Source organism: Streptomyces sp. NPDC020898 (assembly GCF_044333925.1).
Lineage (GTDB): Bacteria > Actinomycetota > Actinomycetes > Streptomycetales > Streptomycetaceae > Streptomyces.
In genome coordinates, this window is record NZ_JBIRRV010000003.1 from 598,552 (window position 1) to 654,750 (window position 56,199).

General features: G+C 70.8%; 53 protein-coding genes and 2 pseudogenes (2 of these 55 cut by a window edge). 23 read left to right on the forward strand and 32 right to left on the reverse strand.

Going from position 1 to position 56,199, the window contains the following annotated elements; genetic code table 11:
• The 11 genes from ACH4TV_RS13935 to ACH4TV_RS13985 all read right to left on the reverse strand — a co-directional run.
• Positions 1 to 264, reverse strand: partial view of an acyl-CoA dehydrogenase family protein gene (locus tag ACH4TV_RS13935; RefSeq protein ID WP_398397589.1) — the 5' end (the start) only. Its footprint begins 885 nt before the window's first position; only the first 264 of its 1,149 coding nucleotides appear in the window; its start codon is at positions 262 to 264; the stop codon falls past the left edge of the window.
• Positions 265 to 285: 21 nt separating this feature from the next.
• Positions 286 to 1,431 (reverse strand): thiolase family protein, encoded by a 1,146-nt coding sequence (locus tag ACH4TV_RS13940; RefSeq protein WP_398397591.1) that lies wholly within the window; start codon positions 1,429 to 1,431, stop codon positions 286 to 288.
• Positions 1,431 to 2,282 carry an enoyl-CoA hydratase/isomerase family protein gene (locus ACH4TV_RS13945; RefSeq protein ID WP_398397593.1) on the reverse strand — a complete coding sequence of 284 codons (852 nt, stop codon included), beginning with the start codon at positions 2,280 to 2,282 and terminating at the stop codon, positions 1,431 to 1,433. Before ACH4TV_RS13945 ends, ACH4TV_RS13940 begins: the two co-directional genes overlap by 1 nt.
• Complete coding sequence (locus ACH4TV_RS13950) at positions 2,279 to 3,508, reverse strand: CaiB/BaiF CoA transferase family protein (RefSeq protein ID WP_398397595.1); 1,230 nt, start codon at positions 3,506 to 3,508, stop codon at positions 2,279 to 2,281. The genes ACH4TV_RS13945 and ACH4TV_RS13950 overlap by 4 nt, the downstream gene beginning before the upstream one ends.
• 1 nt (position 3,509) lies before the next feature.
• Entirely contained in the window at positions 3,510 to 5,099 is a 1,590-nt protein-coding gene (locus ACH4TV_RS13955; protein ID WP_398397597.1) for a FadD3 family acyl-CoA ligase, read from the reverse strand.
• 17 nt (positions 5,100 to 5,116) lie between these two features.
• Positions 5,117 to 6,274 (reverse strand): acyl-CoA dehydrogenase family protein, encoded by a 1,158-nt coding sequence (locus ACH4TV_RS13960; RefSeq protein ID WP_398397599.1) that lies wholly within the window; start codon positions 6,272 to 6,274, stop codon positions 5,117 to 5,119.
• Positions 6,271 to 7,239 (reverse strand): acyl-CoA dehydrogenase family protein, encoded by a 969-nt coding sequence (locus ACH4TV_RS13965; RefSeq protein ID WP_398397601.1) that lies wholly within the window; start codon positions 7,237 to 7,239, stop codon positions 6,271 to 6,273. Before ACH4TV_RS13965 ends, ACH4TV_RS13960 begins: the two co-directional genes overlap by 4 nt.
• 3 nt (positions 7,240 to 7,242) lie before the next feature.
• The gene (locus ACH4TV_RS13970; RefSeq protein ID WP_398397603.1) at positions 7,243 to 8,040 is read right to left on the reverse strand and encodes an enoyl-CoA hydratase/isomerase family protein; all 798 of its coding nucleotides are present in this window, start codon (positions 8,038 to 8,040) and stop codon (positions 7,243 to 7,245) included.
• Between the two features lie 156 nt (positions 8,041 to 8,196).
• The gene (locus ACH4TV_RS13975) at positions 8,197 to 8,967 is read right to left on the reverse strand and encodes a FadR/GntR family transcriptional regulator (protein ID WP_398397605.1); all 771 of its coding nucleotides are present in this window, start codon (positions 8,965 to 8,967) and stop codon (positions 8,197 to 8,199) included.
• 66 nt (positions 8,968 to 9,033) lie between these two features.
• Positions 9,034 to 9,801 carry an SDR family NAD(P)-dependent oxidoreductase gene (locus ACH4TV_RS13980; protein ID WP_398397607.1) on the reverse strand — a complete coding sequence of 256 codons (768 nt, stop codon included), beginning with the start codon at positions 9,799 to 9,801 and terminating at the stop codon, positions 9,034 to 9,036.
• A gap of 66 nt (positions 9,802 to 9,867) precedes the next feature.
• Positions 9,868 to 11,034, reverse strand: a complete 1,167-nt coding sequence (locus ACH4TV_RS13985) for an acyl-CoA dehydrogenase family protein (protein WP_398397609.1) — start codon at positions 11,032 to 11,034, stop codon at positions 9,868 to 9,870.
• Positions 11,035 to 11,261: 227 nt separating this feature from the next.
• On the opposite strand from ACH4TV_RS13985, the gene ACH4TV_RS13990 reads away from it, so the two are divergent.
• The 4 genes and pseudogenes from ACH4TV_RS13990 to ACH4TV_RS14005 all read left to right on the forward strand — a co-directional run.
• A complete protein-coding gene (locus ACH4TV_RS13990; RefSeq protein WP_398397611.1) occupies positions 11,262 to 12,776 on the forward strand; it encodes a glycoside hydrolase family 43 protein in 1,515 nt (504 codons plus the stop codon).
• 164 nt (positions 12,777 to 12,940) lie between these two features.
• On the forward strand, positions 12,941 to 14,311 hold the full coding sequence (locus ACH4TV_RS13995) for an RICIN domain-containing protein (RefSeq protein ID WP_398397613.1): 1,371 nt from the start codon (positions 12,941 to 12,943) through the stop codon (positions 14,309 to 14,311).
• Between the two features lie 63 nt (positions 14,312 to 14,374).
• The gene (locus tag ACH4TV_RS14000; protein WP_398397615.1) at positions 14,375 to 15,274 is read left to right on the forward strand and encodes an aldo/keto reductase; all 900 of its coding nucleotides are present in this window, start codon (positions 14,375 to 14,377) and stop codon (positions 15,272 to 15,274) included.
• A 208-nt stretch (positions 15,275 to 15,482) separates the two neighbouring features.
• Positions 15,483 to 16,430: pseudogene (locus tag ACH4TV_RS14005) on the forward strand (hydrolase); the annotation flags it as partial.
• Between the two features lie 67 nt (positions 16,431 to 16,497).
• Here ACH4TV_RS14005 and ACH4TV_RS14010 read toward each other — a convergent pair.
• Together ACH4TV_RS14010 and ACH4TV_RS14015 are read right to left on the reverse strand one after the other, a co-directional pair.
• The gene (locus ACH4TV_RS14010) at positions 16,498 to 17,205 is read right to left on the reverse strand and encodes a dienelactone hydrolase family protein (protein ID WP_398397617.1); all 708 of its coding nucleotides are present in this window, start codon (positions 17,203 to 17,205) and stop codon (positions 16,498 to 16,500) included.
• Positions 17,141 to 18,022 (reverse strand): phosphatase PAP2 family protein, encoded by an 882-nt coding sequence (locus ACH4TV_RS14015; protein WP_398397619.1) that lies wholly within the window; start codon positions 18,020 to 18,022, stop codon positions 17,141 to 17,143. The genes ACH4TV_RS14010 and ACH4TV_RS14015 overlap by 65 nt, the downstream gene beginning before the upstream one ends.
• A gap of 128 nt (positions 18,023 to 18,150) precedes the next feature.
• On the opposite strand from ACH4TV_RS14015, the pseudogene ACH4TV_RS14020 reads away from it, so the two are divergent.
• Positions 18,151 to 18,540 (forward strand): annotated as a pseudogene (locus ACH4TV_RS14020) (VOC family protein); the annotation flags it as partial.
• Positions 18,541 to 18,741: 201 nt separating this feature from the next.
• The gene (locus tag ACH4TV_RS14025) at positions 18,742 to 19,812 is read left to right on the forward strand and encodes an adenosine deaminase (RefSeq protein ID WP_398397621.1); all 1,071 of its coding nucleotides are present in this window, start codon (positions 18,742 to 18,744) and stop codon (positions 19,810 to 19,812) included.
• On the opposite strand, the gene ACH4TV_RS14030 is transcribed toward ACH4TV_RS14025, so the two are convergent.
• On the reverse strand, positions 19,794 to 20,309 hold the full coding sequence (locus ACH4TV_RS14030; protein WP_398397623.1) for a DinB family protein: 516 nt from the start codon (positions 20,307 to 20,309) through the stop codon (positions 19,794 to 19,796). The two genes, ACH4TV_RS14025 and ACH4TV_RS14030, sit on opposite strands and share 19 nt — an antisense overlap.
• 41 nt (positions 20,310 to 20,350) lie before the next feature.
• A complete protein-coding gene (locus tag ACH4TV_RS14035) occupies positions 20,351 to 21,232 on the reverse strand; it encodes a LysR family transcriptional regulator (protein ID WP_398397625.1) in 882 nt (293 codons plus the stop codon).
• A gap of 129 nt (positions 21,233 to 21,361) precedes the next feature.
• Here ACH4TV_RS14035 and mgrA point away from each other — a divergent pair, with 129 nt between their 5' ends.
• The 5 genes from mgrA to ACH4TV_RS14060 all read left to right on the forward strand — a co-directional run bounded on the left by mgrA (position 21,362) and on the right by ACH4TV_RS14060 (position 27,293).
• Positions 21,362 to 22,354: an L-glyceraldehyde 3-phosphate reductase gene (gene mgrA / locus ACH4TV_RS14040; protein WP_398397627.1), complete on the forward strand. Its 993-nt coding sequence runs from the start codon at positions 21,362 to 21,364 to the stop codon at positions 22,352 to 22,354.
• 510 nt (positions 22,355 to 22,864) lie between these two features.
• Entirely contained in the window at positions 22,865 to 23,275 is a 411-nt protein-coding gene (locus tag ACH4TV_RS14045; protein WP_398397629.1) for a hypothetical protein, read from the forward strand.
• 42 nt (positions 23,276 to 23,317) lie between these two features.
• A complete protein-coding gene (locus ACH4TV_RS14050) occupies positions 23,318 to 25,660 on the forward strand; it encodes an FHA domain-containing protein (protein WP_398397631.1) in 2,343 nt (780 codons plus the stop codon).
• A gap of 14 nt (positions 25,661 to 25,674) precedes the next feature.
• A complete protein-coding gene (locus tag ACH4TV_RS14055) occupies positions 25,675 to 26,277 on the forward strand; it encodes a hypothetical protein (protein WP_398397633.1) in 603 nt (200 codons plus the stop codon).
• On the forward strand, positions 26,277 to 27,293 hold the full coding sequence (locus ACH4TV_RS14060; RefSeq protein WP_398397635.1) for a serine/threonine-protein kinase: 1,017 nt from the start codon (positions 26,277 to 26,279) through the stop codon (positions 27,291 to 27,293). Before ACH4TV_RS14055 ends, ACH4TV_RS14060 begins: the two co-directional genes overlap by 1 nt.
• Before the next feature lie 22 nt (positions 27,294 to 27,315).
• Here the strand turns inward: ACH4TV_RS14060 and ACH4TV_RS14065 are convergent, their stop codons facing one another.
• The gene (locus ACH4TV_RS14065) at positions 27,316 to 27,735 is read right to left on the reverse strand and encodes a nuclear transport factor 2 family protein (RefSeq protein ID WP_398397637.1); all 420 of its coding nucleotides are present in this window, start codon (positions 27,733 to 27,735) and stop codon (positions 27,316 to 27,318) included.
• Between the two features lie 33 nt (positions 27,736 to 27,768).
• Positions 27,769 to 29,058, reverse strand: coding sequence for a streptophobe family protein (locus ACH4TV_RS14070; protein WP_398397639.1), 1,290 nt, complete (start codon positions 29,056 to 29,058; stop codon positions 27,769 to 27,771).
• A gap of 162 nt (positions 29,059 to 29,220) precedes the next feature.
• Between ACH4TV_RS14070 and ACH4TV_RS14075 the strand changes: the two genes are divergently transcribed.
• Both ACH4TV_RS14075 and ACH4TV_RS14080 read left to right on the forward strand, forming a co-directional pair.
• The gene (locus tag ACH4TV_RS14075; protein WP_398397641.1) at positions 29,221 to 30,576 is read left to right on the forward strand and encodes a DUF6777 domain-containing protein; all 1,356 of its coding nucleotides are present in this window, start codon (positions 29,221 to 29,223) and stop codon (positions 30,574 to 30,576) included.
• Positions 30,577 to 30,668: 92 nt separating this feature from the next.
• On the forward strand, positions 30,669 to 31,121 hold the full coding sequence (locus ACH4TV_RS14080) for an ATP-binding protein (RefSeq protein WP_398397643.1): 453 nt from the start codon (positions 30,669 to 30,671) through the stop codon (positions 31,119 to 31,121).
• 47 nt (positions 31,122 to 31,168) lie between these two features.
• Here ACH4TV_RS14080 and ACH4TV_RS14085 read toward each other — a convergent pair whose 3' ends face one another.
• Positions 31,169 to 32,056 carry an RNA polymerase sigma factor SigF gene (locus tag ACH4TV_RS14085; protein WP_398397645.1) on the reverse strand — a complete coding sequence of 296 codons (888 nt, stop codon included), beginning with the start codon at positions 32,054 to 32,056 and terminating at the stop codon, positions 31,169 to 31,171.
• A 288-nt stretch (positions 32,057 to 32,344) separates the two neighbouring features.
• On the opposite strand from ACH4TV_RS14085, the gene ACH4TV_RS14090 reads away from it, so the two are divergent.
• Positions 32,345 to 32,914 (forward strand): DinB family protein, encoded by a 570-nt coding sequence (locus ACH4TV_RS14090; protein ID WP_398397647.1) that lies wholly within the window; start codon positions 32,345 to 32,347, stop codon positions 32,912 to 32,914.
• A gap of 41 nt (positions 32,915 to 32,955) precedes the next feature.
• Here ACH4TV_RS14090 and ACH4TV_RS14095 read toward each other — a convergent pair whose 3' ends face one another.
• Complete coding sequence (locus tag ACH4TV_RS14095; protein WP_398397648.1) at positions 32,956 to 33,732, reverse strand: class I SAM-dependent methyltransferase; 777 nt, start codon at positions 33,730 to 33,732, stop codon at positions 32,956 to 32,958.
• A 96-nt stretch (positions 33,733 to 33,828) separates the two neighbouring features.
• Here ACH4TV_RS14095 and ACH4TV_RS14100 point away from each other — a divergent pair, with 96 nt between their 5' ends.
• Entirely contained in the window at positions 33,829 to 34,239 is a 411-nt protein-coding gene (locus tag ACH4TV_RS14100) for a helix-turn-helix domain-containing protein (protein WP_398397650.1), read from the forward strand.
• Between the two features lie 37 nt (positions 34,240 to 34,276).
• Here ACH4TV_RS14100 and ACH4TV_RS14105 read toward each other — a convergent pair whose 3' ends face one another.
• The 3 genes from ACH4TV_RS14105 to ACH4TV_RS14115 all read right to left on the reverse strand — a co-directional run bounded on the left by ACH4TV_RS14105 (position 34,277) and on the right by ACH4TV_RS14115 (position 36,906).
• Positions 34,277 to 34,879 carry a ClpP family protease gene (locus ACH4TV_RS14105; protein WP_398397652.1) on the reverse strand — a complete coding sequence of 201 codons (603 nt, stop codon included), beginning with the start codon at positions 34,877 to 34,879 and terminating at the stop codon, positions 34,277 to 34,279.
• 1 nt (position 34,880) lies between these two features.
• Entirely contained in the window at positions 34,881 to 35,537 is a 657-nt protein-coding gene (locus tag ACH4TV_RS14110; RefSeq protein WP_398397654.1) for an ATP-dependent Clp protease proteolytic subunit, read from the reverse strand.
• A 160-nt stretch (positions 35,538 to 35,697) separates the two neighbouring features.
• On the reverse strand, positions 35,698 to 36,906 hold the full coding sequence (locus ACH4TV_RS14115; protein ID WP_398397656.1) for an epoxide hydrolase family protein: 1,209 nt from the start codon (positions 36,904 to 36,906) through the stop codon (positions 35,698 to 35,700).
• Between the two features lie 199 nt (positions 36,907 to 37,105).
• Here ACH4TV_RS14115 and ACH4TV_RS14120 point away from each other — a divergent pair, with 199 nt between their 5' ends.
• Positions 37,106 to 37,588, forward strand: a complete 483-nt coding sequence (locus ACH4TV_RS14120) for a VOC family protein (protein ID WP_398397658.1) — start codon at positions 37,106 to 37,108, stop codon at positions 37,586 to 37,588.
• Between the two features lie 468 nt (positions 37,589 to 38,056).
• Here the strand turns inward: ACH4TV_RS14120 and ACH4TV_RS14125 are convergent, their stop codons facing one another.
• From ACH4TV_RS14125 to ACH4TV_RS14140, 4 genes are all read right to left on the reverse strand, one after another.
• Positions 38,057 to 39,823 (reverse strand): ABC transporter ATP-binding protein, encoded by a 1,767-nt coding sequence (locus ACH4TV_RS14125; protein WP_398397660.1) that lies wholly within the window; start codon positions 39,821 to 39,823, stop codon positions 38,057 to 38,059.
• Positions 39,824 to 39,979: 156 nt separating this feature from the next.
• Positions 39,980 to 40,864, reverse strand: a complete 885-nt coding sequence (locus ACH4TV_RS14130) for an aminoglycoside phosphotransferase family protein (RefSeq protein WP_398397662.1) — start codon at positions 40,862 to 40,864, stop codon at positions 39,980 to 39,982.
• Positions 40,865 to 41,017: 153 nt separating this feature from the next.
• Entirely contained in the window at positions 41,018 to 41,653 is a 636-nt protein-coding gene (locus tag ACH4TV_RS14135) for a DUF3105 domain-containing protein (RefSeq protein WP_398397664.1), read from the reverse strand.
• A gap of 111 nt (positions 41,654 to 41,764) precedes the next feature.
• Positions 41,765 to 42,154 carry a hypothetical protein gene (locus tag ACH4TV_RS14140; RefSeq protein ID WP_398397666.1) on the reverse strand — a complete coding sequence of 130 codons (390 nt, stop codon included), beginning with the start codon at positions 42,152 to 42,154 and terminating at the stop codon, positions 41,765 to 41,767.
• Positions 42,155 to 42,380: 226 nt separating this feature from the next.
• Here ACH4TV_RS14140 and ACH4TV_RS14145 point away from each other — a divergent pair, with 226 nt between their 5' ends.
• The 5 genes from ACH4TV_RS14145 (at position 42,381) to ACH4TV_RS14165 (ending at position 47,442) form a co-directional block, all read left to right on the forward strand.
• Positions 42,381 to 43,181, forward strand: coding sequence for a VOC family protein (locus ACH4TV_RS14145; protein WP_398397668.1), 801 nt, complete (start codon positions 42,381 to 42,383; stop codon positions 43,179 to 43,181).
• A gap of 42 nt (positions 43,182 to 43,223) precedes the next feature.
• Positions 43,224 to 43,907 (forward strand): ribonuclease H, encoded by a 684-nt coding sequence (locus tag ACH4TV_RS14150; RefSeq protein ID WP_398397670.1) that lies wholly within the window; start codon positions 43,224 to 43,226, stop codon positions 43,905 to 43,907.
• 100 nt (positions 43,908 to 44,007) lie between these two features.
• Positions 44,008 to 45,264, forward strand: coding sequence for an FAD-dependent monooxygenase (locus tag ACH4TV_RS14155; protein ID WP_398397672.1), 1,257 nt, complete (start codon positions 44,008 to 44,010; stop codon positions 45,262 to 45,264).
• A gap of 106 nt (positions 45,265 to 45,370) precedes the next feature.
• Complete coding sequence (locus ACH4TV_RS14160) at positions 45,371 to 46,843, forward strand: MFS transporter (RefSeq protein WP_398397674.1); 1,473 nt, start codon at positions 45,371 to 45,373, stop codon at positions 46,841 to 46,843.
• A complete protein-coding gene (locus ACH4TV_RS14165) occupies positions 46,840 to 47,442 on the forward strand; it encodes a TetR family transcriptional regulator (protein ID WP_398397676.1) in 603 nt (200 codons plus the stop codon). Before ACH4TV_RS14160 ends, ACH4TV_RS14165 begins: the two co-directional genes overlap by 4 nt.
• Positions 47,443 to 47,449: 7 nt before the next feature.
• Here the strand turns inward: ACH4TV_RS14165 and ACH4TV_RS14170 are convergent, their stop codons facing one another.
• Positions 47,450 to 49,195, reverse strand: a complete 1,746-nt coding sequence (locus ACH4TV_RS14170) for a cholesterol oxidase substrate-binding domain-containing protein (RefSeq protein WP_398397677.1) — start codon at positions 49,193 to 49,195, stop codon at positions 47,450 to 47,452.
• 144 nt (positions 49,196 to 49,339) lie between these two features.
• Between ACH4TV_RS14170 and ACH4TV_RS14175 the strand changes: the two genes are divergently transcribed.
• Complete coding sequence (locus tag ACH4TV_RS14175; protein ID WP_398397679.1) at positions 49,340 to 50,323, forward strand: aldo/keto reductase; 984 nt, start codon at positions 49,340 to 49,342, stop codon at positions 50,321 to 50,323.
• A 24-nt stretch (positions 50,324 to 50,347) separates the two neighbouring features.
• Here ACH4TV_RS14175 and ACH4TV_RS14180 read toward each other — a convergent pair whose 3' ends face one another.
• Positions 50,348 to 50,695: a hypothetical protein gene (locus ACH4TV_RS14180; RefSeq protein WP_398397681.1), complete on the reverse strand. Its 348-nt coding sequence runs from the start codon at positions 50,693 to 50,695 to the stop codon at positions 50,348 to 50,350.
• Between the two features lie 144 nt (positions 50,696 to 50,839).
• On the opposite strand from ACH4TV_RS14180, the gene ACH4TV_RS14185 reads away from it, so the two are divergent.
• The gene (locus ACH4TV_RS14185; RefSeq protein WP_398397683.1) at positions 50,840 to 51,337 is read left to right on the forward strand and encodes a DUF6328 family protein; all 498 of its coding nucleotides are present in this window, start codon (positions 50,840 to 50,842) and stop codon (positions 51,335 to 51,337) included.
• Between the two features lie 34 nt (positions 51,338 to 51,371).
• On the opposite strand, the gene ACH4TV_RS14190 is transcribed toward ACH4TV_RS14185, so the two are convergent.
• The 4 genes from ACH4TV_RS14190 to ACH4TV_RS14205 all read right to left on the reverse strand — a co-directional run.
• Positions 51,372 to 52,355: a hypothetical protein gene (locus tag ACH4TV_RS14190; protein WP_398397791.1), complete on the reverse strand. Its 984-nt coding sequence runs from the start codon at positions 52,353 to 52,355 to the stop codon at positions 51,372 to 51,374.
• Positions 52,356 to 52,716: 361 nt separating this feature from the next.
• Complete coding sequence (locus ACH4TV_RS14195) at positions 52,717 to 54,399, reverse strand: serine/threonine-protein kinase (protein WP_398397793.1); 1,683 nt, start codon at positions 54,397 to 54,399, stop codon at positions 52,717 to 52,719.
• Positions 54,400 to 54,616: 217 nt separating this feature from the next.
• Positions 54,617 to 55,669 carry a polyprenyl synthetase family protein gene (locus ACH4TV_RS14200; protein ID WP_398397685.1) on the reverse strand — a complete coding sequence of 351 codons (1,053 nt, stop codon included), beginning with the start codon at positions 55,667 to 55,669 and terminating at the stop codon, positions 54,617 to 54,619.
• Positions 55,666 to 56,199 carry the 3' portion of a tetratricopeptide repeat protein gene (locus ACH4TV_RS14205; RefSeq protein WP_398397687.1) on the reverse strand. 513 nt of this gene lie beyond the right edge of the window, so only the last 534 of its 1,047 coding nucleotides appear in the window; the start codon falls outside the window, past its right edge; it ends in the stop codon at positions 55,666 to 55,668. The genes ACH4TV_RS14200 and ACH4TV_RS14205 overlap by 4 nt, the downstream gene beginning before the upstream one ends.

The window sequence follows — 56,199 nt, forward strand, 5'->3', positions numbered from 1 at the left end:
TACCGTACCGAGGGTGACCAGCGCGCGGGCCGCCTCCTCCTGGAGGACCACGTTGTAGCGGTAGTCGTCGAGGCCCGCCCCGCCGTACTCCTCGGGGATCGACATGCCCAACAGGCCCAGCGAGCCGAGCTGTTCGAAGAGTTCGCGGGGCAGCCGCCCGGCCTCCTCCCAGTCGGCGTAGTACGGGACCACCTCGTTCGCCACGAAGTCCCGCACCAGATCGCGAAACGCCTCGTGGTCGGGCGTGAAGATGTCTCGGCGCACAACAGCTCCCGTCTGTTCCTGTCAGGAGGCGAGTTCGACGAGGGTGGCGTTGGCTGTGCCGCCGCCCTCGCACATCGTCTGCAGGCCGTAGCGCAGGCCGCGCTCCCGCATGTGGTGGATCATGCGGGTCATCAGGACCGCGCCGGACGCCCCGAGCGGATGCCCGAGGGCGATGGCCCCGCCCAGCGGATTGAGCAGCGCCGGATCGGCGTCCGTCTCGGCTAGCCAGGCCAGCGGTACGGGCGCGAAGGCCTCGTTCACCTCGAAGACGCCGACCTCGGTCAGCCCGACGCCCGCCCTCTGCAGCACCCGCTCGGTCGCGGGGATCGGCCCGGTCAACATGAGCACCGGGTCGGCGCCCACGACCACACCCGCGCGGTACCGCACGAGCGGCGCGAGGCCCATCTCATGTGCCCTCTCGGGCGTTGTGACGAGCAGCGCGGCGGCGCCGTCGGAGATCTGGGAGGCGTTGCCGGCATGGATCACTCCGTCGTCCTGGAAGGCGGGCTTGAGTCGCGCGAGGCTCTCGATACTGGTCCCGCGCCGCACCCCCTCATCGGCCCCCACAGTCAGGTCGCCGACGGACACCGGCGCGATCTGCTCCTCGAACACCCCGGAGTCCAGGGCAGCCGCGGCCCGTTCGTGCGACAGCGCGGCGAACTCGTCGAGCCGCGTCCGCGTGAACCCCCACTTCTGGGCGATCCTCTCGGCGGACACCCCCTGGTTGAACGAGAAGTCGTCGTACCGCGCGAGGACTTGGGGCCCGTACGGCATCCCGGAGGCCCGCGCCGAGCCCAGCGGAACCCGGCTCATCACCTCGACCCCGCCCGCCACGACGACATCCTGCTGCCCCGACATCACGGCCTGCGCGGCGAAGTCCAGCGCCTGCTGACTGGACCCGCAGGCCCGGTTGACCGTCGTACCCGGAATGCTCTCGGGCCAGCCCGCCGCGAGCACCGCATAGCGGCCGATGTTGCTCGACTGGTCGCCGACCTGCGACACACAGCCCCAGACGACGTCGTCGACGACGACGGGATCGATGCCCGTCCGGTCGACGAGCGCGTTCAGCACGACAGCCGAGAGGTCGGCCGGGTGTACGCCCGCAAGGCTCCCGTCACGTTTGCCGACGGGGGTGCGCACCGCCGCCACGATCACCGCTTCACGCACTACGGCCTCCTGACCGAAGAGGCGCCTGGCGCCCCCGAGTTGGTAGGTTCCTGGCCGGCCCCCGGCACCGCCCACCGTCCGCTGAAGGACGGCTCGCGCTTCTCCGTGAACGCCGAGAACGCCTCCGGCACATCGACCGTGGCGAAGTTGACCCCCTGGGCGCGTGCCTCGCTCGCGAGCGCGTCCCGGAGCGTCCGGTCGGCGCCCTCGTTGAGCAGCGCCTTGGTCTGCGCGAGCGCGATCGGCGCCCCGGCCACCAGCCGCGCCCCGAGCCCGTCGACGAAGGCGTCCACTTCGTCGGCGGCCACGACCCATGTCACCAGCCCGAGCGCCCGTGCCTCCTCGGCGCCGATCGTCTCCGCGAGTAGTGCGAGCCGTTTGGCCTGCTGCAACCCGACCAGCTTCGGCAGCAGCCACGAGCCGCCGAGATCCAGGGACAGCCCGCGCCGCGCGAAGATCTGCGAGAACCGCGCGTCCGGCGTGGCCACGACCAGATCGCACCCGAGCGCGAGGTTCCACCCCGCGCCGACGGCGACACCGGTCACCTTGGCGATGGTCGGCACCGGCAACTCGTGCAGCAGCAGGGCGATCTCGCTCAACGTCCGCATCCGGTACAGGGGGTGGACGCTGCTCGGCCCACCCGAGATGTCGGCCCCCGAGCAGAACGAGCCCCCGGCCCCCGTGACGACGAGCGCCCGCACGGCACGAGCCCTCCCGGCGGCCAGCAGCGCGTCCCGCAACGCGTCCCACAACTCCGCGTCGATCGCGTTCTTCCGGTGCGGCCGGTTCAGGGTCAGGGTCCGTACGCCGTCCCGGTCGCCGCAGAGCAGCACGGGCTCCTTGTTGTTCACGGCGCCTCGCCCCCGCTCCCGCCCGCTTCCGTGTCCGTCTCCTCGCCCTGGTCGTCGATCCCCAACTCGGCCAGTACGGCGGCCGTGTGCTGCCCGAGCGCCGGGATGGCGCCCATCGGCGGCTCGTAGCCCGAGATGACCGGCGGCGGAAGCAGCGCGGTGATCGGCCCGTACGGCGTCTCGACCTCCCGCCACCGGTCACGGGCCTTCAGATGCGGATGCGCGACGACCTCGCTCGGCTTGTTGAACCGGGAGTTGCCGATCCCGGCGGCGTCCGCGCTGCTCTGCACGTACGCCAGATCGCGGCGGGCGCACCAGGCGGTGATCTCGGCCTCCAGGATGTCGCGGTGGGCGACCCGGCCCGGGGTGGTGGCGAACCGTTCGTCGTCCGCGAGGTCGGGCCGGTTCAGCAACTCCCTTGCCAGCCGCTGCCATTCACGGTCGTTCGTCGTCCCCAGGACCACGGTGTGACCGTCGGCCGTGGCGTACGCCCCGTACGGCGCCACCGCCGGCGACCCCATGCCCATGGGCTGCTGATCGACGCCCGCGTGCTTGGTGTAGGTGAGCGGATAGCCCATCAGCTCCGTCATCGTGTCGAACAGGCTCACCGCCACCGAGGCCGGACCGCTGCGGCCGCCGCGTCCCCGCTCGTACAGCAACGCCATGATGGACAGGGCCGCGTACAGCCCGGCGCACACGTCGGCCATCGGCGGCCCGGGCTTGGCCGGCGCTCCGGCCAGCCCGGTCACCGCACACGATCCCGCCTCGGCCTGGACGAGCAGGTCGTACGCCCGCTTGTGCGAGAGGGGCCCGCCCGGCCCGTACCCGTCGATCTCGACCGCGATCAACTCCGGATGCCGTACGGCCAGATCGGCGGGGGCGATGCCCAGTTTGGCCGTGGTGCCGGGGGTGAGGTTGGAGACGAGGACGTCGGCGTGGCCGAGCAGCCGGTGCAACACGGCCATTCCTGCTGGTGACTTGAGATCCAGGGCCACGGACTCCTTGCCCCGGTTGATCCACACGAAGTGCGCCGAGAGGCCGTTCACCACATCGTCGTAGTGCCGGGCGAAGTCGCCGCCTTTCGGGTTCTCCACCTTGATCACCCGGGCGCCGAAGTCGCCGAGCGTGCGCGTGCACATGGGAGCGGACACCGCCTGCTCCAGCGTCACCACCGTGATGCCGGCCAGCGGCCCGGCCGCCCTGGCCGTGCCGGCTTCGTCATCCATGTCAGGCCTTCGCTTCGAAGCGGGCACGCAACTCGTCCTTGAGCACCTTTTGGCTCGCGTTGCGCGGGAGTTGGTCGCTGAAGCGGACATGGCGCGGCACCTTGAAGTTGGCCATGTGCTCGCGCGACCACGCTACGACGTCCTTCTCGCCGACCTCGTACCCCGACTTCGGGACGACGAAGGCGCAGCCGACCTCGCCGAGCCGCTCGTCGGGAACCCCGATCACGGCGACCTGTCCGATGGGCTCGAACGCCAGCAGCAGTTTCTCGATCTCCGCCGGATAGGCGTTGAATCCGCCGACGATGTACATCTCCTTCTTCCGGTCGACGATCGAGAGATTCCCGGACGCGTCGAGCCGCCCTATGTCCCCGGTGTGCAGCCAGCCCTCACCGTCGATCGTCGCGGCGGTCGCCTCGGGGTCCTCCCAGTACCCTCGGGTGACGTTGTATCCCCGTACGAGAATTTCCCCGTCCTGTTCCGCCGCGAGTTCCCGGCCCTCCTCGTCGACGATTCTCACCTCGACGTCCGGAATGACACGTCCGGTGGTTCGGGCCACGGTCTCCTCGGAATCCCCCACACGCGTGGTCGTCACCAGTGCGGACGACTCGGTCAGCCCGTACGCGCTCATCACGATGTCGAAGGACAACTCCGCCTTCATGGCACGGATCAGCGACTCCGGAATGGTGGTGCCACCCGTCATGGAGACGCGAAGTGAGGAAAGGTCGTGTGCCGAGCGGTCTGGGTGGTTGATGAGGTCGTGGAAGATCGTGGGTGGGCCCAGCAGAATGCTCACCCGTTCTCTGCCGATGATCTCCAGTGCCTGTCCGGGGTGGAACACGGCCATGGGAATGACCGTCACCCCGTGGATCAAGGAGGCAAGCCAGCCCGCCTTGTAGCCGAAGCAGTGGAAGAACGGCGGGATGACGAGAAAGCTGTCGCCGCGCCGGAAGGTGTACTCCTCGGCCATCCAGCCATAGGCCCGCAGCGACTGACCGTGGGTGAGGACGACGCCCTTGGGATGGCCGGTCGTGCCGGATGTGAACATCACGTCGGAGATGTCGTCCGAGGTCAGCCGCTCGATCGACTCCTCGGCCGCGGACGACGGAACTGCCTCACCGGCCCGCAGAAATTCCGTCCACGACAGATCGGCGGCACCCTTCGGGCCGAGAACCGACATCGACACCGTTCTGCCCAGCGCCGGAAGACCGGGGTCGTACTCCAACAGGTCGGCAATGTAGTCGCTGTCCAGGAAGGGCGAAGCGAAGACCGCCTTCGCTCCCGACTTGCGCAGGATGTAGGAGATTTCGCCCGCCTTGAATCGCGTGTTGAGAGGGACGACGACACCTCCCGCTCCCTGAATGCCTAGTGCGGCAAAGATCCATTCCGCGGAATTGGGCGCGCAGAGCCCGACCCGGTCGCCCGGCTTGATTCCCAGGGCGATCGTGGCTTTCACCGCCTCCACCATCCGCTGTTCCAGCTCGCGGAAACTCCATCGCTGGTCCCCGTCCACCAGCGCGATGTCGTCTCCGAAGCGCTCGGCGGCCAGCCTGATGACATGGGGAATGGTCAGGAATTCTTCGTCGTATCGCATGGAGAAGGCTCCAGGGCTCAGGACTGGCCGGACGAAGCGGACGAGGGCAGATGCAGGACCCTTTTCGCGATGATGTTCCGCTGGATCTGGGAGGTACCGCCGTACACCGACGCGGCCCTGGAATAGAGGTACTCGCCGAATATCTCGCCGCCGTCCTCGGCCAGCTCTTCCGGGAACACCTTGAGCGCCGTCTCGTACAGGCGCTGTTCGGCCCGCGTCATCAGGAGTTTGTCGATGGACGACTCCGGGCCGGCCACCTGCCCGCTCAGCCGTTCGGCGGTACGGCGCCGGGCATGCGCCACGAGGACCTCGTAGTCCACGTAGCACTGCCCGATCTCGGAGCGCAGCCCGTCCGGGAGCGCGTCCGCCCGCTCGCGGACGGCGGACCGGAGGCGTTCGACGAGCAGGCCGTACTTCGACAGATGACCGGTGTCCAGGGCGTTGCGCTCGTACGACACCGTCGTCATGGCCAGCGGCCAGCCGTCGCCCTCTGCGCCGACCCGCTCGGACTCCTCCAGGCGGACGTCGTCGAGGAACAGCTCGCAGAACTCGTCGTCCCCGTTGGCCGCCCGCAGGGGCCGTACGGTCACCCCCGCGCGGTCCAGGGGCAGCGCGAACGCCGTGATCGAGCGATGCGGGGAGCCCGTGCGGTCCGTACGGGCCAGAAGAAGACAGAGGCCGGAGTACTGGGCGTAACTGGTCCAGAGTTTCAGCCCCCGGACGACGTAGTGGTCGTCGCCCCGGCGTTCCGCGAACGTACTCATGCCGGCGAGGTCCGAACCCGCACCCGGCTCACTGAACCCCTGGCACCAGACATCGTCGCCCGCCAGCATGCGTGGCAGCAGCCGCAGCCGCTGTTCCTCGGAGCCGAACTCCAGCAGGGCGTGAGCGAGATAGCCGATCCGGGGGACCCCCGGGGCCCGGCAGGCGCCCAACTCATCGCTGATCGCCACCTGGTGAAGAGCCGTCAGACCACGACCGCCATAGCGCTCCGGCACATCGAGGCCGACCCAGCCACCGGCATGCAGCAGCCGATGCCAGCGGTGCAGGAAGACGGGGACCGGTTCGTCCAAGCGCCGCTCGGGAAGCGGGTGTTCGGCCAGCCAGGCCCGGAACTCCGTACGGAGCCGGTTGAGGTCGGCCGGGTCGCCGAAGTCCAGCGGGGAGTCGTTCATCGCACCGCCTCCGGTTCGGCCAGCACCGTCAGCAGATCGGCTGTCGTGGCCAGCACCGTCGCGCCCACGCGGACCTTGCGCAGATACAGGTGCGCGATGTGCTCCCACGTCTGTGCGATCCCGCCGAACACCTGCATACCGGCGTACACCGCCTCCACCGCCGATCTGTTCACCTCGGCCTTCGCGACCCGTGCGGCGGCCAACGCCCGTTCAGGCGGCTCGTGGTCGAGACACCAGGCGGCGTACCGGGTCGCGCTCGCGCAGGCCTCCACGAGCACGGTCGCGTCGGCGAGCAGATGCTGCACCGCCTGGAACGACCCGATCGGCCGGCCGTACTGGCTGCGCTCCCGCGCGTACTCCACGCTCTGCCCGACGAACGACCGTGCCGCGCCCACGAGTTCGGAGGCCACGACAATCAGTGCGTACGCTTGCCAGTGCCGGTGTCCGGCCGGGTCGAGCCGTCCGACGACACGCTCCGCGGACCCCGCCGTACGGATCGCCCGCAGCAGATCGACGCCCGGTGCCGCCGGGCCCAGTTCGGCCGCGGTCACCGTTCCGTCGGGGAGCACGCACAGCGCCTCGTCCGCGCCCTCGCTGTCCCAGGCCACGAGCGGGGAGGAGCTCGCGGTGGGAAAGCGCAGGTCGCGGGCGAGGGCGATCGTCGGGGTCGTACCGGCGGCCGGAGCTGCTCCGAGCAGGCGCAGCAGCTCCGGGGCGAGCAGGACCGTACCGAGGAGAGAGGTGGGCAGGGGCAGGGTGCCGTGTTCCTCGGCGAGCAGGGCGCACTCCTGCACGGTGGCCGCGGAAGGCGTGGACCGGCGCAGTTCGCCGAGGCCCAACTCGCTCAGGGCCTCCTGCGCTGCGGCGCCTGCCGAGGGCTTGACGTCGTCGGCGGAGTTCACGCGGAACCGGGTGGCGAAGGAGCGGAACAGGTCGCGTACGAGGACGAACTCCTCGGTCTCCACCGGCTATCCCTCCTCGCCCTTGGCCCGGCGGTCCGCCCGTGACGCCAGTTCGTCGATGATGCGGATGTGGTCCGGGCTGGTCATCGTGGCCCGCTCGGCCATCAGCGCCGCCTCCATACCGCCCCGGGTCGCCTGTTCCACCACCGCCGCGAGCGCCGCCTTCGTGGCGCGCAGCGCCTCCGGGGGCTGCGCGGCCAGCCGACGGGCCAGTGCGAGCGCCTCCTGGTGAAGGTCGGCGGCCGGTACGACCCGGTTGGCCAGGCCGAGTTGGACCGCCGTCCCGGCGGGAATCCGGTCGCCGGTGAAGAGGTACTCCTTCACCCGGAGCAGACTCGTGAGCAGCGGCCAGAGGGTCACACCGCCGTCGCCGGCCACCAGACCCACCGAGATGTGCGGGTCCGCGAGGTACGCGTCGTCGGCCATCAGGACCAGATCGCAGCCCAGCGCCAGGCTGCAACCCAGGCCCACCGCCGGGCCGTTGACCGCCGCGACGACGGGCAGCGGGAAGCGGATCATCTCCGTCTGGATCGTCCGGTCGAGGCGTATCGACCGCTCCCGCAGTTCGGGGTCGGTGTGATGGCGCCGCAGATGGTCGAAGTCGCCGCCCGCGCTGAACGCCCGCCCCGCGCCGGTGAGGACGACAGCCCGGGCCTTCGGGTCGTCCGCCAACTCCCGCCACACCTCGGCGAGTCGCCGGTGGAGCTCCTCGGAGACACCGTTGAGCCTGTCGGGCCTGTTCAGGGTGACGACCCGGACATCGCCGTCGGCGGTCACGGTCAGGACGGAGCCGGCCTCGCCCATGCGCACCCCTCTCCACTGCTCGTCGATCTCGGATGCTAGTAAAGGTCAGACCAGAAGTGAAGAGCGTTGTTCACGATAAATGGAAATTACATTCTCGCGCGGGTGGGTGAGACTGGACCAGGGTCGGGGGAGCCCGGCCCGGATGATGAACTGACGTCAGTCGTCGGCCGGTTCCGGCAGCGCGACCAGCTGCCGCTGGTCCGCCTCGGCCGCCGCGCGGGCGAACCCGCACACATGCCGGGTCATCCGGCGCATCGCCGCAGGCCCGTCCTGTGCCCGGATCGCCTCGGTGATCCGCGCGTGGGCGCGGGCGGTGACCTCGCGGATCTCCGCGTCCATGAACCGGTCGATGTCCGTGGCGGCGTAGATCGACTGGGACAGCGCGGTCATGAAGCCGATCAGCAGCTCGTTGTCGCCGGCCTTCGCCACGGCGGTGTGCCAGCGGACGTTGGCCCGCAGGAAACGCGGGACGTCGTCCTCCGCTCCGACCAACTCGGCGTGCGCCGCGTCGAGTTCGGCGAGGTCGGCCGACGTACGCCGCTTCGCGGCCAGCGCGGCGCACGTCGGCTCGATCGCCTCGCGCGTCTCGTGCAGCGCCTCCAGCCGGATCTGCTGACCCCGGATGACCAGCCGTACCGTGTTCGCCACCGACTCGTGGCCCGGCCGGTGCACGAAGGCCCCGCCACCGCGCCCCGGCCTGATCCGCAGCAGCCGCTCGACTTCGAGGATGCGCAGCGCCTCGCGCACCGTCGCGCGGCTCAGCCCCGTCTGGTCGACCAGCTGACGTTCCGGCGGCAGCGCCATGCCCTCGGTGAACTCGCCGGAGAGGATCCGCTCACGGACCTCGGCGGCCAGCACGTCCGACGCCTTGGGCACCTTCACCACATCGAAGCGCGGGTCACTGGCGGAACGTCCGGCGCTCTGCACGGCTCAGGCCTCTCGTCGGTGGTGGCACTTCGGCCGGACCATTCAATACGGGACCCGTACCGCCTGTCACATGACCAGGCCGCCGTCCACCGGCAGCACCTGCCCGGTGATGAAGGACGCCGCGTCCGAGGCGAGGAAGACGAAGCTCCCGGCGATCTCCTCGGGCTCCGCCCAGCGGCCCAGCGGGATGCGCGCGAGCATCGGGGCCGCGAACTTCTCGTGGGTGCGGATCGTCTCCGTCATCGGCGTCGCGGCGAGCGGCGCCAGCGCGTTCACCAGGATCTGGCGGCGCGCCAGTTCACGCGCCAGCGACTTCGTGAAACCGATGATGCTCGCCTTCGCGGCGGAGTAGTTCACCTGGCCGAGCGTCCCGACGAGGCCGGCCGACGACGTGACGTTGATGATCCGTCCCGTGCCGTCCTCCGGAAGGAAGGGCAGCGCCGCCTGGGAGCAGTGGAAGGTCCCCATCAGATGGATGTCGACGATCCGCCGGAAGTCGTCCTCAGCCAGTTTGTCGAACATGGCGGGCGCGGTGACCCCGGCGTTGTTGACGACGATGTGCAGCGTCCCGCCCGTCAGCTCCGCCGCCCGCGCCGCCGCGGCATCGGCGGCGGCCCGGTCCCGTACGTCGAGTGCGGCACTGTCCGCCGTACGGCCGGCGGCGCCGATCTTCCCGGCGACAGCGGCCGCCGCGTCCCCGTCGAGGTCCGTCACGAGCACGGCGGCACCGGCCCGGGCGAGCGCCTGGGCGACGGCGGCGCCGATACCGCCCGCCGCCCCGGTGACCAGCGCGGACCGGCCCGTGAGATCGAACAGACCGCTGTTGTCGGTCATCACTGACTCCACGTCATCAACCGTCTGGAAAGCGATAATTGACGGACCGTTAATAGTTATGTCCCGTCAGTAACTTCTCGGCAGGCCCAGCACATGGGAGCCGAGATAGTTGAGGATCATCTCCTGGCTGATCGGCGCGATCCGCATCAGGCGCGCCTCACGGAAGTAGCGGGCCACGTGGTACTCCTCGGAGTAACCCATCCCGCCGTGCGTCTGCAGCGCCCGGTCCGCCGCCGTGAACCCGGCGTCCGCGCACAGGTACTTGGCGGTGTTGGCCTCGCGTCCGCACGGCAGCCCGCGGTCGTACAGCCAGGTCGCCTTGCGCAGGACCAGCTCGGCCGCGTCCAGCCGGGCCAGCGAGTCCGCGAGCGGGAACTGCACCCCCTGGTTCATGCCGATCGGCCGGTCGAAGACGACACGCTCCTTGCCGTACTGCACGGCCTTGTCGAGCGCCACCCGGCCGATGCCCAACGCCTCGGCGGCGATCAGCATCCGCTCCGGATTCAGCCCGTCGAGGAGATACCGGAACCCCTGCCCCTCCTCGCCGACCCGGTCCTCGACCGGCACCCGCAGATCGTCGATGAAGAGTTCGTTGGAGGTGACGGCGTTGCGGCCCATCTTCGGAATGGGGCGGATGTCGACGTGGGCGCGATCGAGATCGGTGAGGAAGAGCGTCATCCCGTCGGTCTTCTTCGCGACCTCGCCGACCTTCGCCGTGCGCGTCAGCAGCAGGATCTTCTCCGACTCCATCGCCTTGGAGATCCACACCTTGCGGCCGTTCACCACGTAGTGGTCACCGTCCCGGCGGGCGTACGTCGTGATGCTCGTCGTGTCCAGACCGGCGCCCGGCTCGGTCACGCCGAAACAGACGTGCAGGTCGCCGGTGGCGATACGGGGGAGCGTCCGGCGCTTGAGCTCCTCGGAGCCGTGCACCACGACGGGATGCATCCCGAAGATCGACAGGTGGATCGCGCTGGCCGCGTTCATGCCGCCGCCCGACCGCGCGACCTCCTCAAGAAGCAGCGTGGCCTCCGTGATGCCGAGACCGTGACCGCCGTACTCCTCGGGGATCGTGAGCCCCAGCCAGCCGCCGCCCGCGACGGCGTCGTAGAACTCGGCCGGGAACTCGTGGTCCCGGTCCTTCTCCATCCAGTACCGGTCGTCGAAGTCGCGCAGGAGTCCGGCGACGGCCTTGCGGATCGTTTCCTGATCGTCGGTCAGCTCGAAGTCCACAGCTCGAACGCCTCCCGCAGCCTCGGTGGCGTCGAAACATATCAAAGGTCAGACCGAAGAGATAGGCGACGGGTGTTGATGCGAACGGTCGCTACAGCCCGCCGGATCGTCGGCGGGAATCCCCGCTGTGCCGACGGCTACCGCTGGTGTGTACTCGTATCCGCCGCTGAACCAACCGTCCAAGCTGCGCCGGTGACTCCCGCGCGTCACACCAGTGAAAGGACTCGATGAGGGTGTCGAACAAGCCCGAGAACGCCAGCACCATCGACAACCCGGTGATCCCCGGCTTCCATCCCGACCCCTCCGTGTGCCGGGTGGGCGAGGACTACTACCTGGCCTGCTCCAGCTTCGAGTACTTCCCCGGGGTACCCCTCTTCCACAGCCGGGACCTGGTGCACTGGGCGCAGATCGGCAACGCGCTCGACCGGCCGACGCAGCTGCGCCTGCCACTCGACACGCCGTCCTCGGGCGGCATCTACGCACCCACGCTCCGCCACCATGACGGCCGCTTCTGGCTGATCGTCACCAATGTGAGCGGGGACGGCAATCTGCTGTTCACCGCTACCGATCCGGCCGGTCCCTGGTCCGATCCCGTCCGTCTGCCGGGAGTGGAGGGCATCGACCCGGACCTCGCCTGGGACGAGGACGGCAACTGCTGGTGCACCACCGCCGGAGTCCGACAGATCCGTATCGATCCCCACACCGGGGAGACCTTCGGCCCGTCCCGCCGGCTCTGGTCCGGCGCCCCGCGGGCCCTGGCGCCTGAAGCACCGCACCTCTACCGGATCGGCGACTACTGGTATTTGCTCATCGCCGAGGGCGGCACCGAGCGGTGCCACGGTGTCTCCATCGCCCGCGGCCGTACGCCCACGGGGCCGTTCGAGCCGTGTCCGGCCAATCCGATCCTCACCCATCGGGGCACCGACCACCCTGTCCAGAACACCGGCCATGCCGACCTGGTGCAGGCAGCGGACGGCTCGTGGTGGATGGTGCTGCTCGGCGTGCGGCCGGGCGGTGGTACTCCGGGGTGGCACGTACTCGGCAGGGAGACGTTTCTGGTGCCCGTCGACTGGGCCGACGGCTGGCCGGTCGTCGGTGAACTGTCGACCTCCATGCCGGCGCCGCCCTGGCCGCTGCAGCCGCACGCCTCCGTCCCCGGCCTGGACGACTTCGATCTGAGCGAGCTGGCCCCGCACTGGATCTCCCTGCGGCACCGCCCGCCGGAGGCGTGTACGACCAAGGAAAAGCCCGGCTGGCTCACTCTTCGGGCGCGTGGAGGTTCCCTCGACGACACCGACGTGACGTTCGTCGGCCGGCGGCAGCAGCACGTGTCCTGCCGCGTACGAGCCCTCGTCGACGTCACGGACGGCCGCGGCGGCCTGGCCGTCCGCCTCGACGAACAGCATCACTACGACATCGAGGCCTCGTCCGGGGAGGTTCAAGTACGGGCTCGTATCGGCCCGTTGAGCAGCGTCGTCGCGTCCCGTCCGGCACTCCCCGGGCCGGTGGTCCTCCGCATCGAGGTGGTCACCGTACACGCCGTGGATGCGCGCACCGGCCCGGACACCGTGACGATCGGCATCGAGGAACCGGACGGTACCTTCGTCGAGCTTGCCTCACTGGACGGGAAGTACCTCGCCACGGAGGTCGCCGGCGGCTTCACCGGCCGGGTGATCGGCATGTTCGCCGGTGCCGGCTCCGTCCACTTCGACTGGTTCGAGTACGAGCCGGTCGATCGCTGACGCGGCCGGCACCGAGCCCGCGTTGTGCCGCTCCGGGCCCGGCATCCTCGGTCGCGGGTGTGCCGACCGAGTGCTGGGCTTCGGGCGGAGGTTCGTGATGTCATGCCCCTGTCGATCGAGTAATCGAGCTGTCGGGTCATCGAGTTCATGAAGGGCGCCTCTCCATGCCAACCCCCCGCACCGCGCTGCTCACAGCAACAGCCGCACTGGTAACGGCAGTTGCGGCACCCGCGCCGCCCGCCCTGGCCGCCGCGGTCCCGGCCGCCGGCGCCTACTACGTCCAGAGCGCCACCACCGGACTCAACGCCGCCGACGACGCCGGAGCCGTCGAGCAGCACAGACCCAAGGGCAACGAGGACCGCCAGCAGTGGACGCTGCGTGCGAGCGGGACCTCGTACCTCCTGGAGAGCACGGACACCGCGGGCAGCTGTCTCGGCCGCTCCGGCGACCAGGCCAGGACCGTCGCCTGTACGAGCGCCGACGCGGCCTGGGAGATCACCCCGTCCGGCACCGACCAGTACACCCTCAAGGCCCCCGGAACCACCCGCTACCTGACGGTCGCCGCCAAGCCGTCCGGCGCCAACTACCCCGACCAGCTGGCCGTCGGCGGCGCGGGAAGCCTGGCCGCCTGGTACCTCACCCCGGTCGCCCCCAGCGTCGCCCCGATGCCGTCCGCCGACCAACGGACCCTGGACCAGGTCACGTTCGTCACCTCCCACAACGCGTACGCGAACGGTGTCGACGGAGGCTTCGCCCCGCCCTTCGTCAACTTCGTGCCGAACCAGTCGCGCGGCATCAACCAGCAACTTAACGACGGCGTACGGGGGTTCATGCTCGACATCCACCAGACCTCCGACGGTGCGATCCTCTGCCACAACAGCTGCACCCTCGTCAGCAGCCCGGTAGCCCTCTGGGTCGACCTCCAGCGGATGGTCGACTTCCTCAAGCAGAACCCCACCCAGGTCGTCACCGTGTTCCTGGAGGACTACGTCGACCCGAGCGTGCTGCGCAGCGAACTCGCCCGCGTCAGCGGCCTGTCGGACGTCCTCTACCGGCCCGACCAGACCGGCGTACGGCAGAACGGCTGGCCGAAGATCGCCGATCTGGTCGCCGCCGACGACCGGCTGCTGATCTTCACCGACCACAGCCGCTCCGCCGACCAGAGCGCCGGGCTCACCCGGGACACCTTCGGCGTGATGTACCAGCGCGAGTGGACCGTGGAGAACTACTGGTCCATGGGCGGCGGCCTCGGTTCCTCCGACTGGTCCTGCTACAGCCGCTGGTACGGCGCCGACTCCAACACCCCGCTGACCCGCACCGAGGGCGCCTTCAAGCCCCTCTTCGTCATGAACCACTTCCGGGACGTGGCGATCGCCTCCACAGCGACGAACGACAACACCAAACTCGCCGACAGGGCCCAGCGGTTCTGCCAGCCGGCCGCCCGCAAGAAGCCCAACTTTCTTGCGGTGGACCGCTACGACCTCGGGAATCCCGCCTCGGCGGTGGCCACGCTGAACACGTACACCTATCCGTAAAGGGTGCTCAAAGGCCGGTAAAGGCGCCGGGCCGGTGCGCGCGGCGGGTGCGAGACTCCGTCGATGACCTCGGAAACGATCACCGCGGATGCCGCGGGCACCTGGAAACTCGGCGACCTCACCGTCAACCGGCTCGGCTTCGGCGCCATGCGGCTCACCGGCAGCGCGGCCTTCCACCTCGGCACGTCCAGCGACCGCGAGCGCTCACTGGACGTGCTGCGGACGGCGGTTGAACTCGGCGTCAACCACATCGACACCGCCGCCTTCTACTTCTCCGCGCTGCGCTCCGCCAACGAACTGATCAACAGCGCGCTGGCGCCGTACGGGGACGACCTCGTCATCGTCACCAAGGTCGGGCCGTACCGCGACTACTCGGGGGAGTGGGGCACCTCGGCCCGGCCCGACCAACTGCGCGGACACGTCGAGGAGAACCTGCGCCAACTCGGCCGCGACCACCTCGACGTGGTCAATCTGCGCAGGTTGGACCAGACTTCCGTCGCCGAGCACTTCGGCGCGCTCGCCGAACTGCGCGAGGCCGGCCTCGTCCGCCACCTCGGCATCTCCGGCATCGAGCCGAGGCACCTCGCCGAGGCGCAGGCGATCGCCCCGGTGGTGTGCGTGCAGAACCGGTACGCGCTGGACCGTCCCGACTCCGAGGGCGACGAACTCGTGCGGCTGTGCGGGGAGTCAGGTATCGCCTTTGTGCCCTTCTTCGCCGTGGCGGGCAGCGGGGGAGCGTACGGCGCCGCCGACACCCACGACGACGCGGTGGTCGCCGTCGCCCGCGCGCACGGCGTGAGCCCCGCCCAGGTCCGGATCGCGTGGAGCCTGCACCAGGGGGCACATGTGCTCGCCATCCCGGGCACGGGCAACCCGGAGCATGTCGTGGACAACGTGGCGGCGGGCGGACTGCGGCTTACGGACGACGAGTTGACGCGGATCGGCGCGCTGCACCGTCCGTAATCACCGGTAAGGCCCCCTTTTTGGCCGGTGGTTACTCGTCCGTAAGAGCTTTACGTGAAACCCCGGCCGGGTCTGCCAGTGGCGTGGATCTTGTCGGTACGGTCCTGCCTTGTGTGCACCGGGAGCTCTTCAACGCCCGGTCTACGCGCGCAGATTCGCCACCCGCACCGCCTTCCCCCACATCCCCCCACCCATGGAGGAACGCCAGATGTACGCCATCACCGGGACCCGTCACCGACTCGCCTCGGCCCTGGCCGTGCTCGGCCTGATCGCCACCGGCGCCGCCGTCCAGGCCACCGCCACGGCGATCCCCGCCCTCGCGGCCACCCCACACCGCGTCCTCTTCGACAACGCCCACGCCGAGACGGCCGGCAACGCCGACTGGATCGTCTCCAGCAGCCAGCCCGACCCGCTCTCCGAGGACTCCGCCCCGTCCGGCGAGGGCGACTGGACCGGCGCGCTCTCCTCCTGGGGTGTGGCACTCCAGCAGACCGGCGACTACAGCCTCAACACGCTGCCCTCGGGCTCCAGTCTCGCCTACGGCGGCTCCACGGCGACTGATCTGTCCAACTTCGACACGTTGGTGCTGCCCGAGCCCAACACGCTGTTCACCACGGCCGAGAAGACCGCCATCATGACGTTCGTCAAGAACGGCGGCGGCCTCTTCATGATCTCCGACCACACCGGGGCGGACCGCAACAACGACGGCGAGGACGCCGTCGAGATCCTCAACGACCTGATGACCAACAACAGCGTCGACTCCACCGACCCGTTCGGCTTCTCCATCGACTCCCTGAGCATCAGCTCCGGCTACCCGGCCGCGATCAGCGACAGCTCGGACCCGGTCCTGCACGGCACCTTCGGCACCGTCACCAAGAGCCTCATCGCCAGCGGTACGACGGCCACCCTCAAGCCCGCCGACAACTCCGCCGTGAAGGGCCTGCTCTACCGCTCCGGTTACTCCGGGAACACCGGCGCGTTCTTCCTGACCAGCACCTTCGGCAGTGGCCGGATCGCCTTCTGGGGCGACAGCTCCCCGATCGACGACGGCACCGGCCAGTCCGGCAACACGCTGTACGACGGCTGGAACGACACCGGCGCCACCAACGCACCCCTCGCCCTCAACGCCACGGCATGGCTGGCGGGCGAGAGCGGCTGACGTACCGGACCGGCAGGTCTGTGCGGGTCCGGGGGAAAGGCACCCCGGGCCCGCGCACCCGTGTTCAGCGCACCCGCTCCCGCAGGAACGGCACCGTGCTCGCCCACGCCCGAGCCGCCGACTCGGCGTCGTGCACCGGGCGGGAGTCGTTGAAGAAGGCATGGTCGGCCGGGTAGACGCGCAGATCCGGGGTGATGCCGGACTGCTTCTCGATGGCCTCGCGCAGCGGGTCCAGGCTCTCCACCGGAATGCTCGCGTCGCGTTCGCCGTAGTGGCCCAGCACCTCGGCCTTCAGGCCCGAGAAGTCGGGCAGCTCGCCCCGGATCACGCCGTAGAACGGCACGGCGGCGCTGACACGCGGGTCGGCCGCGGCCTGATACAGCACGAAGCCGCCGCCCATGCAGAAACCGACCGAGCCGACCGTTTCCGACGTGACCTCCGGCAGCGCCAGCAGGTGGTCGACCGCGCCGGAGAGAAGTTCGACGCCCTTCGCCACCGGCAGGGCCTGCATCATGCGCAGCGCCTCCGCACTCTCGTGCGCCACGTTCCCGCCGTAGAGGTCGGGGGCGAGAGCGACGAAGCCCTCCTGTGCGAGCCGGTCGGTGACGTCCGCTATGTGGTCGGTCAGGCCCCACCACTCCTGGATGACGATGACGCCGGGACCGCTGCCGGACGGAGGCAGCGCCAGATAGCCGTGCGCGGTGGTGTCAGCGCTGGGAAACGTCACGTTCTGGCGGGACGGGGCCCCGGTCGGCTTCGGGAGCTCGGACAAGGCACTCAACTCCTGTGTGGACAGTGCTCGGTGGGGGTGCGCCGGGATCTGACTCCGACGCGATCTCCACCTTGCCACGCGCCGGTTCGGTCCCTGATCCCGGCCCCGGTATGTCCGGCAGCAGCACCCCTCGCCGTGCGGCCCCGGCCCCGCGCAGCACCTCCGCGCACGCGTCCGGGGCGAAGCGCGCCACCCCGTACGCGGCCATCCCGAGCCACCACAGGCCGAACAGCCAGCCGCCGACGACGTCCGAGAACCAGTGGACGCCCAGATAGACCCGGCTCAGCCCGACCAGCACACCCCAGCAGCCGATCGCCGAGGCGAGGACGTACCGGCCGCGCGGGGCCCGTATCCAGACGGCGAGGACGAGCAGCCCCGCCGTGACGGCCGACGTGGTGGTGTGGCCCGAGGGGAACGACCAGTGGCCGGCGTCCGTCGCCCAGTGCGCCGTGGCGGGCCGGGGCCGGGACAGCAGCGCCATCACCGAGAACCGCACCGCCTGCGCGGTGACCAGGCAGACGAGACAGGCGGCGGCCGCGAGAATCCGCTGCCGCGAGGTCCGGCCGAGCAGGAGACCGGCGAGCACGACAACGACGTACGGAACGAAGCCCGAGCCGGTGTGGGTCACCACGCGGGCCAGGGTGACGGCCAGGTCGGGGCGGTGGGCGAGCGACCACTCCAGCAGATCCCGGTCCCCGAAGAGGGTGCCGCCGCCCTGGGCCGCCACGGTCGCGGCGAGCAGCGCCAGCAGCACAAAGGCGGCCACGCTCCCCAGCGCGGGGGAGCCTGCCCTGGCGACAGCCTGCTCACGGTTCACACCTGCTCGACGATCACGCCCCGGCGATCGTTCCCGGGGTCGCGGGCGCGGACGTGACATCCAGGGGGTGTTACGTATAACCTCACCCGTCAACCGCACCACCACCTCCGAGAGGCCGAGGAGAGCCGATGAGACGCATCGCCCTGGTCACCCTTGTCGTGGACGACTACGACGAGGCGATCCGCTTCTACACCGACGCCCTCGGTTTCCGGCTCGCCGAGGACACCCCGCGCCCCGACGGCTCCCGCTGGGTCGTCGTCGAGCCCGGCAGCCCGGAAGCGGGCACCGGGCTGGTGCTCGCCCGGGCCAAGGGGGAGGACCAGCGCGCCCGGATCGGCGACCAGACCGGCGGACGCGTGGGCTTCTTCCTGCACACCGACGACTTCGCCCGCGACCACGCCCGGATGAGCGCCGCCGGCGTGACCTTCCTGGAGAAACCGCGTCATGAGCCGTACGGCTCGGTCGCCGTCTTCCAGGATCTGTACGGCAACCGCTGGGACCTCCTCCAGCCCGCCGCCGCAACGCCCGGCATGCTCCCCCACAGCCTTAAGGGCGTGGGAGGTGCCCCCACTCACCGCACCGGACGAAAGCCCTAGTAGCTCCTCCCCCACGCTCGGCTTCGCTCGCGCGGGGGGACCCCCATCGAGGACTTCCATCCACCACGCCGAGAGCACGCACCGAACGCCGCTCCCTCTGACCTGCTACCGAGGAACACGCACATGACCGCGTCCCCCGTCGACACCGCCACCCTCCGTCGCCTCCCCAAGGCCGTGCTGCACGACCACCTCGACGGAGGCCTGCGCCCCGCCACCCTGGTCGAGCTCGCCGCCGAGGTCGGGCACACCCTGCCCACCACCGACCCGGACGAGCTGGCCGCCTGGTTCTACGAGGCCGCCAACTCCGGTGACCTGGTGCGTTACATAGCCACCTTCGAGCACACCCTCGCCGTGATGCAGACCCGCGAGGGCCTGCTGCGCACCGCCGAGGAGTACGTCCTCGACCTCGCCGAGGACGGCGTCGTCTACGGCGAGGTGCGCTACGCCCCCGAACTGAACGTCAACGGCGGCCTGACCCTCCCCGAGGTCGTCGAGACCGTCCAGGAGGGCCTGGCGGCGGGGATGGCGAAAGCCGCCGCCGCGGGCACCCCGGTGCGGGTCGGGACACTGCTGTGCGGGATGCGCATGTTCGACCGCGTCGCCGAGGCCGCCGACCTGGCCGTCGCCTTCCGGGACTCCGGTGTCGTCGGCTTCGACATCGCGGGCGCCGAGGACGGCTTCCCGCCCGCCGACCACCTCGCCGCCTTCGAGCACCTGCGCCGCCAGAACGTGCCGTTCACCATCCACGCCGGCGAGGCGCACGGCCTGCCCAGCATCCACCAGGCCGTCCAGGTCTGCGGCGCCCAGCGCATCGGCCACGGCGTCCGGATCACCGACGACATCGTGGACGGCAGGCCCGGCCGGCTCGCGACCTGGGTGCGCGACCGCCGTATCGCCCTGGAGATGTGCCCGACGTCCAACCTCCAGACCGGCGCGGCCAAGTCCATCGCCGAGCACCCCATCACCGCCCTGCGCGACCTGGGCTTCCGCGTCACCCTGAACACCGACAACCGTCTGGTGTCGGGCACGACGATGACCCGCGAGATGTCCCTGCTGGTCGAGGAGGCCGGCTGGACGGTCGAGGACCTGCGCACGGTCACGGTGAACGCGGTCAAGAGCGCGTTCATCCCGTTCGACGAGCGCAACGCCCTCATCGAGGACGTCGTCCTGCCGGGCTACGCCTCGGCGCTCTGAAGCAGCCCCCGCAGATAGGCGGCCTGGCCGACGTGCTCCAGATCGTCGGCCAGGACACTGACCAGCCGTACGCCGAGACCGACCGGCGGGTCCCAGCGCTCGTCGACGATGCGCTCGAAGTCGCCTGCGGTCAGGCCTCGCAGGTACTCCAGGCTCCGCGCGTGCACCGCGTCGTAGTAGCCGAGCAGCAGGTCGCCCGACTCCACCCGCACTTGGGCGACCTGCCGGGCGCTGTGCCCGTACCCCGTGTCCTCGGGCGGCAGTCCGAGCCCGAACCGCTTCTTCCAGCCCTCGCTCAGCCACACCTGGTCGAGTCCGGCCGCGTCGGCGACATGGTCGTCCTGGATCCGGGTGAGATGCCAGACCAGCCAGGCGACGGAGTTGGCGTCGGGGGCGGGCCGGGCGTGGAGATCGTCCGGGGAGAGGCCGTCGACGGCGGCGTGCACCTCTTCCTGGATCCGGCCGTACGCATCGATGAGAACGTCCTTCGCATCCATGCCTCCACCATCGCGCATCGCGCGTGGGGATGCCTACGGCATCAACGGTCCGGCCGCTCCAGCAGTTCCATCAGCGCCCGGGCCGCCGGACTGGTCGCCTGGGGCGGCGGCAGCATCGCGACCGTCTCGTACACGGCCTCGCCGGTGCCCTTCACGGGCAGTGCGGTGAGCGCCGCGCGCTTGTGCGCGAAATGCCGGGGCACCACCGCGACACCGAGCCCCTCCTCGACCAGGTCGAGGAGGCTGTGCACATCGTTGACCTCCAGCGCCACGGTCCGCCGTACGGACGCGGCGGCGAACACCTCGTCCGTGATGCGGCGCGGCCCCCAGTCCGGATGGAAGTCGACGAACGACTCGCCGCCCAGCTCCTGCGGTGTCACCGCCCCCGCGAGGGCGAGGGGATGGCTCGGATGGCACAGCGAGATCATCGGCTCGCTGTTCAGGGGTACGGAACGCAGCTGGTCGGAGTCCCCACGCGTCCGGACGGCGAAGGCCAGGTCCAGCCGGCCGGCGGCGACCTCGTCCGCGATCGCCTCGGAGCCCGCCTGGCGCAGCCGGATCTCCACGTCCGGGTGACGCCGCCGGAACGCGGCGAGCAGCCCGGCGACATCCACCCCGGCGATGCACTGTTCCGTCCCCAGCGAGAGCGTGCCGCGCACCACCCCCTGTACGGCGGACACGGCGTCGTACGCCGCCCGCACCTGCGCCAGGATCCGCTCGGCCTCGCCCAGCAGTGCCCGCCCCGCCTCGGTGAGGGTCACCCGGCGGGTGGTGCGCACGAACAGCGGGGTCTGCAGTTCCCGCTCCAGTGCGCGGATCGAGGCCGACAGGCCCGACTGGGACACCATCAGCCGTTCGGCGGCCCGGGTGAAGTGCTGGTCCTCGGCGACCGCGACGAAGTGCTGTAGATGGCGTAGTTCCATGATTGAGAAGCCTATCCGCTGAATTCCATCGGATTCTCCTGTTGGACCACTGCCCGCCACCGGGGAAGAGTGGAGCCAGCAGTGATCGCAGTGATCACATCCGCCTGTGCCAACCCTTCTGGAGTCGCGTTGTACACCGCACACACCGACCGTTACGCGGACATGCCCTACCGGCGCACCGGACGCAGCGGTCTGAAGCTCCCCGCGCTGTCGCTCGGCCTGTGGCACAACTTCGGCCCCGACCGTCCGGTCGACACCCAGCGGGCCATCCTGCGCCGCGCCTTCGACCTCGGCGTCACCCACTTCGACCTGGCCAACAACTACGGTCCGCCGCCCGGCGCCGCCGAGTCCGCCCTGGGCGAGGCACTCAAGGCCGACTTCGCGTCGTACCGCGACGAGCTCGTGATCTCCACGAAGGCGGGCTACCTCATGTGGCCGGGCCCGTACGGCGAATGGGGCTCCCGCAAGTACCTGCTCTCCTCCCTCGACCAGAGCCTGACCCGCATGGGCCTCGACTACGTCGACATCTTCTACTCGCACCGCCCGGACCCGGAGACTCCGCTGGAGGAGACGATGGGCGCGCTGCACACGGCGGTCCAGCAGGGCAAGGCGCTCTACGTCGGCATCTCCAACTACTCCGCGGAGCAGACCCGGGAGGCCGCCCGCATCCTGGCCGAGCTGGGTACCCCGCTCCTCATCCACCAGCCCCGCTACTCGATGCTCGACCGCCGGCCGGAGGACGAGGGTCTGCTGGACGCGCTGGACGAGCTCCAGGTCGGCTCCATCGTCTTCTCACCGCTGGAGCAGGGTCTGCTGACCGGCCGCTACCTCGACGGCATCCCGGCGGACTCGCGGGCGGCGAGCGACAGCCCCTTCCTGAACTCGGACCGGATCACCGAGGACCTGGTCGGCCAGCTGCGCGCCCTCGACGACATCGCCAAGTCCCGCGGCCAGAGCCTGGCCCAGCTGGCCCTGGCCTGGGTGCTGCGCGGCGGCCGGGTGACCTCCGCCCTGGTCGGTGCGAGCAGCCCGCAGCAACTGGAGGACAGCGTCGCGGCCATCGGCAACCTGGAATTCGCCGACGAGGAACTGGCCCGGATCGACGCGGTGATCAAGGCCTGATTTTCCCTGATCATTTCCTGGCCCCATTGAACGGAACTGCTCGGCCGGCCGTACTGTCACAGGGGCGGTTGTGGGTGCCGTCGCCCGGTGCCGTGAAGGATTCCGGCCAGGCCGGACAAGCCCGGCCCCTGGGGCCGGGCTTTTGCGCAGCGCGGTTGTGAATTCCCCGTCGATCCTTACGGCTTCTTCGCTGGTGGCCATGGATCCGCCCATTCCCAGTGGTCTTCACTCAAGAGACCACTGGGAAGCGGAAAACCCCTCGTGAATCCCGTGTTCCCCCGCCATCTCCGGGATCTGCCGACGAGGAAAAAGACCGTCCCGTCGGATTCCGGTCCATACCTGCCAGGAATATGCCAGGAGACTGGCTGGAAAGGCGTGGTGACAGAGTGTCAATAGTGAAGATACTCAACTGGTAGAACACTGCACCACAGAGTGACCAGCGCCAATGTGTACAGCGAGTGAGCCGCACGGAAAGAGAGGCACGGCCGGCAAGCGAGCGGGGGAAAGAACGTGCACGACGAGTTCCTTTGCCATGTCACGGCGTACGGCGTCTGCGCGGGCCGGCGTATCGGCGTGCCCCTGGGCACATATCGCGCGCCCACCCTGGCGCTGGCCCTGTGGTGGTTACGCGACCGCGCGAACTGGATCGCCGAACGGCTCGATCCGCAACCCGAGGAACCGTACTTCCCCCCGAACTCGCTCGTCCCGGTCGCCGCCACCGCACCCGACGTGCCCGGCCTGCTGCGCGCCTGGTGCATGGACCCGCGTCAACAGGAGCTGGTCGCCGACGAGTTGGCGGCCGGGCGGCTCGTCCGGATCGCCACGCACGACGAGACCACCGAATACGAACTGCTCGCCGAGTCCGTGGACGCCCTGCGGATGCAGCGGACCACCCCGGCGCTGGTCGTGCCGGTCGCCTAGGCCGACCAGGCGTACATGCGGACGAATCGCTAGAATTCTGGCATGGCAGACCGCTTGGTCGCACCGGCTGCGCCCGAACTCGTCCTGGAGACGGACACCGGCTCCACGGTGATGAGTCCGGGCCACGACTATCACGTCGGACGCGACCCGCTCAGCGAGATCGTCATCGACGACGCCCGGGTCTCGTGGCACCACGCGGTGCTGCGCCCCGAGGCCGACCACTGGACGGTCGAGGACGAGAACAGTACGAACGGTACGTACGCCGACGGCCTGCGTGTCCACGAACGGGACGTCGGACCCGGCAGCGTGCTGCGCTTCGGCAGCCCGGCCGACGGGCCGCGAGCCGTCCTGGTCAGCCCGAGCCCGCCGGCCCGTGAGCGTCCCTCGGCGGTCTCCATGCCCGCCTTGACCGGCACCTTCCGGCAGCCCACCACCGTCCGGCCACTGCCCGCCCGTACCGTCCGCATCGGCCGCGCCGACGACAACGACCTGGTCGTCGACGACCTCCTCGTCTCCCGCCGGCACGCCGAACTGCGTGCCCACCCGGACGGGACGTACGAGATCGTCGACCTCGGCAGCCACAACGGCACGTTCCTCAACGGCCTGTCCGTCGCCCGGGCGATCGTCACACCCGGTGACATCGTCGGCGTCGGTCACTCCGCGTTCTGCCTGGTCGGCGACCAGCTCCAGGAGTACGTGGACACGGGCGAGGTCTCCCTCGACGTCCAGGACCTCACCGTCGCCGTCGACCACGGCCGCAAGACGCTCCTGGAGGGCGTGTCCTTCCCGGTGGGGGAGAAATGCCTGCTCGCGGTCGTCGGACCCAGCGGCGCCGGCAAGTCCACCCTCCTCAACGCCCTGACCGGTCAGCACCCCGCCGACCACGGCACGGTCCTGTACGACGGGCGCGACCTCTACCGCGACTACGCCGAACTGCGCCAGCGCATCGGCCTCGTCCCGCAGGACGACATCCTGCACGCCCAGCTGACCGTGCACGGCGCCCTCTCCTACGCCGCCGAACTCCGCTTCCCGCAGGACACCGCGAAGGCGGAGCGGCGGGCCCGCGTCGACGAGGTGGTGCGCGAACTCGGCCTGGAACAGCGCGTCCACCAGCCCGTGCACAGTCTGTCGGGCGGCCAGCGCAAGCGCGTCAGCGTGGCCCTCGAACTGCTCACCAAACCGTCGCTGCTCTTCCTCGACGAACCGACCTCGGGCCTCGACCCCGGTATGGACCGCGCGGTGATGCACATGCTGCGCGGCCTCGCCGACGACGGCCGCACGGTCATCGTCGTCACCCACAGCGTGCTGAGCCTCGACGTGTGCGACCGGCTGCTCGTCCTCGCGCCGGGCGGCAAGGTCGCCTACTACGGGCCGCCCGGGGACACCCTCGCGTTCTTCGGGTACGAGCAGTGGCCGGAGGCGTTCGAGGCCTTCGAGCGGGACCGCGAGCGGGACTGGGCGGGGGACTACCGCATCTCGCCGTTCCACCAGCAGTACATCGTCAAAGAGAGCGCCCAGCCCCGGATGGAGCGGTCGGGCCCGCTCACCGCCGCCCCGCCGCCACCGAAACCGCAGAGCTGGGGCGCCCAACTCGGCACCCTCGTCCGGCGCTACACGGCCGCGCTGAGTGCCGACCGCACCTTCCTCGCCATCATGATCGCCCTGCCGTTCGTGATGGGCGCGATGGCCCGAGCCCTCGCGGGGAGCAGACTGACCCAGGAGACGGCGATGAACGCGCTGCTCATTCTGTGCGTCGGCGGCGTCCTGACGGGGGCGGCCAACGCCGTGCGCGAACTCGTGAAGGAACGCGTCATCTACCGGCGCGAACGGGCCGTCGGCCTGTCCAGATCGGCGTACCTGATGTCGAAGGTCGTGGTCCTCGGGACGATCACCGTCGCCCAGGCCGTCGTACTGACCCTGGTGGCTCTGCTGGGCGTCGACCTCAACGCCCCCGGCGGCGAAGGGGTGTTGATGTCACCCCTGGTGGAGATCACGGTCGCCGTCGCACTGCTCTCCTTCACGGCGATGATGCTCGGCCTGCTCGTCTCGGCGCTGGTGCGCAAGGAGGAGGTGACGATGCCGCTGCTCGTGCTGCTGGCCATCGTCCAGGTCGTGTTCTGCGGAGCCCTGCTGAAACTCGACGGCGTCCCCGGCATCGAGCAGCTCTCCTGGCTGGTGCCCTCGCGATGGGCGCTCGGTGCGATGGCGGGCACCATCGGCCTGTCGCGGATCGTCCCCGGCGAACTGACCGGCGATCCCCTGTTCGAACACTCGGCCGGGGTCTGGCTGCTCAACACAGGCATGCTGCTCGCGCTCTCGGTGGTGTTCGGGTACGTGGTCCTCCGGCTGCTGCGGCGCCGCGAACCGGCTGTCATGCGGAAGTAGAGGGGGTGGGTGAGATGACGTCCCTCGGTTTCCGGATCTCCGGGTTCCGGCCCACGCACGTCGTCCCGAGGGACGGGCTGGCCGCCTGGGAGGAACCCGACCCGTCCCGGCCCACCGTGCCGCTCGACGCGCTGCTGCCGGTCGAACTGGTCGAACGACGCGGCGACTGGGGGCAGGTGCGGTGCGCGAACGGCTGGTCCGCCTGGGTCGACGGACGGCTGCTGGTCGCCGTACCGCAGGACCCGCCCGCCGCCGGCGCCCCGCTCGCCCGCACCGCCGACCCACGGCCCCTCCTGGCCCGCGCCGAACAGGCGCTGGCCCGATACCGCGGCGCCGTGGAGGAGCTGACCGGCGGCACGCTCGACCGGGAGGCGTTCCGGGGGCGTACGCGCGGCCGGCGCATCGGGATCGTCGTCGACGGCGAGTCCGTGTGGCTGTACGACGCCGAGCACGAACGCTGGGTGTACACGGACGGCGCCCGGCTGAGCACGTACGCCGCCGACCAGCAGCCCGCCGCGCCCGCGCGGGAGCCGACCCAGGTGGTACCCGACCTGGGCCACGCGCCCACGCAGATCGTCAGGGACGACGGTGACGGTGTCGGCAGCGGGGGCCGCTGATGGCGCGCGACCCGGGCCACGACACGCGCTCGCACGCGGGACGCCCCTCAGACCTGATCGGGAAGCAGATCGCCGGCTACCGCGTCGAGGAGGAGATCGGCCGCGGGGGCATGGCCGTCGTCTACCGGGCCAGGGACCTGCGGCTCGACCGGACCGTCGCCCTGAAACTCCTCGCCCCCGAACTCGCCCGCAACGACACCTTCCGCAAACGCTTCACCCACGAGTCCCGGGTGGCCGCCGCGATCGACCATCCGCACATCGTCCCGGTCTTCGAGGCGGACGAGACGGACGGCATCCTCTACATCGCCATGCGGTACGTCGCCGGCAGCGACCTGCGTCATCTCCTCGACCGCGAGGGCCCGTTGCCGCTCGCCACCGCCACCCGCATCGCCGCCCAGGTCGCCTCCGCGCTCGACGCCGCCCACGACCACGGCCTGGTCCACCGGGACGTCAAACCCGGCAACATCCTGGTCGCGCGGGGCACCGACAGCGACCACCCCGAGCACGTCTACCTCACCGACTTCGGCCTGACGAAGAAGTCGCTGTCACTGACCGGCTTCACGACCGTCGGCCAGTTCGTCGGCACCCTCGACTACGTGGCGCCCGAGCAGATCTCCGGGCGCCCGGTCGACGGACGCTGCGACGTCTACGGCTTCGCGTGCGTCGTCCACGAGATCCTGGCGGGCCACCCGCCCTTCCGACGCGACGACGACATGGCCCTGTTGTGGGCCCACCAGTACGACGAGCCGCCACCCCTGACCGAACAGTGCCCCGAACTCGCCGCCGCCGTCGACCCGGTGTTCGCGAAGGCCCTCGCCAAGAGCCCCGACGACCGCTACGACTCCTGCCTCGAATTCGTCGCCGCACTCCGCACGGCCTCGACCCGAGCCGGCCCCGCGGGTCACGCACCCACGCGGGTGGTCCGGCTCCCCGGGACCGGCGAGGAACGGCCACCGAAGCCACCCGACTGGGCCCGCCCGGTGTTCACCGGGCACAGTCCGCGGAGGTCGGGGTGATCTGTCTTCGGCAGCCGGTGGTTCAGCGCGAGCGCTGCCCCAGCCCGCCCAGCGGCACCCGCCGCGCCGACACCTTCCGGTACGCGATGCGCCAGCCCCCGTCGACCCGCACCACGGTGTCGTCGTACGTCACCGAGCCGCACGTGCCGTCCGCCATGACGCCCAGCCCCTTCGAGCGGGCGTGGACCCGGCCGTCGGCCTCCTCGGAGACGACCACGTTCGTGACGTGATGGGCGACGGGGTTCGCCGGGCCGAGGGCCAGTGCCGCGTCCGTGAGCGCGGCGAGGCCTGTGACGAGGTCCTGGCCGAAGTCGGAGAGGTCGTACACGACGTCCTGGGTGAACACCTCCGTCGTGCGGTCGAGGTGTCCTTCGTCGACGAGGTGACCGTGCAGTGCGATCAACTCCGTGACGGCCAGCCGGTCTTCGACACTCAACGCCATGAACTCACGCTCCCACGCCCGCCGGAGCTTGGCCTAACGGTTTTCGACCTCGCCCCGCCGATGCACGTGGCGTGCCAGCAACGCCCCCAGGAACCCCGTGACCAGCCCCCACAGCAACGCGAATCCGAGTGCGCCCCAGAGATGGGGGCGCAGGAACAGCTTGCCGGAGAGCTCGCCGCCGAGGTCGCCGATGCCGAGCATGGACAGGCCGTACTGGGCGGAGATACGGCCGATCAGGCAGATCATCAGGACGGTGAGCGCGAGGGCGACCGCCATGTGCACCGCGTGCTGCCAGGCCCGCATCCGGGCCGGTGAGCGCGCCGCCGTCAGGAACGCGGCGGCCAGGAGCAGCACGGCGTCGACGGCCACCAGCCACCACACCTTGCCGTCGTAGTCGGAGAGGGTGCCCAGGTTGAGCGTCGCCGTGTCCGGGGTGCGCAGCACCTGGTCGAGGACGTGTGGCATCGGCAGCCCGAAAGAACCGTCGACGCGGCCCTCCCAGGTGGCGCCCAGACCGGTGGTGAGGGCGAGCCAGACCAGGTTCGGCATGCCCAGCAGGACCAGGGCGAGCGACTGCGCGGGCTGTCCGCGGGTCACCGCCACGACGAGCGCGATCACGGTCCCGAGGGCCACGAAGGCGAGCAGCAGGACGACCATGGCGTACGCGGCCGGACGTACCGACTCCTGGAACCGCAGCAGGCGCGCGGGCAGCGGCGCGCCGCGCGAGACCAGCAGGGCCAGCGCCAGGACGCCCGCCAGCCACAGCAGGCCGGCGAGGAGTGTCAGCGGTACGTCCGTGGTGAAGCCGATCCTCGGTGAGGCGCCGAAGAGGTCGCCGATGTCGCCGAGTGTTCCGTCGCCCAGCGAGACCGCGAAGGTCTGGCGGGCCGCGAACGCCAGACCGGCCAGGCCCAGCAGCCACAGGACGGCGATGCGCGCGGCCCAGCCGGCCAGCTCGCGGGCCCCGGCGACGGCGCGGTGCCGCAGTGGGCGCAGAAAGCCCGCGCCGATCACGAGCGCCCCGACGAGCGTCACCGACAGGGGCATCACGGTCAGACCGCCCGCTGTCTCGGCGAGGTCACCGGCGTCGCCCGTGAGTTCGACGGTGCCGCCGACCGCCGTCACGACGGTGGCTGCCACGACCCGGGGGAAGGCGCCGTCCGGCAGATCGCCCGCACCGGCCGCCCACAGGCCGAGGCCGGCGGTCAGGACCATGGCGGCCAGCGCGGCCAGCACCGCGGCCAGGGCCTGTACCCAGCCGTGCCGGGAGGCGGTCCGCTCCTCGGCGAGTGTCGGCACGGGGGCGGGGGTTCGCGTGCTCACCCTGCCACGCTAAGCAGCACTCGGGCGGCGCGCCTGTCGGGAGGAACGACGGTGTCCGCTTGCGGGCGGACCGGGACCGGAGCACACAATGGGCACGTTGCGGAAGAAAGCGGCATGGATCGGGGTGAGTGCCGCAGGAAGCCCACGTCGGAAGAAGAGCCCGTGAGCGTCGAACAGCCGTCCTCCGGCCGCCCCACCGGACCGCCCTCCGGCCCCTTGTCCGGCCCCTCCCGGCCGCCCGCAGGACCACCGTCCCAGCCACCCGCCGACGGCGGCGGAGGCAGTGGTGGTGGCGGAGGCGGCGGGGAAGGAGACTCGGGCGGCGGCTCCGGAACAGGACCGGGGCCCGATCGCGACCACCCCTGGTGGAGATCGGCGCCCCGCATCGCGGTGCTCGCCACCTCGGTCGTGGCCGCCGTGGCCCTGATCGTCGTTCTCACCCGCTCCGACGGCACCTCGTCGAACCCGGCGGGCGGCGAGGTCTTCCTCCAGGCTGCGAACAAGTCGGGCCCCGACCCCTTCACCGAGTCCACCGCCAAGGACAGTTCCGCCCCGCCCGCAGCCACCGCCACCCCCTCGCAACCGGCCGCCCCGAACGCCGTACGGGGCGTGGACGGCGGCGCGCCGGGCCTGTACGGCGGCACCCGCAAGGCCGCCAGCTGTGACGTGGAGAAGCAGATCCGGGTGCTCCGGGCAGCCCCCGCGAAGAACAGCGCGTTCGCCTCGGTCCTCGGCGTCCAACCCGCCGGCGTCCCCGCCTATCTGCGCTCACTCACCCCCGTACAGCTGCGCATGGACACCCGTGTCACCAACCACGGCTACCGCGACGGCGCCGCCACCACCTACCAGGCCGTCCTCCAGACCGGCTCGGCCGTCCTCGTCGACGACCGCGGACGGCCTCGGGTGCGCTGCGCCTGCGGGAACCCGCTCACCGACCCGGTACGGCTGGAGAGTGTCCCGCGTCAGAAAGGCGACGCGTGGCCCTCGTACCGCTCCTCGAACGTCGTCGTCGTGGCGCCCGCCGTCACGGTCGTCAACATCTTCGTCGTCTACGATCCCGACCGCGGCGACTGGTTCCACCGGCACAAGGGCGACACGGGCGGCAAGGACCAGAAGTCCGACCCGCCGGTTGACGCCCCCACCCCGTCGGTCGACGCGCCCACCCCGTCGGTGAGTTCGTCGGCGCCCTCGGCACCGTCCTCGGAAGTGACGTCCGAATCGCCCGGCGCGGAGCTGTCACCGCTGCCGTGCGTGTCCGCGCCCACCGCCTCGTCCGGGGCACCGGTGCCACCGGCCTCGCCCGTGACCCCGGACACCGCGAGCCCGTCGGCCCCGCCCTGCCCTCCGACCTCGAGCGCCCCCGCCTCCTCGTCCTCCTCGGCCCCGGCCCTCCAACCCCCGCCCTCGGAGCCCGCACCGCCGGAGTCACAGCCCGACGACGGCACATCCGACTCTACGAGCCAGTCCGCTTCCACCTACACCGACCCGGAGTCGACCGCGATCTCGCCGTCCTACTGAGGCCCGGCGACGGGGGGACTGCGGCGCCCGGCTCGGGGTACGAGCAGTGATGCGACAGGGTCCGGCCGGACCGGGCACCGAGAGAGAAACGCATGATCGAGCATCTGGGCGGAGCAGTGATACCGACTGGTTTCGACGTCCCCGTCGAACCGCTGCGACGGGCGACGCACTACACCGGCGAGCCGGGCTGCATCGCGGAGGCGCGCGCCTTCGCCGAACTCTTCCTCGAACAGCTGAGGAAGAAGTGGTGCACCTCGATCGACGAGCGTTTCCTCGGTGAATTGTTGTTGGTGGTCAGTGAGTTGGTCACCAACGCGGACCGGCACAGCCACGGGCCGTACATCCTCGACCTGGAGGGCACGGCCACCGTCGTGAGCGTGTCCGTGTACGACAGCAGTGCCGCGCTGCCCCTGCGCTACCCCCGGGACCCCGAACGGATCGGTCGGCACGGCCTGGAGATCGTCCACGCCCTCGCCACCGAGGTCACCGCCCGTCGGGTGCCGGTCGGCAAGTACGTCCGGGCCGTGCTGCCGGTCAACCAGTGAGCTGGGCCCGGCGAAATCGCCGGGCCCAGTGACGTCACCCGGTGACGTCAGGCGTAGTCCAGCTCGCCGAGCATGCCCTCGCGCAGACGCATGATGATGCGCTTGATCAGCCGCGAGACATGCATCTGCGAGCAGCCGAGCAGCTCGCCGATCTCCGCCTGGGTGGCCTCCTCGACGAACCGCAGATGGATGATCTGCCGGTCCCGGTCGCTGAGTTCGGCCAGCAGCGGGGCGAGCGACTGGAAGTCCTCGACCAGCCGCATCCCGTGCTCCTCGACCCCGATGAAGTCGGCGAGCACCGCCTCGCCGCCCTCGGCGCCGTCGCCGGTCAACGCGGCGTCGAGCGACGCGGAGTTGTACCCGTTGGACGCTATCTGGGCCTCGACCACCTCGCTCGCGGGCAGGTTCATCAGGGTGGCCAGTTCGGCGACCGTCGGATCGCGGTCCAGCCTGCTCGCCAGTTCCTCGCGGGCCTTGGCCAGCTCGACGCGCAGCTCCTGGAGCCGGCGCGGCACATGCACCGCCCATGTGGTGTCGCGGAAGAACCGCTTGATCTCACCGACGATGTACGGCAGCGCGAACGACGTGAACTCCACCTCGCGCGACAGCTCGAACCGGTCGATGGCCTTGATCAGGCCGATCATCCCGACCTGGACGATGTCCTCCATGTCGTCGCCGCGCCCGCGGAAACGCCCGGCGGCGAACCGGACCAGCGACATGTTCATCTCGATCAGTGTGTTGCGCGCGTACTGGTGCTCGTGCGTGCCTTCTTCGAGTTCAGTCAAGCGCTGGAAGAACTGGCGGGACAGCTCCCGCGCGTCACGCGGGGCCACCTTCCGCGGTTCGGGGACTCCGGGCAGTGGTTCCTCACCCGTCCTGGTCCTGGCGGCGTCCTCGACGACCTCTGCCTTCGACCGGATCATGGCGGTGTCCATTACCTGTACCTCTCCCATGAAACATCACGCTTCGGCTGATGGAACCGTTCCCGACAGCGCGTACCCGGTCAGGCGCCGCGCATGCCAGAAGTGATGTTCCCTACAAGGGCAGTGTGGACACGAGGTGTGAAAAGTCCGCAGATCAACGGCTGTTGACGCGTCAGTAGGGATCGTGAAGCCCATCGTCGCGCTGTCGTAGGCATCGTGGGGCGATTGCGGTCCACCGACCGGGGGATCGGCGTAGGAAACCCGGTGGCGTGTTCAGTGACGACCACCGAGGCTGGCCTCATGACCGAGATCACAGACCCCCCCGAGCGGAACTTCGCGTGGTCGAACATGTTCGTCCACCCCGACGACGACCCACGCGGTCAGGGTCTCCTCGAAGGGGAGCGTGCCTCGCTCGTCGGATTCCTGGGCGACCAGCGGCTCACGCTGGAGATGAAGTGCGCGGGGCTGGACGCCGAGGCGATGGCCCGCCGCTCGGTGGAACCGTCCAACCTCTCCTTGCTCGGACTCGTACGCCACCTGGCCGCGATGGAGTCCTACTGGTTCCGGAAGGTGGTGGCGGGCCAGGACGTGCCCCGCCTCTACCGCACCGCCGAGGACCCGAACGCGGAGTTCAACGGCGCGGTGGCCGATCCCGCGCTCGTCGCCGAGGCGTGGGACACCTGGCGTGCCGAGGTCGCCTTCGCTCAGAGCGTGGTGGAGAAGGCGCCGAACTTCGACGTCACGATCGACGACGACGGCGAACCGGCCACCCTGCGCGACATCGTGGTGCACATGATCGAGGAGTACGCCCGGCACAACGGGCACGCCGACTTCCTGCGGGAGCGCATCGACGGCCGGGTGGGGCAGTAGGCGGGACGGGGGAGGACAGGAGCGGGCTTGCGGCGGATCGCTCACCCGACCCGCGTCGCCGTGATCAGCTCATGCAGGTAGCGCTTCGTGATCCGGCCGCCGTACCGCGTCCCGATCAGGTCCCGGATGCAGCCGAGCAGACCGTGGCGGGAGGGTGCGTCGAGCGCGCGGTGGCCCGAGTAGGTGAGCAGGACGTCGATGTACTCGTCGACGGAGTACGCGATGTCCCGGGCGTGGCGCCGGACGGTGACCTGGTCGAAGTCCGGTGAGTGGTCCAACTCACCGGTGTCAGTCGCCGTGTCGGCCTCGTCGACCAGTCGCAGGTCGGGCGGTGTGGCCGGGTCCCAGTGCTCGTAACACCGCTGCATCCGCTCGAAGAAGTCGACGGTGCCGCCCTTGACATGGTGTGTGGTGACGAGGGCGAGCAGCCCGCCCGGCCGCAGCGCCTCGGCTGCCTTGGGCATGCCCACCGCCGGGTCGATCCAGTGCCACGCGGTCGCGCAGACGACCAGGTCGAACGGTTCGGGCGGCAGCGGCCACTGCTCGAAGTCGGCGGCCGTCACCTCGGCGAGCGGGAACGCCCGCAGATTGTGCCGGGCCACCGCCGCCATGGACGGCCCCAGCTCGACGGCCGTGATCCGACAGCCCAACTCGGCGAGCGGGACGGTGAGTTGGCCCGTGCCGGGGGCGATCTCCAGGACGCGGCTGCCCGGGCCGAGTTCCGCCGCGCGGGCCAGGGAGTCCACCAGGGCCTGTGGATAGCGGGGGCGCGCCCGGTCGTACAGCTCAGCCGCCTCGTCGAAGGTGTCACGCAGCATGCTCGTCCCTCATCCGGTCCTTCCCGCCGTGGTGATTCCACCCAGGGCAGAATGCCCATGGCTTGCCGTGGAAGCGAGGGCTTTTAGGCTGAGGGAGTGAGCAATCAAGCGCCGAACGAGGCCCGCGTGATCCCGCTGCGCCGGACGGGTACACCGTCACCGGCCCCCGCCGCCCCCGTGGCTGCCCCGCCGCGGTCCACCCCGAGGGAACCGCTCTTCCGTGACCTGGTCGGCGATGCCCTGCGCCGCGAACGGCTCGCCCAGGAGCGCACGCTCAAGGACGTGGCCGACGCGGCCCGGATCTCCATGCCGTACCTCTCCGAGCTGGAGCGGGGCCGCAAGGAAGCCTCCTCCGAGGTCCTCGCGGCAGCCGCCCACGCCCTCGGCCTGGGCCTGGGCGACCTGCTGTCCCTGGCCCAGAGCGAGCTGACGCGGCACTCCCGCAGCCGTACCCGTTCGCGGACGACCACGACCTCGGCGTACAACGGGCTCTGCCTGGTCGCCTGATGGGGTGATCCACGCGCCCGTGCGGCGGGTCAGGCCGTCAGGCTCCGACGAGGCGCCGGCTCACCACCTCGTCGGCCAGGCCGTAGGCCACCGCCTCCGCGGCCGTGAACACCTTGTCGCGGTCCATGTCCGCGCGCAGCGTCGGCACGTCGTGGTGCGTGTGCCGGGAGAGCACCTCCTCGACCTGTGCGCGGATCCGGACCATCTCCTTGGCCTGGACGGCCAGGTCGGAGACCATCCCCCGGTGTCCGTTGCTCGCCGGCTGGCCGAGCAGCACCCGCGCGTGTTCGAGGACGAATCGGCGCCCGGGATCGCCTCCGGCCAGCAGCACCGCCGCCGTCGAGGCCGCCTGTCCGACACAGAACGTCGAGATCGGCGCCTGTACGTACGTCATCGTGTCGTAGATCGCCATCAGCGAAGTGAACGAGCCGCCGGGCGAGTTGATGTAGATGGCGATCTCCTGCTCCGGGGAGGAGGACTCCAGATGCAGGAGTTGCGCGATCACGACGTTGGCCACGCCGTCGTCGATCTCGGTGCCGAGGAAGATGATCCGCTCGGACAGCAGCCGGCTGAACACGTCGTACGACCGCTCGCCGTGCGGGGTCCGCTCGACGACGTTCGGAATCGTGTACGTCCCCATGTCAGAGTCCCATCCGTCGTCGTGAGGCGGCCGGACGGACGTCGGTCAGCGAGCCGACGACCTGGTCCACCATGCCGTAGTCCTTGGCCTGTTCGGCGGTGAACCAGCGGTCGCGGTCGCCGTCCCGCGAGATGGTCTCCTCGCTCTGGCCGGTGTGCTGGGCGGTGATCCGCTCGACGGTCCGCTTCGTGAACTCCAGGTTCTCCGCCTGGATCTCGATGTCGGCGGTGGTGCCGCCGATCCCGGCCGACGGCTGATGCATCATGATCCGCGCGTTCGGCAGCGCGTACCGCTTTCCGGGCGCGCCCACGCTGAGCAGGAACTGGCCCATGCTGGCCGCGAATCCCATGGTGAGCGTGGACACGTCGTTCGGGATCAGCTGCATGGTGTCGTAGATGGCGAGGCCCGCCGTCACCGAGCCGCCGGGGCTGTTGATGTACAGGCTGATGTCGGTGCGCGGGTCCTCCGCCGACAGCACGAGCAGCTGGGCGCAGATCCGGTTCGCCGAGACCTCGTCGACCTGCGTGCCGAGGAACACGATGCGCTGTGCCAGGAGTTGGGAGGCCAGATGGTCGTCGAACCGGGAGGGCGGAGTGTCGCCCTCCTCGGCCCGGGGCAGCAGGGCCGGCCAGGGGCCGGCGGCGGTGAGCGGAGACATCCGTACTCCTTGTGAGTCGTCGAGGTGTGCTGTGCCGTGGCGGACATCGCCGCGGTCCGACTCCACCTTCGGCCCGACTCGACCGCCCCGGCCGGTTTCTCGGCCCGCAGCAGATTCGCTGACGGCAGAGGCCTCAGCCGGGTCCCGTCTCACACGGCTCTCACACAGCTTTCTCGCGGAGCTGCCGGAAGAACGCCCGCACGTCCCCGACCAGCAGTTCCGGCTGTTCCATCGCGGCGAAGTGCCCACCCCTGTCGAACTCCGTCCAGCGCACGATGTTGTCCGTGCGGTCCGCCTTGTGCCGCAGCGGAATGAAGTTCTCCCGTGGGAAGGCGGCCAGCGCGGTCGGCACGGTCGACGGCTTGGCCGGCTCGGTCCAGCCCTCCCCGACGTGGGCCCGCTCGTAGTAGATCCGGGCCGACGAACCCGCCGTCCCCGTCAGCCAGTACAGCGTCACGTCGGTGAGCAGGTGGTCGCGGTCGACGGCGTCCTCGGGCCGTTCGGCGGAGCCCGAGTCCGTCCACTCCTTGAACTTCTCGGCGATCCAGGCGAGTTGGCCCACCGGCGAGTCGGTGAGCGCGTAGGCGAGGGTCTGCGGCCGGCTGGACTGGAGGACGGCGTACCCCTGTTGCTCGCGCATCCACTCCTGCACGCGCTCCCAGGAGGCGAGGGTGCGTGCGCGCTCCGCCGGGGCCAGGTCCCGGAGCTCCTCGGGGGTCGGTTCGGTGAGTGCCTGTGCGCCGGGCAGCAGGTTGAGGTGTACGCCGATCAGCCGCTCCGGATGGATGCGGCCCAGCTCGCGGGAGATCGCCGCGCCGTAGTCACCGCCCTGCGCGCCGAAGTGCGGATAGCCGAGCCGCGTCATCAGCTCGGCGAACGCCCGGGCGACCCGGCCGACCGCCCAGCCCGTCTCCCGGGTCGGCCCGGACAGCCCGAACCCCGGAATGTGCGGCACGACGAGATGGAACGCGTCGGCCGGATCGCCGCCGTGGGCGACCGGATCCGTCAACGGCCCGACCACATCGAGGAATTCGACGAACGAGCCCGGCCAGCCGTGCGTGACGATCAGCGGCGTGGCATCCGGCTCCGGGGAGCGGATGTGGGCGAAGTGCACCAACGCCCCGTCGATGGTGGTCGTGAACTGCGGCCACTCGTTGAGCCGCGCCTCCGCCGCCCGCCAGTCGTACTCGTGCCGCCAGTACCGGGCGAGCTCCTCCAGGTACCTCTTCGGGACGCCGTACGCCCATCCCACCCCCGGCAACTCGTCAGGCCACCGGGTGAGATCGAGGCGGGCGTGCAGATCGTCGAGGTCGCTCTGCGGGAACGCGATACGGAAGGGGTGGATGGCGGCGGGGTCGGAGGTGCTCATGCCGGGGATGCTAGGCGGTCCTGGTGATGGCGGGTGCGGATCCCGCGCCCGAAGGGGCGCGGGGAACTGCGCGACCAGCCCCCACCGGCCCGCAGCAGAAGAACCGCATGCTCCGGAACATTCCGCCGCGCCACCGATGAGTTTAGGCAAGAGGATCGGTCGAAAGACGTGACAGCGTTCCCGCTCCAGGAGGTTCCCGATGGTCACCGACGGATTCACCACCTGCCTCTGGTTCGACGGCCAGGCAGAGGAAGCCGCCCACTACTACGTCTCGATCTTCAAGAACTCCAGCATCGGCAGGATCGGCCGCTACAACGAGGCCGGCCCCGGCCCCGCCGGCTCCGTGCTGGCCGTCGACTTCGTGGCCAACGGCCAGAAGTTCGTCGCGCTGAACGGCGGCCCGCAATTCACGTTCAGTGAGGCCATCTCCTTCCAGATCTACTGCGCCGACCAGCAGGAGGTCGACCACTACTGGGCCAAGCTCACCGAGGGCGGCGGCGAGGGCGGTCCCTGCGGCTGGCTCAAGGACAGGTACGGCCTGTCCTGGCAGGTCATCCCGGACGGCCTGATCGAGCTGATCAGCGACCCGGACCCGGAGAAGGCCAACCGCACCACCCAGGCCATGTACGCGATGGGCAAACTGGACATCGCCGCCCTGAAGGCGGCATACGCGGGGGAGTAGAGACGCCCCCGCACGAGGACGACCCCGCATGGCGGGCCCCGCTCAGGGCGGGCCCTGCACGGTGGGCTCCGCACGGTGGAGGGTCCCGGACGGTCGCGGGCTGCAGGGCGGCGACCCCGCATGGCGGTGACCCCGCATGGCGGGCCCCGCTCAGGGCGGGCCCTGCACGGTGGGCTCCGCACGGTGGAGGCCCCGGACGGTCGCGGGCTGCAGGGCGGCAGCCCCGCATGGCGGTGACCCCGCATGGCGGACCCCGCTCAGGGCGGGCTCCGCACGATGGCGGGCCCCGCACGGCGGTGGCCCCGCACGGCGGTGACCCCGCATGGCGGACCCCGCTCAGGGCGGGCCCTGCACGGCGGGCTCCGCACGATGGAGGGCCCCGCACGGTCGCGGGCTGCACGGCGGCAGCACCGCACGGCGGCGGGCCCGCCCTGAGGCGGGCACGCCCCCGCTCCCGGACCCGGCGGCTCAGGCCGGCTGGCCGCTGTGCAGTGCCGTGTAGGCGCCGCCGCGCCGCAGCAGCTCCTCGTGCGGGCCGATCTCCCGGACGGCGCCGTCCTCCATCACCACGATGCGGTCGGCGCCCCGGATCGTCGACAGCCGGTGCGCGACGACGAACGTCGTACGCCCGCGCAGCAGCCGCGCCAGCGCCTCCTGCACCAGCGCCTCGGACCGGGTGTCCAGCGCGGAGGTCGCCTCGTCGAGGATCAGCACCCGGGGGTCGCGGATCAGCGCCCGCGCGATGGCGAGCCGCTGCCGCTGGCCCCCGGACAGCCGGGCGCCGTGCTCGCCGACGAGGGTGTCGAGGCCGTGCGGCAGCCGGTCGACGAACTCCAGCGCGTTGGCGTCACGCAACGCGTCCCGCACCGCCGTCTCGTCGGCGTCCTCCATGCCGTACGCCACGTTCTCCCGGACCGTCCCGTCGAACAGGATCGACTCCTGGGGCACCACCGACACGAACCGCCGGTACGTGCGCAGGTCGAGGGTGTTCATATCGGTCCCGTCGAGCAGCAGCCGCCCCGACGTCGGCCGGATGAACCCGATCACGAGGTTCACCACGGTCGACTTCCCGGCCCCCGAGGCGCCGACCAGCGCGATGGTCTCGCCGGGAGACACGGTGAGAGCGAAGTCCCGTACGGCGGGCCGCCCGCTGTCCTCGTAGGCGAAGCCGACGCCGTCGAAGGTCACCGCGCCACGCAGACCGTTCACGGCGACCTTGCCCGCGTTGTCCTCCAGCTCGGGCGCCTCCAGCACCTCGCCCACCGAGCGCACGGACTCCAGCCCCTTGGTGATGACCGGTGCGAGCCCGGCGAGAGTCGTCGTGGAGTTGGTGAGGGTGGTCAGGAACGCGCTCAGCATGACCACCTCACCCGGGGTGACTCCCCAGACGCCGTAGTACGAGACGAGTGCCGCGCCGGTCAGGAACAGTACGCCGACCGCGTTGAGGAACACCCAGGCCAGCGAGGCGAACCGGCCGTTGAGCAGGTCGAGGCGGAGCCCGGAGGTGAGCACCTGGCGCAGGGTGCGGTCCATCCGGCCCAGCGCCTTGCCCTCCAGCCCGTGCGCCCGCGTGACGGAGATCAGCCGGGTCATCTCGCTCACCCGCGAGGACAGCTGCTCGACCTCGTGCCGGAAGTTCTCGTTCTGGGCCCGCAGCCGCGTCCGCATCCGGACGATCAGCACGGCGGCGACCGGCACCACCAGCAGGAACACGGGCAGGAACTCAGGTGTGCGGATCCCGATGATGACCAGCCCGCCCGCGAGCACGGTGAGCGCGCCGAGCCCGGAGTCCGAGCTCTGCTGCATCATCTGCTCGACGGTCTCCACGTCCCGCACCACCTTGGCCTGGAGCACGGACGCGCTGACCCGCGCGTGGTAGCCGATGGACAGCTGCTGCATCCGCGTGCACAGCGCGGACCGCAGATCGGTCCCCATCCGGCGCACGCTGCCGTACAGCAACCGCACGTACAGCAGGTGCAGCGGTGGATTGACGACCAGGATCAGCATGATGACCCCGGAACTGAGCCAGAGCCCGCCGATCGGCCGGTGCTCGACGACGGTGTCGATGATGTCCGCGGTGATCAGCGGCAGCAGCCACACCGGGCTGTGTTTGACGATGAAGATGAGCAGCGCTCCGCCGAGCCGCCACCGGTCGGCGCGGAACAGATAGATGAGGGTGCGTATCGGGTGCTCGCCCCGGTACCGATGATCGAGTGGCTGCTCGGACGACGCCATGAACGGGGGTCCTCCTTGGGAACCGGGCAAATGGGCAAGCGCTTTCTCCCCGCCGTGCTCCTGCCTACACCCGGTCTCCCGAAGATCCTCGTCCGCGAGACACCGAGAAGTTTCGAGAACGCCTCGCGGGGCCCTGCGCGCGGCCTTGCCGGCCACTCACTCGGCCAGGACCTCCCTGATCACATGCCGGGAGTTCTCCGCGAGCACCGGATTCGTGTCCCAGTAGTACGGCAGCTGGATCAGCGAGATCGACAGCGCCCAGCCGCGCCCGCGCGCCCACTCGGCGTCGTCGGCGCCCACGGCCTCGCGGAAGGTGTCGCGGACGCCGGCGGGCAGCAGGTTCCAGGCCACGATCAGATCGACGGCCGGGTCGCCTACCCCCGTACAGCCGAAGTCGATGACGGCACTCAGCCGGCCCTCGCTGACCAGCATGTTGCCCGGTGACAGGTCCGCGTGCGCCCAGACCGGCGGACCCGTGTGCTCAGGAGCCCGCAGGGCCTCCTCCCACAGGGCCGTCACCGCCTCCGTGTCCACCGCTCCCGTCAGCTGGGCGAGAGCCGCACGAGTGGGCGTGTCCCGGGCCGACAAGGGGACGGCCCGATAGTGGGACGGCCCGTCCTCGGCATCGACACGACGCAGGGCACGGATGAAGTCGGCGAGTTCCTTGGCCAGGGTCTCCGGGGCGTCGAGGGCGCCCGCCGCCGGATTGCGCCCGTCCAGCCAGCCGTACACGGACCACGGCCACGGGAAGCCTTCACCGGCCGTACCCCGCCCGAGCGGCTCGGGCACGGCGACCGGCAGCCGCGGTCCCAGCAGGGACAGCCAGCGCTGCTCGTGCTCGATGCTGCCCACGGCGCCGGGATGCCTCGGCAGCCGGACCACCAGGTCGCAGCCGAGCCGGAACATGGCGTTCTCGGTCCCGGCGGACTCCAGTCGTTCCACAGGCAGGTCGGCCCACTCGGGAAACTGGCGGGAGATCAGGCGCTGGACCAGCGAGGCGTCGATCTCCGCCTCGTCCGGATGCATCTTCAGGGCACACATGGGGCCATCTCAGCCGCCGACGGGTCCGCAGTCCAGCGAATTTGGCGCTACGGCACATGCCAGGGCGGCCGTTGAGCCGACCGCTACCGCTCCGGGAGGCGCCGGCGCGGGGCCGTCCGGTACGGCCGCCCCGCGGTCGGCACAGGCCCTACCTCACGGCGTCATCCCCTGGGTGCACGCGGCACCGGGCTCCGGGGTCTGCTCGCCCTGGACGTACTTGTCGAGGAACTTCGTGATCCTCGGGTCCGACGCCTTGTCCACCTTGAGCTGGTGCTCCCAGGCGCTCAGCACGATCGGCGACGTCTGGTCCTCGTACGGACTCATGAAGGTGTACGACGTGTTGGTCACGCGCTCGGACAGCGTCTCGACGTCCGCCTTGGCGGCCTTGTCGTTGTACGTGATCCAGACGGCGCCGTGTTCGAGGGCGTGCACGGCGTTCTCGTTGGGGACCGTCTTGGTGTAGACCTGCCGGTCGCAGTTCACCCACACCTGGTTGTGGTCGCCGCCGACGGGCGGGCTCATCTTGTAGGTGACGGCCTTGTCGACGTGGTTCTGGGTGAGCTTGGACCAGCTCTGCTCGCCCGATATGGGCGCTGCCTTCGCCTCTTCCTTCTCCTGGGCGGAGTCGACCAGGAACCAGCCGCCGCCGGCCAGGCCGACGAGGATGACGGCGGTCGCGCCGAGCGTGAGCAGCCGCATACGGCGCTCACGGGCCTGCTCGGTCTTGCGCAGCTCTTCCATGTGGGCGCGGCGGGCCGCGGTCTTCGCCTTGGCGTTGGATGTACCCATGGGATGTCCTTCTCCGGGCCGTACCGCATACGGGGACGGCGCTTCAGCTGGGGTGGCGGTCGTGGTCGGGGCCTGGCGGATCGGGCCGGGGAACGCGGGCCCGGTCCCGGCCTAGACCTGGAGCAGCTGGAGCTCGTGGAGGTCGGGAGGGCGGGCGCTGCCCGGGATCCGCGACGGGCCGAGCGGCAGCCGGGCGGGGGCGGTGCCCGGCTGGTCCAGCGCGGCGGCCCGGTCCGCGCCGACGAAGGGCGCGTGGCTGAGGACGCCGTGGTGGCCGGGGGTGTGACAGCCGTGGTGCGGACCCTCCTGGCAGGGGTCCCGGTCGGCGGCGTGCACGATGTGCGACGACACCGACGGCGACGGCCCGGCGTCCGACGAGGGCAGGGCGCCGGCGCAGGAGAACGCGAACGTCGCGAAAACGAGGACCAGGACACCCAGCAGATGCGGGAGGCCGCCGCGGGCATGCCACGTCGTGAGGCGACGCACCCGTGCAGCGGACATCGGGACACCTGGAGGTAGGGGAGGGGCCATAGAGACAGGCGCCGATGAAATTATCAGACCGCAGGGGTGTGTTACTGCCGCGCCCTACCGCTCCGGCCACTCCGGGAACGCACCGGACGACGAGGACAGATCGTTGACCAGCCCGGGCCGCTCGGCGCGCGTCCGGGACGAAGCCTGACTAGCGTGAGAATCCGGACCACCCGACGAAACCGGAGAGGCCGCGATCATGGCCGTGCAACCTGAGGGAACCCCCTGTTGGGCCGACGCGATGTTCAGCGACGTCGAGGGAGCCAAGACCTTCTACGGCGAAGTGCTGGGCTGGACGTTCGGCGAGTCGTCGACGGAGTACGGCAACTACACGCAGGCGTACGCCGACGGCAAGGCGGTCGCCGCCGTCGTCCCGCCGATGCCCGGGCAGGAAGGGCAGTCGGCCTGGTGCCTGTATCTCGCCTCGCCGGACGCCGCCGCCACCGCCACCAGGATCCGTGACAACGGCGGCGAGTTGCTGATGGAGCCGATGCAGGTGGGCGAGTTCGGCACCATGTGCCTCGCCCGCGACCCCGGCGGCGTCGTCTTCGGCGTCTGGCAGGCAGGCACCCACGAGGGCTTCGAGGCGGGACCGGAACAGGCCGGCGCCTACTGCTGGGCCGAGGTCTTCACGCGTGAGCCCGAAAAGACGGACACCTTCCTCCCCGCCGTCTTCGGGTACTCGGCGAAGCAGATGCAGGACCACGCCATGGACTTCCGCATGTTCAACCTGGGCGAGGACACCGTCCTCGGCCGGATGCGGATGACGGACGACTTCCCGCCCGAGGTGCCGCCGTACATCAACATCTTCTTCAACGTCGGCAGCTGCGACGACGCCGTCGCCACGGCCACCAAGCTCGGCGGTGTGCTGCGCTTCGGGCCCATGGACAGCCCGTTCGGCCGGTTCGCCGCGCTGAGCGACCCGCAGGGCGCCAACTTCTCCGTCATCGACGTCACGACGACGTCCGGCGAGATGCCCACGTCGACCGACGTGGACTGACGGAGGCAGCCGACGCGGGCGGGAGCCCCGCCCGCACATGGCATGATCGAGTGCATGCGTGAACGTGTGGTGGCCGCGTGCGACGGGGCTTCGAAGGGAAATCCGGGACCGGCGGGCTGGGCCTGGGTGGTGGCCGACGGCTCGGAGACCCCCACCCGGTGGGAGGCCGGCCCGCTCGGCAGAGCCACCAACAACGTCGCCGAACTCACCGCGCTGGAACGCCTGTTGACGGCCGTCGCGCCGGACGTGCCGCTGGAGATCCGGATGGACTCCCAGTACGCGATGAAGGCCGTCACCACCTGGCTGCCCGGCTGGAAGCGCAAGGGCTGGAAGACGTCCGCGGGCAAGCCGGTCGCCAACCAGGAACTCGTCGTCCGTATCGACGAACTCCTCGACGGCCGCTCGGTCGAGTTCCGCTACGTGCCCGCCCACCAGGTCGACGGCGACAAGCTCAACGACTTCGCCGACCGCGCCGCCAGCCAGGCCGCGATCGTCCAGCAGCCCGCCGGCAGCGACCTCGGCTCCCCGCAGCCCCCGGCCTCACCCGACACCCCACGCCCCGCCGCGAAGAAGGCGTCCCGGGCAGGGGGCGGCACCTCCAACCGCACCCTCAAGGCCAAGTTCGCCGGCCGCTGCCTGTGCGGACGCGCCTACGCGGCCGGCGAGACCATCGCCAAGAACCCCCAGGGCTGGGGCCACCCGGAGTGCCGTACCGCCGAAGCCTGAGACCGCGACGTCAACGGCCTTCACCCAGTGAAGGCCGTTTGGCGACCCCACATCCTGCTACCCTCCGACGCTAACTGACCACCTTCTGTAATCGCTAGGGGTGTGCGTGAAGGTCGCCTGTGTCGGAGGCGGGCCCGCCGGCCTGTATCTCTCGATCCTGATGAAGCGGCAGGACCCGTCCCACGACATCACCGTGTACGAGCGCGATCCTGCGGGCTCGACCTACGGCTGGGGCGTCACCTACTGGCGCGAACTGCTCGACAAGCTCCACGAGCACGACCCCGAGTCCGCGCGGGCCATCGGCGACGCCTCGGTGACCTGGAACCACGGGGTCGCCCACGTGGGCGACAGTTCCACCAGACACCCGGGAGACGAGGGCTTCGGCATCGGCCGCCACAAGCTCCTCGACATCCTCGCCGACCGGGCCCGGCAACTGGGCGTACGGCTGGAGTTCGAGCACGGGATCACCAGCGCCGACGCGCTGCCCGACGCCGACCTCGTCGTGGCCGCCGACGGCGTCAACAGCGCGCTGCGCGAACAGCACACCGAACACTTCGGCGCCGGCATCAGGGCCGGGCGCAACCAGTACGTCTGGCTCGGCACCACCAAGGTCTTCACCGCCTTCACCTTCGGTTTCGTCGAGACCGACCACGGCTGGATCTGGTGCTACGGCTACGGCTACAGCCAGGAACACAGCACCTGTGTCGTCGAGTGCGCCCCCGAGACCTGGAGCGGGCTCGGCCTCGACCGGGCGAGCGAGGCCGACGGCCTGGCCCTCCTGGAGAAACTCTTCGCCGACCTGCTGGACGGCCACCCCCTGATCGGCCGCTCGTCCACCGACGGTGCCGCCCAGTGGCTCAACTTCCGCACCCTCACCAACCGCACCTGGCACCACGGCAACCTCGTCCTGCTCGGCGACGCCGCCCACACCACGCACTACTCCATCGGCGCCGGCACCACCCTCGCCCTGGAGGACGCCATGGCCCTGGCCGACGCCCTGCGCGAGCATTCCGATCTCGCACAACTCCCGCAGGCCCTCGCCGCCTACGAGGAGCAGCGAAAGTCCGAACTGCTCTCCATTCAGAGCGCGGCCCGCTACAGCGCCCAGTGGTACGAGAACCTGCCGCGCTACATCCGGCTGCCCCCGGCCCGGATGTTCGCCCTGCTCGGCCAGCGCCACTCGCCCCTGCTGCCCTATGTGCCGCCCCAGTTGTACTACGGCATCGACCGGGTGGCGGGGCGGCTCGAAGTACTGCGCCGGTTCAAGCGGTGGCTGGGGCCGAAGCTCGCGCGGACCGCGCAGACACGGGTGCTGGCCTCCCGTACCCGGGAAGGGGCCGAGGTCTCCGGCAAGTAGCCGGGTGACAGCGGCTGTTATTGGGTGAATGGCGATTCACCGCTAGGGTGAATCGCCATTCACCCACCTTTTTTGTCGCGCCGAGCAGCCAGCCGCTGGAGTGCCGATGGACCAGCCCGTCCCGATACCCGCCCCGCGGCCCCTGCGTGCCCGGATGACCGTTCCGGTGCTGGCGTTCGCCGGGATGCTCATGGCGATCATGCAGACCGTGGTCATTCCGCTGCTCCCCGACCTGCCCCGGCTGACCGGCGCCTCACCCGGCGCGGTCTCCTGGATGGTGACCGCCACCCTGCTGGCGGGCGCCGTTCTCACCCCGGTCCTCGGCCGCGCCGGCGACATGTACGGCAAGCGGCGGGTCCTGGTCGCGGCCCTCGGGCTGATGGTCGTCGGCTCGGTCATGTGCGCCCTGTCCTCCGACATCCGCGTGCTCATCACGGCCCGTGCGCTCCAGGGCGCCGCGTCCGCCGTCATCCCCCTGTCGATCAGCATCCTGCGCGACGAACTGCCGCCGGAGCGCACGGGCGGCGCGGTCGCGCTGATGAGCGCCACCGTCGGTATCGGCGCCGCCCTGGGGCTGCCGCTCGCCGCGCTGATCGTCCAGTACGCGGACTGGCACGTCATGTTCTGGGCGACCGCCGGTCTCGGTGCCGTCGGCGTGACGGCGGTCGCGTGGGCGGTGCGTGAGTCGCCCGTACGGGAGCCGGGGCGCTTCGACGTCGTGGGCGCGCTGGGGCTCGCCGTCGGGCTGGTGTGTCTGCTGCTCGGGGTCGTCGAGGGCGGGGAATGGGGGTGGGGCAGCGCGCGCATCGTGGGGCTGTTCCTCGGCGCCGTCGGGGTACTGGGATTGTGGTCCTGGCAGCAGTTGAGCTCCCGACAGCCCCTGGTGGACCTGCGGTTGGCGGTGCGTCCCCGCGTCGGGCTGTCCCATGTCGCCGCCCTGCTGACCGGGTTCGCCTTCTACGCCAACTCCCTGGTGACGGCGCAGTTGGTGCAGGCGCCCGAGGCCACCGGGTACGGGCTCGGGCTGTCCATCGTCGAGACCGGCCTCGTCCTGCTGCCCGGAGGCATCGTCATGCTGGTGTTCTCGCCGATCTCGGCCCGCGTCTCGGCGGCGCGCGGGCCGCGGGTCACGCTGGCCATCGGCACCGCGGGCATCGCGCTCGGCTATGTGGTGCGCATCGCGGACAGCCGCGACCTGTGGATGATCATCGTGGGTGCCGCGGTCGTCGGCATGGGCACCACGTTCGCCTACTCGGCGCTGCCCATGCTGATCCTGCGGGCCGTACCGCCCGGCCAGACCGCCTCCGCCAACGGCGTCAACGTCCTGATGCGCACGATCGGCCAGGCCCTGTGCAGCGCCGCCGTCGCCGCCGTCCTCGTACGCCACACCAGCCTGGTCGGCGGGGCCCCGGTGCCCACCCTGCACGGCTATCTGCTGGCCTTCGGGATGGCGGGCGTCGTCGCCCTGCTGGCCTGCACGGCAGCCCTGACCATCCCCGGCGACCCCGTCACCGGCGGCACCCGGCGAGCCCGTGGCCGTACCCGGGGCGCGCCGGACGGGGCGTTGGAGGGAGCATGAGTGCCGTGCGCACGCCACCCACGACCACCACCGGACCGACCCCGGCCACGGGCCCGCGCAGGGACGCGGAGCAGACGAAGGCCGCCATCCTGCTCGCCGCCCGACATCTGCTGGCGCGCCACGCCCAGGCGGACCTCACGCTGAAGGCGGTCGCCGAACGGGCCGGTGTCAGCCCGCCGTTGATCCTGAAGTACTTCGGCAACAAGGACGCCCTCTTCGCCCGCGTCATGTCCTTCGAAGAGGACGCCGACGCCCTGCTGGCCGCGCCCCTGGACGGCCTGGGCCGCCACATGGTCCGGCATCTCCTGACCGGCCAGACCGAGCGGGGCGCCGACCCCGTCCTGCGGATCGTCTTCGCCCCCTTCCAGGGCGACCGGGGCGACGTCATGCGCGCCAACTTCCGCACCCAGGTGAGCGAGCGCCTCGCCGGCCGGCTCCCCGGTGCCGACCCGGGCCTGCGCGCCGAGTTGGCCGTCGCCACCCTGCTGGGCCTGGGCGTCATGTACGGCATCGCCCGCGGAACGCACCTGCGCGAGGCGACGATCGACGACATCGTCGACCGGTACGCGCCCAACGTGCAGGCCCTGCTGACTCCTTGACGGGGCGTCAGCGGAGCAGGCGGTCGAGGAACGTGTTCCCGAACACGCGGTGCGGGTCGAGCCGGTCCAGGGTCCCGACGGCCTGCTGCCACACGGCGTCCCCGAAGGAGGCCGGTACCGCCGTCCCGATGACCTCCTCGTCGGCCCAGCCGGCTTCGTCCGTGTACCCCCAGCCCTTGGACCACTCGACCCTGGTCAGCGCGTGCCCGCCGTCGTACGTACCGAGCAGGAACTGTTCGAGCTCCCGGAAGAAGGCCTCCGCGTACGGCGTCCCGGGCAGCGTCAGCACGTCCAGCCAGACGGCGGCGTCCCACTCGGGGTGCCCGTCGACCGGCCGCAGCGCGGACAGCAGCGGAGCGTGGGCACCGTCCGAGTCGGAGTCGCCCGGGCGGTCGAGGCCGGTGACACGGATCTCGACCGTGCCGTTGACCGGGAAGCGGCCCAGGGTGGCGTACGCGGCGAGGCGTTCCCGGTAGAACTCGGTGAACTCGGCGACGACGCGCTGCACCTGGTCCCGGCCGGTCAGTACCGCGTAGCCGTTCGCGGTGACCCGGAGGGTGGTGGGCTTCACGTACAGCAGCGTGTTCTTCGACGGCCCCCAGATGTCCGCGGACAGCGTCGCCACGAGCCCGAGCGCGGCGGCGTCCAGCTGGGCGTTGCCGAGCACCGGCGCGAGATACCAGGCCCCGTCGGACAGGATCCGCCCGGCGAGGTCGGCCACCAGGGTCGGGACGTTGTCGGAGAAGGGGTAGTTGTACGGCGACGACACGCGCCGCGAGGTCAGCGGTCTGGTGGGCGCGACGCTCCACACCTTCAGCCACGGGAACTCGGTGAAGGCGAACCAGATCGCCTCGACCCGCCCGGCCTCGTCCAGATAGCTCGCGAAGGTACGCCCGCCGGAACCGCTGCCGGGCGCCGCGAACAGCTCGGCCGCCGGAATGTCCGTACGGCTGACGCAGCGCAGGTTCGTGTTCGCCCCCACCCGCAGCACGACCTCGGTGACCAGGGAACGGCCGAGGTGGGTGAGGAGCGCCGCGCAGTCCGCCTCGTCGCGCTCGAACGTCCGCAGGACATAGGCGCCGGAGTCCTCGTCCCACACGACCGCCGTCAACGACAGCACGAGGTTGCTGAGCGAGCCGTACGTGTGGCCGGGCAGCCGGGTCTCGCCGTCGGCCGGTACGGCCGTGCCGTGGGCGTCGACGGCCAGTGCGCCGCCCAGCGTGAGGTCTCCGGGCGCGGGCGCGGCGGTGACCCCGAGTCCGCGCTGCTCAAGGTAGGTGAGCAGTGCCTCCAGGGTGACCCCGGTGCCGGCGCGCACGGCGGCCGGGCCGGCGGACTCCAGGGCCAGGCCGGTGAGATGAGGAGCGGTGTCGACGATCAGCACGGGCGCGCCGGACTCCGTACCGTCGGTGATCGTCAGCGGCGACCAGCCGTGTGCGGAGCCCCGGGCGCGGACCGTCCAGCCGTGCAGCCAGGCCCAGTTGACGACGGCGACCACCTGACCGGAATCAGCCGGCGCGCACGCCCACAGTCCGTCGGCGGTGATCTCGCCGACCCAGTTGCGGTATCCGGAGCGGTAGGGGGTGACGTCCGCCGGGAAGTCCGGGAGTTCCGCCGCGGCGACGGCCGGGTCCGCCGCGATCGCCACGAGGGTGAGGGCGGCCGCGCCGAGGAGGAAACCCCGGCGCGTCCATGCGGTGCCGTCGTCCTCGGGAGTGTCGGAGCCGTCGGATCGCGTCAGGTGATCAGTCACCCGGTCACGCTAGAGGGTGACTGGTCCCGAACAGTCGCCTATTCATCAATTCACTCGTGAGGGTGAAGTGGAGGTCTGCGGGTTTGGCGGGGTCCGGACCGGCCCCGACTGCCCCGACCTGCGGACGGATGACAGACTGACGCCATGGACGAGCGTGTAATCGGTAGGTCGGGTCAGCGGATGTCGGTCATCGGCCTCGGAACGTGGCAGTTGGGCGCCGACTGGGGCGACGTGGACGACAAGGACGCCCTCGCGGTGCTGGACGCGGCGGTCGAGTCGGGAGTGACCTTCTTCGACACCGCCGACGTGTACGGCGACGGGCGCAGCGAACAGACCATCGCCACCTTCCTGCGCGGCAGGCCCGAGCTGGATGTGCTGGTCGCGACCAAGATGGGCCGCCGGCTCGACCAGATCCCGGAGAACTACGTTCTGGACAACTTCCGCGCCTGGAACGACCGTTCGCGGCGCAACCTCGGCGTCGACCGCATCGAGCTGGTGCAGCTGCACTGCCCGCCGACCCCGGTCTACTCCTCCGACGAGGTCTTCGACGCCCTGGACACCCTGGTCGACGAGGGGCGCATCGCGCGGTACGGCGTCAGCGTGGAGACCTGCGAGGAGGCGCTCACTGCGATCGCCCGCCCGAACGTGACCAGCGTGCAGATCATCCTCAACGCGTTCCGCATGAAGCCCCTCGCCGAGGTGCTCCCGGCCGCAGAGAAGGCGGGCGTCGGCATCATCGCCCGGGTCCCGCTCGCCTCGGGCCTGCTGTCCGGCAAGTACACCAAGGACACGGTGTTCCCCGCGAACGACCACCGCACCTACAACCGCCACGGCGAGTCCTTCGACCAGGGCGAGACCTTCTCCGGCGTCGACTACGCGACCGGCGTCGAGGCGGCGGCCGAGTTCTCCGCGCTGGCCTCGGAGGGATACACCCCGGCCCAGCTGGCCCTGCGCTGGATCGTCCAGCAGCCGGGTGTGACGACGGTCATCCCGGGCGCCCGCTCGGCCGAGCAGGCCCTCGCCAACGCGGCGACCGCCGCCCTGCCGCCGCTGCCGCAGGAGACGCTCACCGCGATCCAGGACCTCTACGACCGCCGGATCAAGGACCAGGTGGAGAACCGCTGGTAGCGGGCACCGGCGTACATACGCACGTCACGGCTCCAGGAGCAGCTGCCGTTCCTGTTCCTGGTCGCCGGAGACACTGCCCCGGTCGTGGGCGGTGAACGTACCGGTCAGGGTGTCGCCCGCGCAGCGCACAGCCGCGGGCGTGCCCTGCACGGTGACCATCACGGGCGCCGACAGCGGCTCCCTCCTCGGATGACCTGGCGCGTGTGTCTCCGCGCCGACGGTGAACTCGGCCGTGTGCACCGTGGAGCGCCCGTCCTCGTCCCCCGGGAACTCGTCCGCAGGACCGAACGCCGACTCCAGGGCCCGCACGACCGTCTGCGCGTCGGCGGCGCTGCCGCCGCTGAGCGTGAGGGTGAGCTGCGTACCGGACATGACAGGACCTCCTCCACCGTGGTGATCCACCGGGTAGCCGTTCCGCCGACTGCTCAAACCTGTCCGGTCCCGGCCTGATCGGTTCCGCCAGGACGGGGAACCCGGAAGCGGACAGGATGTGAGGACGACTGGCCGGGAGGAATCATGGCGGACACGGACGGTGAGGTCGGCGGGCGCGAACGAGGACGCTCGGAGACCGAGGAGGAGCGGGCCGACCGTATGTGGGGCGAGCTCATCCAGGAGGTGCGGGTGGCCCAGACGGGCGTGCAGATCCTGTTCGGCTTCCTGCTGACCGTCGTCTTCACCCCGCGGTATCCGCAGCTGGACGACACGGAGCAGACGATCTACATCGTCACTGTCGTGCTGGGCGCCGCCGCGACCGGTGCCCTGATCGGCCCGGTCTCCCTGCACCGGATCGTCTCCGGCCGGCGGGTGAAACCCCAGGCCGTGCGCTGGGCCTCCCGGCTCACGTTCGCGGGCCTGGTGCTGCTGCTGGCCACGATGACCGCCGCACTGCTGCTGATCCTCCGAGTGGCCACCCACGACGGCTACGTGCCCTGGCTGGTCGGGGGGATCGTCCTCTGGTACCTGGCCTGCTGGTTCGGGGTGCCGCTGTGGACGCGGCACCGTCACACGGACTGAGGAGCGCCCCGGCTGCGGGGCGCTCCTCAGAGCGCTACGCGGGTGAGGTGCGCGACCCACGCAGCGCCGAGATGCACGAGGCGATGGCCTCCTGGAGCTCCTCCAGCTGCTGGACCATGTCGTCCTCGGCGAACTCCTGGACGTCGTCGAAGGTCAGCTCCTCGAACGCCTTCGTCGCCTTCGTCAGGCTGCTGTAGAACTTGGTCCGCCGTTCCTGCACGCGCAGTTCGGGGTCGGCCTCGACCGCCTCGACGACGAGGTTCTTGAGGGTGTCGTAGGCCTCGCTGGCCCACTCGCCGGTGTCCTCGTCGTCGTCGAGCTCGTCGAGGAGGGACAGGTGCCGCTCGGCCTCCTGGCGCAGGTCGACGGGCGCGTCGATGGTCTGCCCGGCCGGTGTCTTGACCTGGCCGGACTCGGCGATCTGGCGGACGTATCCGACGCGGTCGGCCGACCGGGACTCGGTCGCGACGGCCTTCTTCAGGTCGTCGGTCCGGACGATGTCACGCGCCAGCTCGGCCTGGAGATCCGGGTCTTCCTTGATCCGGTCGAGCAGCGCGTGCCGGGCGGCCCGGGCCGTCGAGGGGTCGGCCATGATCGCGGCCCGCAGCGCGGTGGGGTTCTCCGCGACCTCCAGCGCCTTGGTCGGCCGGATGCCCTCGGCCTCGGCGGCCTCCGTGATGGCGGTGCCGCGTTCCGAGCCGGCGCTCGAGCGGGAGCTGTAGTACGTGAGCCACAGGTCGGCGCCGGGAAGCTCGACCTCCTCGCCGGGGGCCAGCGCCTCGAAGTGCGGGACGACACCGTCGTCGGCGGCCTTGTCCCATGCCTTGTAGTAGCGCATGACCCGCTCGGGCGAGCAGTCGGCGAGCCCGGCGAACTCCTTCGCGGAGACCTTCGGCGTCTCACCGGCCGACTGCCCGCCGGGCCGCACGCTGCGCGCCACCTTCAGTCCGAAGGCCCAGCCCCCGGTCCGCGCGTAGGCCCCGAACTCCTGCGCGTCGCGCGCCACGAGCGGGGACACGTCGAGGGAGGCGTCGAGGGAGTCGGCGGCGGGCTCGCCAGGCTCGGAGGACGGCTCGGACCACTCTGACCCGTCGAACTCCTCGGAGATCTCCGGCACTTCGGACACCTCGGTCGTCTCCTCTGTCTCGGAGGACTCAGGGGTCCCAGACGTTTCGGACGGGGCGATCGCTACGGTCACAGGTGACTCTCCCGGGCGTGGCTGGACGGACTGCGAAGGTGCAGACAGGCAGCCTATATGCGCGCTTTGACGCTGCTTTGACAGACCGGGCCCGGCCTGGCGCGCGGCCTGGTGCCCGACCGGTCACCGAGGCTGCACGCCCAGTGGTGGACACGTGTACCCGCGCACAGTTGTACGAGGCTCATTCTCTGAAGGTCCGCAGGAAGGTGGCCAGCGCCTGCTGGTTGGCGTTGTCGTTCCAGTCGGCGGCGGGCGTCGTCCAGCGCAAGGAGTAGCCCGTGTTCTCGCCGGTGAGGAAACCCCGGCCGAGCGTACGGATCCGGGTGCCCTCGAAGTCGGACAGCCACTCCATGTCGGCCGCGCTCAGGCCACGGTAGGTCGTCGCCCGGATCTCACCGATCCGCTGGAAGCCGATGCCCGCCTGGACCAGACCGGGCTCGACGTCGTACCTCCACACGGCGACGGGGTCCGCGCGGAGACGCTCGCTGTAGGTGACGGTCAGCGTGCGCGGGTCGTTGCCGGCGCCGAACACGATGCGATAGGCGACGTTGCCCGGGGAGACGTCCTCACCCAGCCGCTCCCAGCCCTGGGGGAGGGCGACGGAGAACCCTTCGGGGGCGTTGTAGACCCGGAACCCGGCGGGCAGCGCGTCGGCGTCGGTGCCGGGGCCCGAAGGGGTCGGCGTGGGCGTGGGTGTGGGGGCAGCGGACGGTGGCGCCGAGGGTGCCGGTGACGCCGGTACCGAGGGGGAGGCGCTCGGCCCGGGAGTCTGGCCGGGGATGACGGAACCCCCGCCGGCGGAGGGGGCGGGCGGGAGTGGCGCGGGGGCCGACGGTGCGGTGTCCGCGCCGGAGGCCGAGGCGTCGAGGCCGGGCAGGCTGTCCGTCGTGGCGAGGACGGCGACGGTGACCGTGACGGCCACCAGTGCCGTACCGGCGATGGCGAGCTTGCCGGTGGCGCGTCTGTTCCAGGACCGGCCGGCGCGCCGGGCGGCGACGGCGCAGGCGCCGCGCAGCCCGGTGGCGGGCATCGGGCCTTGCGAGGCGTCGGGGTCCTCCCTGATGACGCGGACCAGGGCGTCCCGCACCACCGGAGAGGTCAGCCGCTCCCGGGCGTTCTTGCGCAGCAGGCCCGTGATGGCCTGGGCGAGGGGACCGGCGCGCACCGGACTGCGCAGCGGCAGCCGGTCGACCGCCCGGAGTGTGGCGTCGGGCCGCCCCCGGTCACGGAACGGCGGCCGTCCCTCGGCCATCGCGTAGAGGAGCGCGCCGAGCGCCCACAGGTCGTCCGACGGCTCGGCGCGTGCCCCGTGGGCCTGTTCCGGTGAGGCGTACGAGGGCGCGCCGACCCGGGACAAGGACGTGGCTCCCGCCAGACCGAAGCCGGTCACCACGACCGGGCCCTGGTCCGGCACGAACACCTGGCCGGGGCTGAGTTCGGCGTGCACGATGCCCTCGCGGTGCGCGGCATCGAGCACGTCGAGTACTTCGAGGGCGATGTGTGCCGCCCGCACGTAGTTGAACGTGCCCTGCCGTTCGAGGAGTTCGCCCAGGGGTGTGCCGTCGATCCACTCGGTGACCGTCCACAGCGTGCCGAACTCCTCGACGACGTCGATCACGGAGGCCACCTGGCCGGGCCGGACCAGTCCGAGGATCTCGGACGCGCGCAGCACACGGGCGATGGTCCGGCGCGCGGTCTGCTCCCGGGGATCGGGCGGGAGCTGTATCTGGGTGAGAACGACCGGGCGCTCTGATGACGTGTCCTCGCCGTACCAGGAGACCCGGTTCGTTTCGCGATGGACGACATCGAGGAGTCGGTACCTACCGGCCACCAACTCGTGTGTGGAGACGTGCGCCTTGACCATGGCCATCCCTCGCTGAACCCCTGGCTCTCACCTTTCCCAGTGGTACGACGGGTGTGACCGGGTGTGTTCAATTATTCCGCAACTCAACGGCCTGATTCTCCTTTTATTCATCTGCGCCGAGCGGGTGTGCGAAGAATTGGGTGAATTCACTGGACCTGAGGTGTCGGCCTGTACACGATCTCCGCACGTGATCTCCTCCACAGTGCCGCCGTCCGTCTCACAGATCGCGGCGTACCAGGAAGCCCAGCAGCGCCCGCAGCTCGCCGCCCCCCGGCCCCGCCAACGGCACGGCGTCCAGGCCGCGTTCGACCGCAGCGAGATGCCGACGGGCCTCCGCGAGGGCCGCCGTACGGCCGCCCGCCTCCTCGACGAGCGCGGCCGCCCGTCGCGTAGACGCCTCGTCCGGCGCCCCGGCGGACTCCAGCAGTGCGGCGAGCCGCCGGGCGGCCGGGACCGGCGCGTCGAGCGCGGCCAGCACCGGGTACGTCTTCTTGCGCTCACGCAGATCGCCGTGGACGGGCTTGCCCGTGACGGCCGGGTCGCCCCAGATGCCCAGGACGTCGTCGACCATCTGGAAGGCGGTCCCGGCATGCCGGCCCACGCGTTCCAGCGCGGCCACCGTCGCAGGCGGCGCGCCGCCGAGCGCGGCGCCCAGTGAGAGCGCGCAGCCGAGCAGCGCTCCCGTCTTGCGTTCGGCCATCGTCCGGTACTCCTCGGGCCGTACCCGCTCGGGCCCGGTCCACGGGCGGGTGGCGAACAGCAGGTCGTCGGCCTGCCCGGACACCACGTCCGCCAGCGCCGCCGACAGCAGCCGCACCCCCGCCGGGCCGCCCGGCGCCTGGACGAGCGTCTCCACGGCCAGCGCGAACAGCGCGTCGCCCGCGAGCACGGCCGGACCGGTGCCGTAGACCTTCCACACGGTGGCGCGGCGCCGCCGCGTCGGGTCGCCGTCCATGATGTCGTCGTGCAGCAGCGAGAAGGTGTGCACCAGCTCCACCGCGACCGCCGCCGCGACCCCGGACCGCCCGGGCGCCCCGGCCGCCTCCGCACCGAGCACGGCCAACGCCTGCCGCACGCCCTTCCCGCCGGACGCGACGACGGGCGCGCCGCCCACCTCGCACCAGCCGAAGGAGTACGCGGCCATCTCCCCCAGCCAGGGATGCAGCCGCCCGACGGCCTCGGTGAGCGCGGGACGCACCACATCCCGGCAGCGGTCGAGTAGTTGAGGCACGGATGGCGCTGTCGGTGCTGCGGAGGTCGGCGGTGTCACCGTACGGCCTCCGTGTCGGCGTCGAGGCCGAGTTCGGTCTGCGCCCGCGCCACCATCGCGCGGGCGTGCCGCAGGCCGATGCGCTCCAGTTCGCGGGCCAGGTCGGCCAGTTCGGCGGCGGTCTCGGCGCGATCGTGGCCCAGCCGGGCGAGGGACTTGGCCAGGCCGAGGCGGGACAGCGCCTCGCCGCGGGGCTCGCTCATGGCGCGGAACTCCGCGAGGGCCTGCGTGTACAGGCCGCGGGCCTCGGCGTAACGCCCGGCGCGGTAAAGGACGTTGCCGCGCATCTTGTGGTTGTAGGCCAGCGCGCTCGACAGATTCATCGCCGTGCAGCTCTCCTCCGCCTCCGAGAGGAGAGTCAGGGCGCGTTCCGTGTCCCCGTCGCGCACGGACACGATGTCGGCGAGCCCGCGCAACGCCCACGCGTGGCCCCGGCGGTCGTCGGCCCGCGCGGCTATGTCCGCCGCCTCCTCGAACATGGCGTACGCGGTGTCGTACGAGCCGGTGTTGCGGTGCATCTGCGCGATGCC

Bases quoted from the DNA above. Each gene is read 5' to 3' on its own strand.
- ACH4TV_RS13950 (WP_398397595.1), bottom strand. From the start codon at position 3,508: ATGGATGACGAAGCCGGCACGGCCAGGGCGGCCGGGCCGCTGGCCGGC.
- ACH4TV_RS13955 (WP_398397597.1), bottom strand. From the start codon at position 5,099: ATGCGATACGACGAAGAATTCCTGACCATTCCCCATGTCATCAGGCTG.
- ACH4TV_RS13960 (WP_398397599.1), bottom strand. From the start codon at position 6,274: ATGAACGACTCCCCGCTGGACTTCGGCGACCCGGCCGACCTCAACCGG.
- ACH4TV_RS13970 (WP_398397603.1), bottom strand. From the start codon at position 8,040: ATGGGCGAGGCCGGCTCCGTCCTGACCGTGACCGCCGACGGCGATGTC.
- ACH4TV_RS13980 (WP_398397607.1), bottom strand. From the start codon at position 9,801: ATGACCGACAACAGCGGTCTGTTCGATCTCACGGGCCGGTCCGCGCTG.
- ACH4TV_RS13990 (WP_398397611.1), top strand. From the start codon at position 11,262: ATGAGGGTGTCGAACAAGCCCGAGAACGCCAGCACCATCGACAACCCG.
- ACH4TV_RS13995 (WP_398397613.1), top strand. From the start codon at position 12,941: ATGCCAACCCCCCGCACCGCGCTGCTCACAGCAACAGCCGCACTGGTA.
- ACH4TV_RS14000 (WP_398397615.1), top strand. From the start codon at position 14,375: ATGACCTCGGAAACGATCACCGCGGATGCCGCGGGCACCTGGAAACTC.
- ACH4TV_RS14025 (WP_398397621.1), top strand. From the start codon at position 18,742: ATGACCGCGTCCCCCGTCGACACCGCCACCCTCCGTCGCCTCCCCAAG.
- ACH4TV_RS14030 (WP_398397623.1), bottom strand. From the start codon at position 20,309: ATGGATGCGAAGGACGTTCTCATCGATGCGTACGGCCGGATCCAGGAA.
- ACH4TV_RS14035 (WP_398397625.1), bottom strand. From the start codon at position 21,232: ATGGAACTACGCCATCTACAGCACTTCGTCGCGGTCGCCGAGGACCAG.
- ACH4TV_RS14050 (WP_398397631.1), top strand. From the start codon at position 23,318: ATGGCAGACCGCTTGGTCGCACCGGCTGCGCCCGAACTCGTCCTGGAG.
- ACH4TV_RS14055 (WP_398397633.1), top strand. From the start codon at position 25,675: ATGACGTCCCTCGGTTTCCGGATCTCCGGGTTCCGGCCCACGCACGTC.
- ACH4TV_RS14060 (WP_398397635.1), top strand. From the start codon at position 26,277: ATGGCGCGCGACCCGGGCCACGACACGCGCTCGCACGCGGGACGCCCC.
- ACH4TV_RS14065 (WP_398397637.1), bottom strand. From the start codon at position 27,735: ATGGCGTTGAGTGTCGAAGACCGGCTGGCCGTCACGGAGTTGATCGCA.
- ACH4TV_RS14080 (WP_398397643.1), top strand. From the start codon at position 30,669: ATGATCGAGCATCTGGGCGGAGCAGTGATACCGACTGGTTTCGACGTC.
- ACH4TV_RS14085 (WP_398397645.1), bottom strand. From the start codon at position 32,056: ATGGACACCGCCATGATCCGGTCGAAGGCAGAGGTCGTCGAGGACGCC.
- ACH4TV_RS14090 (WP_398397647.1), top strand. From the start codon at position 32,345: ATGACCGAGATCACAGACCCCCCCGAGCGGAACTTCGCGTGGTCGAAC.
- ACH4TV_RS14095 (WP_398397648.1), bottom strand. From the start codon at position 33,732: ATGCTGCGTGACACCTTCGACGAGGCGGCTGAGCTGTACGACCGGGCG.
- ACH4TV_RS14105 (WP_398397652.1), bottom strand. From the start codon at position 34,879: ATGGGGACGTACACGATTCCGAACGTCGTCGAGCGGACCCCGCACGGC.
- ACH4TV_RS14110 (WP_398397654.1), bottom strand. From the start codon at position 35,537: ATGTCTCCGCTCACCGCCGCCGGCCCCTGGCCGGCCCTGCTGCCCCGG.
- ACH4TV_RS14115 (WP_398397656.1), bottom strand. From the start codon at position 36,906: ATGAGCACCTCCGACCCCGCCGCCATCCACCCCTTCCGTATCGCGTTC.
- ACH4TV_RS14120 (WP_398397658.1), top strand. From the start codon at position 37,106: ATGGTCACCGACGGATTCACCACCTGCCTCTGGTTCGACGGCCAGGCA.
- ACH4TV_RS14125 (WP_398397660.1), bottom strand. From the start codon at position 39,823: ATGGCGTCGTCCGAGCAGCCACTCGATCATCGGTACCGGGGCGAGCAC.
- ACH4TV_RS14130 (WP_398397662.1), bottom strand. From the start codon at position 40,864: ATGTGTGCCCTGAAGATGCATCCGGACGAGGCGGAGATCGACGCCTCG.
- ACH4TV_RS14135 (WP_398397664.1), bottom strand. From the start codon at position 41,653: ATGGGTACATCCAACGCCAAGGCGAAGACCGCGGCCCGCCGCGCCCAC.
- ACH4TV_RS14140 (WP_398397666.1), bottom strand. From the start codon at position 42,154: ATGTCCGCTGCACGGGTGCGTCGCCTCACGACGTGGCATGCCCGCGGC.
- ACH4TV_RS14145 (WP_398397668.1), top strand. From the start codon at position 42,381: ATGGCCGTGCAACCTGAGGGAACCCCCTGTTGGGCCGACGCGATGTTC.
- ACH4TV_RS14150 (WP_398397670.1), top strand. From the start codon at position 43,224: ATGATCGAGTGCATGCGTGAACGTGTGGTGGCCGCGTGCGACGGGGCT.
- ACH4TV_RS14160 (WP_398397674.1), top strand. From the start codon at position 45,371: ATGGACCAGCCCGTCCCGATACCCGCCCCGCGGCCCCTGCGTGCCCGG.
- ACH4TV_RS14165 (WP_398397676.1), top strand. From the start codon at position 46,840: ATGAGTGCCGTGCGCACGCCACCCACGACCACCACCGGACCGACCCCG.
- ACH4TV_RS14175 (WP_398397679.1), top strand. From the start codon at position 49,340: ATGGACGAGCGTGTAATCGGTAGGTCGGGTCAGCGGATGTCGGTCATC.
- ACH4TV_RS14180 (WP_398397681.1), bottom strand. From the start codon at position 50,695: ATGTCCGGTACGCAGCTCACCCTCACGCTCAGCGGCGGCAGCGCCGCC.
- ACH4TV_RS14185 (WP_398397683.1), top strand. From the start codon at position 50,840: ATGGCGGACACGGACGGTGAGGTCGGCGGGCGCGAACGAGGACGCTCG.
- ACH4TV_RS14195 (WP_398397793.1), bottom strand. From the start codon at position 54,399: ATGGTCAAGGCGCACGTCTCCACACACGAGTTGGTGGCCGGTAGGTAC.